This is a genomic window from Hyphomonas sp. (assembly GCF_041689225.1).
Lineage (GTDB): Bacteria > Pseudomonadota > Alphaproteobacteria > Caulobacterales > Hyphomonadaceae > Hyphomonas.
Map to the genome: position 1 here is coordinate 1 of NZ_JBDNGN010000101.1, position 44,046 is coordinate 44,046.

The 44,046-nt window shown below is 60.8% G+C and carries 40 protein-coding genes and 2 tRNA genes; 27 read left to right on the forward strand and 15 right to left on the reverse strand.

What is annotated here, in order from left to right:
- The coding region (locus ACESNB_RS09000; RefSeq protein WP_373006455.1) for a CoA transferase at positions 1 to 543 on the reverse strand (543 nt) is incomplete at its 3' end.
- Between the two features lie 234 nt (positions 544 to 777).
- Here ACESNB_RS09000 and ACESNB_RS09005 point away from each other — a divergent pair.
- Together ACESNB_RS09005 and ACESNB_RS09010 are read left to right on the forward strand one after the other, a co-directional pair.
- Positions 778 to 1,758, forward strand: a complete 981-nt coding sequence (locus ACESNB_RS09005) for an LLM class flavin-dependent oxidoreductase (RefSeq protein WP_373006457.1) — start codon at positions 778 to 780, stop codon at positions 1,756 to 1,758.
- Positions 1,759 to 1,785: 27 nt separating this feature from the next.
- On the forward strand, positions 1,786 to 2,526 hold the full coding sequence (locus ACESNB_RS09010; protein WP_373006459.1) for an SDR family NAD(P)-dependent oxidoreductase: 741 nt from the start codon (positions 1,786 to 1,788) through the stop codon (positions 2,524 to 2,526).
- A 96-nt stretch (positions 2,527 to 2,622) separates the two neighbouring features.
- On the opposite strand, the gene ACESNB_RS09015 is transcribed toward ACESNB_RS09010, so the two are convergent.
- Positions 2,623 to 2,699, reverse strand: a tRNA-Asp gene (locus ACESNB_RS09015).
- 164 nt (positions 2,700 to 2,863) lie between these two features.
- On the opposite strand from ACESNB_RS09015, the gene ACESNB_RS09020 reads away from it, so the two are divergent.
- Positions 2,864 to 5,665 (forward strand): AsmA family protein, encoded by a 2,802-nt coding sequence (locus ACESNB_RS09020; protein ID WP_373006461.1) that lies wholly within the window; start codon positions 2,864 to 2,866, stop codon positions 5,663 to 5,665.
- Positions 5,666 to 5,677: 12 nt separating this feature from the next.
- On the opposite strand, the gene ACESNB_RS09025 is transcribed toward ACESNB_RS09020, so the two are convergent.
- Together ACESNB_RS09025 and ACESNB_RS09030 are read right to left on the reverse strand one after the other, a co-directional pair.
- Positions 5,678 to 6,373, reverse strand: coding sequence for a DUF6134 family protein (locus ACESNB_RS09025; RefSeq protein WP_373006463.1), 696 nt, complete (start codon positions 6,371 to 6,373; stop codon positions 5,678 to 5,680).
- A complete protein-coding gene (locus ACESNB_RS09030) occupies positions 6,370 to 6,930 on the reverse strand; it encodes a cupin domain-containing protein (protein ID WP_373006465.1) in 561 nt (186 codons plus the stop codon). The genes ACESNB_RS09025 and ACESNB_RS09030 overlap by 4 nt, the downstream gene beginning before the upstream one ends.
- 159 nt (positions 6,931 to 7,089) lie before the next feature.
- Between ACESNB_RS09030 and ACESNB_RS09035 the strand changes: the two genes are divergently transcribed.
- Genes ACESNB_RS09035 through ACESNB_RS09050 form a run of 4 tightly spaced genes read left to right on the forward strand, consistent with a single transcriptional unit; the run spans position 7,090 to position 11,540 of the window.
- The gene (locus ACESNB_RS09035; protein ID WP_373006467.1) at positions 7,090 to 8,094 is read left to right on the forward strand and encodes a cysteine synthase A; all 1,005 of its coding nucleotides are present in this window, start codon (positions 7,090 to 7,092) and stop codon (positions 8,092 to 8,094) included.
- Between the two features lie 4 nt (positions 8,095 to 8,098).
- Positions 8,099 to 8,941 carry a sulfurtransferase gene (locus ACESNB_RS09040; protein ID WP_373006469.1) on the forward strand — a complete coding sequence of 281 codons (843 nt, stop codon included), beginning with the start codon at positions 8,099 to 8,101 and terminating at the stop codon, positions 8,939 to 8,941.
- Positions 8,941 to 10,095 carry a cystathionine beta-lyase gene (metC, locus tag ACESNB_RS09045; RefSeq protein ID WP_373006471.1) on the forward strand — a complete coding sequence of 385 codons (1,155 nt, stop codon included), beginning with the start codon at positions 8,941 to 8,943 and terminating at the stop codon, positions 10,093 to 10,095. The genes ACESNB_RS09040 and metC overlap by 1 nt, the downstream gene beginning before the upstream one ends.
- Positions 10,096 to 10,103: 8 nt before the next feature.
- Positions 10,104 to 11,540, forward strand: coding sequence for a DASS family sodium-coupled anion symporter (locus ACESNB_RS09050; protein ID WP_373006473.1), 1,437 nt, complete (start codon positions 10,104 to 10,106; stop codon positions 11,538 to 11,540).
- Between the two features lie 271 nt (positions 11,541 to 11,811).
- Here the strand turns inward: ACESNB_RS09050 and ACESNB_RS09055 are convergent, their stop codons facing one another.
- Together ACESNB_RS09055 and ACESNB_RS09060 are read right to left on the reverse strand one after the other, a co-directional pair.
- Positions 11,812 to 12,825, reverse strand: coding sequence for an NADP-dependent oxidoreductase (locus tag ACESNB_RS09055; protein ID WP_373006529.1), 1,014 nt, complete (start codon positions 12,823 to 12,825; stop codon positions 11,812 to 11,814).
- A 76-nt stretch (positions 12,826 to 12,901) separates the two neighbouring features.
- Positions 12,902 to 13,210, reverse strand: a complete 309-nt coding sequence (locus ACESNB_RS09060) for a hypothetical protein (protein ID WP_373006475.1) — start codon at positions 13,208 to 13,210, stop codon at positions 12,902 to 12,904.
- A gap of 253 nt (positions 13,211 to 13,463) precedes the next feature.
- Between ACESNB_RS09060 and polA the strand changes: the two genes are divergently transcribed.
- From polA to ACESNB_RS09075, 3 genes are all read left to right on the forward strand, one after another.
- Positions 13,464 to 16,253: a DNA polymerase I gene (polA, locus tag ACESNB_RS09065; RefSeq protein ID WP_373006477.1), complete on the forward strand. Its 2,790-nt coding sequence runs from the start codon at positions 13,464 to 13,466 to the stop codon at positions 16,251 to 16,253.
- 203 nt (positions 16,254 to 16,456) lie between these two features.
- Positions 16,457 to 17,149: a response regulator transcription factor gene (locus tag ACESNB_RS09070; protein ID WP_034738323.1), complete on the forward strand. Its 693-nt coding sequence runs from the start codon at positions 16,457 to 16,459 to the stop codon at positions 17,147 to 17,149.
- Complete coding sequence (locus ACESNB_RS09075) at positions 17,121 to 17,756, forward strand: hypothetical protein (protein ID WP_373006479.1); 636 nt, start codon at positions 17,121 to 17,123, stop codon at positions 17,754 to 17,756. The genes ACESNB_RS09070 and ACESNB_RS09075 overlap by 29 nt, the downstream gene beginning before the upstream one ends.
- On the opposite strand, the gene ACESNB_RS09080 is transcribed toward ACESNB_RS09075, so the two are convergent.
- A complete protein-coding gene (locus tag ACESNB_RS09080; RefSeq protein ID WP_373006481.1) occupies positions 17,737 to 18,210 on the reverse strand; it encodes a DUF3995 domain-containing protein in 474 nt (157 codons plus the stop codon). The two genes, ACESNB_RS09075 and ACESNB_RS09080, sit on opposite strands and share 20 nt — an antisense overlap.
- 113 nt (positions 18,211 to 18,323) lie before the next feature.
- On the opposite strand from ACESNB_RS09080, the gene ACESNB_RS09085 reads away from it, so the two are divergent.
- Positions 18,324 to 18,788, forward strand: a complete 465-nt coding sequence (locus ACESNB_RS09085) for a peptidylprolyl isomerase (protein WP_373006483.1) — start codon at positions 18,324 to 18,326, stop codon at positions 18,786 to 18,788.
- A gap of 81 nt (positions 18,789 to 18,869) precedes the next feature.
- The gene (locus ACESNB_RS09090) at positions 18,870 to 20,426 is read left to right on the forward strand and encodes a stimulus-sensing domain-containing protein (RefSeq protein ID WP_373006485.1); all 1,557 of its coding nucleotides are present in this window, start codon (positions 18,870 to 18,872) and stop codon (positions 20,424 to 20,426) included.
- Here the strand turns inward: ACESNB_RS09090 and acs are convergent.
- On the reverse strand, positions 20,423 to 22,369 hold the full coding sequence (acs, locus tag ACESNB_RS09095; protein ID WP_373006487.1) for an acetate--CoA ligase: 1,947 nt from the start codon (positions 22,367 to 22,369) through the stop codon (positions 20,423 to 20,425). The two genes, ACESNB_RS09090 and acs, sit on opposite strands and share 4 nt — an antisense overlap.
- Before the next feature lie 306 nt (positions 22,370 to 22,675).
- Here acs and ACESNB_RS09100 point away from each other — a divergent pair, with 306 nt between their 5' ends.
- Together ACESNB_RS09100 and pth are read left to right on the forward strand one after the other, a co-directional pair.
- Positions 22,676 to 23,329 carry a 50S ribosomal protein L25/general stress protein Ctc gene (locus ACESNB_RS09100; RefSeq protein WP_373006489.1) on the forward strand — a complete coding sequence of 218 codons (654 nt, stop codon included), beginning with the start codon at positions 22,676 to 22,678 and terminating at the stop codon, positions 23,327 to 23,329.
- A gap of 86 nt (positions 23,330 to 23,415) precedes the next feature.
- Positions 23,416 to 24,030, forward strand: a complete 615-nt coding sequence (gene pth / locus ACESNB_RS09105) for an aminoacyl-tRNA hydrolase (protein ID WP_373006491.1) — start codon at positions 23,416 to 23,418, stop codon at positions 24,028 to 24,030.
- A gap of 1 nt (position 24,031) precedes the next feature.
- Here pth and ACESNB_RS09110 read toward each other — a convergent pair whose 3' ends face one another.
- Positions 24,032 to 24,955, reverse strand: a complete 924-nt coding sequence (locus ACESNB_RS09110) for a Gfo/Idh/MocA family protein (RefSeq protein WP_373006493.1) — start codon at positions 24,953 to 24,955, stop codon at positions 24,032 to 24,034.
- A 177-nt stretch (positions 24,956 to 25,132) separates the two neighbouring features.
- Between ACESNB_RS09110 and ACESNB_RS09115 the strand changes: the two genes are divergently transcribed.
- The 3 genes from ACESNB_RS09115 (at position 25,133) to ACESNB_RS09125 (ending at position 27,491) form a co-directional block, all read left to right on the forward strand.
- Positions 25,133 to 26,155: an NADP-dependent oxidoreductase gene (locus tag ACESNB_RS09115; protein WP_373006495.1), complete on the forward strand. Its 1,023-nt coding sequence runs from the start codon at positions 25,133 to 25,135 to the stop codon at positions 26,153 to 26,155.
- Positions 26,156 to 26,213: 58 nt separating this feature from the next.
- Positions 26,214 to 27,125, forward strand: coding sequence for a hypothetical protein (locus ACESNB_RS09120; RefSeq protein ID WP_373006497.1), 912 nt, complete (start codon positions 26,214 to 26,216; stop codon positions 27,123 to 27,125).
- A gap of 99 nt (positions 27,126 to 27,224) precedes the next feature.
- A complete protein-coding gene (locus ACESNB_RS09125; protein WP_340693829.1) occupies positions 27,225 to 27,491 on the forward strand; it encodes an HU family DNA-binding protein in 267 nt (88 codons plus the stop codon).
- A 37-nt stretch (positions 27,492 to 27,528) separates the two neighbouring features.
- Here ACESNB_RS09125 and ACESNB_RS09130 read toward each other — a convergent pair whose 3' ends face one another.
- Both ACESNB_RS09130 and ACESNB_RS09135 read right to left on the reverse strand, forming a co-directional pair.
- Positions 27,529 to 28,941, reverse strand: coding sequence for an MATE family efflux transporter (locus ACESNB_RS09130; RefSeq protein WP_373006499.1), 1,413 nt, complete (start codon positions 28,939 to 28,941; stop codon positions 27,529 to 27,531).
- An 18-nt stretch (positions 28,942 to 28,959) separates the two neighbouring features.
- Positions 28,960 to 30,339 carry a class II 3-deoxy-7-phosphoheptulonate synthase gene (locus tag ACESNB_RS09135; RefSeq protein ID WP_373006501.1) on the reverse strand — a complete coding sequence of 460 codons (1,380 nt, stop codon included), beginning with the start codon at positions 30,337 to 30,339 and terminating at the stop codon, positions 28,960 to 28,962.
- A gap of 151 nt (positions 30,340 to 30,490) precedes the next feature.
- On the opposite strand from ACESNB_RS09135, the gene ACESNB_RS09140 reads away from it, so the two are divergent.
- Positions 30,491 to 31,789, forward strand: a complete 1,299-nt coding sequence (locus tag ACESNB_RS09140) for an AAA family ATPase (protein ID WP_373006503.1) — start codon at positions 30,491 to 30,493, stop codon at positions 31,787 to 31,789.
- A gap of 54 nt (positions 31,790 to 31,843) precedes the next feature.
- Here ACESNB_RS09140 and gor read toward each other — a convergent pair whose 3' ends face one another.
- The 3 genes from gor to glmU all read right to left on the reverse strand — a co-directional run bounded on the left by gor (position 31,844) and on the right by glmU (position 35,420).
- Positions 31,844 to 33,241, reverse strand: coding sequence for a glutathione-disulfide reductase (gene gor, locus ACESNB_RS09145; protein ID WP_373006505.1), 1,398 nt, complete (start codon positions 33,239 to 33,241; stop codon positions 31,844 to 31,846).
- Between the two features lie 97 nt (positions 33,242 to 33,338).
- Complete coding sequence (gene rpiA, locus ACESNB_RS09150; RefSeq protein WP_373006507.1) at positions 33,339 to 34,040, reverse strand: ribose-5-phosphate isomerase RpiA; 702 nt, start codon at positions 34,038 to 34,040, stop codon at positions 33,339 to 33,341.
- 6 nt (positions 34,041 to 34,046) lie between these two features.
- On the reverse strand, positions 34,047 to 35,420 hold the full coding sequence (gene glmU / locus ACESNB_RS09155) for a bifunctional UDP-N-acetylglucosamine diphosphorylase/glucosamine-1-phosphate N-acetyltransferase GlmU (RefSeq protein WP_373006509.1): 1,374 nt from the start codon (positions 35,418 to 35,420) through the stop codon (positions 34,047 to 34,049).
- Between the two features lie 86 nt (positions 35,421 to 35,506).
- Here glmU and gph point away from each other — a divergent pair, with 86 nt between their 5' ends.
- Positions 35,507 to 36,187, forward strand: a complete 681-nt coding sequence (gene gph / locus ACESNB_RS09160; protein ID WP_373006511.1) for a phosphoglycolate phosphatase — start codon at positions 35,507 to 35,509, stop codon at positions 36,185 to 36,187.
- Here the strand turns inward: gph and ACESNB_RS09165 are convergent.
- A complete protein-coding gene (locus ACESNB_RS09165; RefSeq protein WP_373006513.1) occupies positions 36,184 to 36,426 on the reverse strand; it encodes a hypothetical protein in 243 nt (80 codons plus the stop codon). The genes gph and ACESNB_RS09165 overlap by 4 nt on opposite strands.
- Before the next feature lie 483 nt (positions 36,427 to 36,909).
- Between ACESNB_RS09165 and ACESNB_RS09170 the strand changes: the two genes are divergently transcribed.
- The 8 genes from ACESNB_RS09170 to ACESNB_RS09205 all read left to right on the forward strand — a co-directional run bounded on the left by ACESNB_RS09170 (position 36,910) and on the right by ACESNB_RS09205 (position 43,665).
- Positions 36,910 to 36,984: transfer RNA gene (locus ACESNB_RS09170), tRNA-Val, on the forward strand.
- Positions 36,985 to 37,053: 69 nt separating this feature from the next.
- Complete coding sequence (locus tag ACESNB_RS09175) at positions 37,054 to 37,794, forward strand: lysophospholipid acyltransferase family protein (RefSeq protein WP_373006515.1); 741 nt, start codon at positions 37,054 to 37,056, stop codon at positions 37,792 to 37,794.
- Positions 37,791 to 39,050: a 3-deoxy-D-manno-octulosonic acid transferase gene (locus tag ACESNB_RS09180; RefSeq protein ID WP_373006517.1), complete on the forward strand. Its 1,260-nt coding sequence runs from the start codon at positions 37,791 to 37,793 to the stop codon at positions 39,048 to 39,050. The genes ACESNB_RS09175 and ACESNB_RS09180 overlap by 4 nt, the downstream gene beginning before the upstream one ends.
- Positions 39,047 to 40,042 carry a tetraacyldisaccharide 4'-kinase gene (lpxK, locus tag ACESNB_RS09185; RefSeq protein WP_373006519.1) on the forward strand — a complete coding sequence of 332 codons (996 nt, stop codon included), beginning with the start codon at positions 39,047 to 39,049 and terminating at the stop codon, positions 40,040 to 40,042. Before ACESNB_RS09180 ends, lpxK begins: the two co-directional genes overlap by 4 nt.
- Complete coding sequence (locus ACESNB_RS09190) at positions 40,039 to 40,998, forward strand: lysophospholipid acyltransferase family protein (protein WP_373006521.1); 960 nt, start codon at positions 40,039 to 40,041, stop codon at positions 40,996 to 40,998. The genes lpxK and ACESNB_RS09190 overlap by 4 nt, the downstream gene beginning before the upstream one ends.
- 280 nt (positions 40,999 to 41,278) lie before the next feature.
- Positions 41,279 to 41,632 carry a type II toxin-antitoxin system RelE/ParE family toxin gene (locus ACESNB_RS09195; protein WP_373006523.1) on the forward strand — a complete coding sequence of 118 codons (354 nt, stop codon included), beginning with the start codon at positions 41,279 to 41,281 and terminating at the stop codon, positions 41,630 to 41,632.
- Positions 41,629 to 41,925, forward strand: coding sequence for a helix-turn-helix domain-containing protein (locus tag ACESNB_RS09200; protein WP_373006525.1), 297 nt, complete (start codon positions 41,629 to 41,631; stop codon positions 41,923 to 41,925). Before ACESNB_RS09195 ends, ACESNB_RS09200 begins: the two co-directional genes overlap by 4 nt.
- Positions 41,926 to 42,222: 297 nt before the next feature.
- The gene (locus tag ACESNB_RS09205) at positions 42,223 to 43,665 is read left to right on the forward strand and encodes an IS1182 family transposase (RefSeq protein ID WP_373006527.1); all 1,443 of its coding nucleotides are present in this window, start codon (positions 42,223 to 42,225) and stop codon (positions 43,663 to 43,665) included.
- Positions 43,666 to 44,046: the final 381 nt, after the last annotated feature.

Here is a 44,046-nt window from a genome sequence, read left to right on the forward strand (position 1 = left end):
GACGGCGTGCAGCCCGGACACTTTGTCAGCGATCGCCATTGGCAGGAATCGCGGTGCCGGGTTGCCATCGACCCGCGGCAGGAGGCTCGCCGTACCTGACAAGCCCTGGATAAGGTCGTCGTAAGCTGGCCGGCCCGCATACGGGCCCTCCGATCCGAACCCGGTGCAGTGGACATAGACAATGTCAGGCTTGATCGCCTTGACCTCGTCATAGGTCAGGCCAATGCGTGCGACGGCATCTTCGCGAACATTGTGAATGAACACATCGCTCTGCTGGATCAGTTTTGTGATCGCGGCCCTGCCCGCGTCCGACTTCAGGTCCCAGACGACCGAGCGCTTGCCACGATTGATCGTGAGGTGACACGGGCCCATGCTGCGTGTGTTCACGGGCTTGCCAACGTTCCGGAAATCGTCTCCAGCCACTGGCTCCACCTTCACGACTTCAGCGCCCATATCGGCCAGTGTTTGCGTGCAATAGGGGCCAAAAATCACCGTCGTCATGTCTGCGATGCGAATGTCGGAAAGGACGTTTGTGCCGGGCATATTGGGCTCCGTTTCATGTCTAAGGGTGGTCGCCCGCGGGGCACGCCGTCCATCTGGTACGGGGTTCGAAAACGCATATCAACGCCAATTGGCCTCGCGGGCCAGTTCGCCCAGCGTCAACGAAACTGTATTCCGCTACGTCAATTGGCGGTCGGTTTTGACTTCGGATCAAACGATGCCCAAGTGGATTGATTGCAGCGTGATGGATCGCGCCGCCGCCACCAGGAGTCCATCATGACCAAGCTTTCCATTCTCGATCTTGTTCGTGTCACCCAGGGTACGGGTGCGCGCACAGCCATGGACAATGCGCGGGACCTGGCGGCGCACGCGGAGACCTGGGACTATAATCGTATCTGGGTCGCAGAGCATCACAACATGGCGGGTATCGCCAGCGCAGCCACATCGCTGGTAATCGCGCACATTGCGGCGGGATCGAAGAAGATCCGCGTCGGTGCTGGCGGCATCATGCTGCCCAACCATGCCCCGATCGTGATTGCGGAACAGTTTGGTACGCTCGAACGCCTGTTCCCCGGGAGGATTGACCTCGGGCTGGGCCGCGCGCCCGGCACCGACCAGATCACCATTCGCGCGCTGAGAACCACGGCCGAGGCGTCAGAGCGATTTCCGCAGGATGTCATGGAGCTGCAGGCTTTCCTCGGGCCCTTACAGCCTGGCCAGCGCGTGCAGGCCGTTCCCGCTGCCGGAACGAACGTGCCGCTCTGGATTCTCGGGTCGAGCCATTTCGGCGCGATGCTCGCGGCTGAACTGGGCCTGCCCTACGCCTTTGCCTCGCATTTTGCGCCGGCGCACCTGATGTCTGCGCTGAAGATTTATCGCACCCGTTTCAAACCGTCCGAGCAGTTGCAGGAACCCTATGCGATGGTCGGCGTGAACATTATTTCTGCGGACAGTGACGCCGAGGCAAATCGGCTCGCAACCACCCAGAAAATGTCATTTGCCAACCTGTTGCGTGGCACTCGCTCGCTCAGCCAGCCGCCCATCGACGATATCGACGAATACTGGACCGCATCCGAAAAGGCTCAGGCGCAAAACATGCTCGCGCGCTCGATCGTCGGGTCTCCGGATTCTGTGCGCGAGGGTATCGCTGCGCTTACGGAAGAGACTGGTGCAGATGAACTCATCATTGTGTCGGATGTGTACGATCACGCATCTCGTCTGCGCTCGTTCGAACTGATCGCGTCAACGCAGACATAAAAAAAAGCAAAATCGGGAGAAAACGGGATGGGACAAAGCGATACAGACTTCACTGGCAAACGTGTGCTGGTGGTCGGGGGATCCAGCGGCATTGGTAACGGCATTGCCCAGGCATTCCGCGCGCGCGATGCGGAGGTGCTTGTCTGGGGTACACGCGCGAACGCCAGCGACTATGACCCCACCGACGGCAGCGACCTTGACGGCCTGGCCTATCAACAGGTCGATGTTGGTGATCCCGACGCCATCGAAGCGGCGCATGTCGATTTCGACACACTCGACTCGCTCGTGCTTTGCCAGGGCACAGTCGTTTACAAGCGCGGCGAGTTCGAACGCGAAGGCTGGGACCGCGTCATGGCCGTCAACCTGGATAGTCTTATGCATTGTGCGCGGCGGCTGAAGCCCATGCTGGCGAAAGTCGGCGGATCCGTAATTATCGTCAGTTCCATATCGGGCTTTTCTGCAAATGTGGGCAACCCCGCCTATGCGGCGTCGAAAGCGGGCGCCGTCAGCCTGACCAAAACGCTCGGACAGGCCTGGGCGCCGGAAGGGATTCGCGTGAACGGCCTTGCGCCCGGATTAGTGGATACGAAGCTGACAAAGGTCACGACGGGCAATCCCAAACGCCTTGAGGGTGCGTTGCGGGCCATACCGGCGGGACGTATGGGACTTCCGGCAGACATGGCAGGTGCCGCGATCTTCCTCGCGAGCCCGCTGGCATCTTATGTCTGCGGTCAAACCCTGATCGTTGATGGTGGATTGTCTCTCTGATCGATGGCCGCCAACTGAATTGCCGACCCTGAATCGCGATCGGGCCGGGGTAAAACCCGGCCCGATCGACGAAATTCTGTCAAGAATACAGGAAAATGGCGCGAGTGACGGGACTTGAACCCGCGACCTCCGGCGTGACAGGCCGGCACTCTAACCGACTGAGCTACACCCGCGTATTTCCTGCTGCCGCTAAGCAGCGAGCCGCCTCTCTAATCAAGGGGGCTATGGCGGTCAAGCAAGGAACGTCAGGCCAGGTTCGATTATATGCATTTCAGGCGACATTCATCAGACACAATGTACATATAATCGACAGCTACACAGGAAACAGGCCCCTCCCATGAAACGAATTTTGCTCATTGTCGCGGGTATCGTCGGCTTTCTGGTCGTCACTGCGATGGTCGTGCCCTTTCTGGTGCCACGCGAAGTCTACAAGGCCCAGATCGAGAAGGCTGCGACAGATGCGCTGCAACGGGACGTAAAACTGACCGGCGACGTAAAAATCTCGGTGTTTCCAAGAATTTCAGCGAGCATTGCCGGAGTTACCGTCGCCAATCCCGCCGGATTCGACCGGCCGAACATGATCGAAGCGGGAGAATTGCGCGGGTCGGTCAAATGGCTGCCGCTCCTGTCGCGCCGGGTCGATGTCCAGGAAATCTCCTTCGTCGATGCCAATATGGACCTTCACCGCATGGCCAACGGAACAGCCAACTGGGAGTTCGGGACGCAAGCCAGCGACGAATCCGGTTCTGACGGTTCCAGCGGTGGATTCGATGCAGGAATCGAATCGGCGCGTCTGAAGAACGCGAATCTCACCTATCGCGATGACGTGGCCGGCTCAGCCTATGACGTAAAGGAACTAGACCTTCAGGCCTCGCTCCAGGCACTCGACAAGCCGCTCAAGGCCAAAGCGTCTGGCCTGTTCCAGGGCGAGCAGTTTGACGTGGACCTGCGGCTTGATTCGCCGGACGCCCTGACGACAGGCACACAGGCCGCCGTAACCTTCGCATTGGACTCTACGCTCGGCAAAGCAGGGTATGACGGCAGCGTCACACTCGGCGACGCGCCTGCCCTGTCCGGCGCGTTCTCAGCGAGTTCAGATGCGCTGGCAAAGTTCGCAGCCTTCGCGGGTGTCGATCTTCCAATGGACCTCTCGCGTCTTGGAAAGATCGATACAAAGGGCAACGTGTCCGGCCCCTTCTCGGCGCTGAACATCGATGTGGTCAGCTTCACCCAGTCTTCGGACATGGCCAAGACGGATTTCACGGGCCAGATCGTGCTCGCCGATTCTCCCACCGTCACAGGCAATCTCGCCCTATCAGCGCCGAGCATTGCTGATCTGGCAACATTTTCGGGTGTGGAGATGCCGCTCAACCTTGCGCCTCTGGGCGGGGTTTCCGCCAAAGCCAGCCTGTCGGGTGCGCTGACCGAACCCGCGATCCGATTTGAAACCCTGTCGATCAAGGGCAGCCAGATTGACGCGAGCTATACGGGCGCCCTCACGCTCGGCGAAAAGCCCACACTTGATGGCTCCATCTCGGCCGTGTTGCCACGGGCCGGTGATCTTGCCGCACAGCTGGGGCTCGACCTACCTGCCCGTAACGCCCTGGAGCGGGTGGAACTGAAGGGAGCGATCAAGGGACCGGCCGATGCGCTCAATCTGAACAATCTGTACGTGAAGCATTCGGGCGCTCTGTTGAACGCCACCTATACAGGCGCGGTCGGTCTTGCAGGCGATGGCCGTATTAATGGCAAAGTCGCGGCATCAAGCAATGAGTTGCGCGCCCTGCTTAAGGCGGCAGACGTCGAGATGGCGCCAGGCGACACACTCAAGACATCCAATGTGAAGAGTGCGATCGCGGGCAGCTTCAAGAAATTGTCCCTGACCAATCTCACGATCGTACTCGACGACATCACGGGCAAGGGCATGGCAGGGATCGATCTCACCGGCGATCGCCCGAAGATCACCGGCAATCTGGACATGGGACCGCTGGACCTGTCGCCGTTCCTTGGAGAAGCCGACCAGGCGGCGAAACCGAAACAGGCTGGCGTGGGCTGGAGCAAGGAACCGCTGGATCTTGCGGGCCTCAAAGCCGTGGATGCCGATGTGCAAATCACCACGAGCGCACTGACTTTCGGAAATGTGAAACTGACTGACGCGGCCCTCGCCACCAAACTCGATCAAGGCGTTCTCACGGCCGACCTGTCGAAGTTCAAAGCGTTCGGTGGCGACTGGAGCGGCAAGCTGGGCGTCAATGCGAAAGGCACCACGCCCGCCGTGGACTTCACGATGAATGGCAGTGGGGTCGGCATGTCGAGCCTGCTCGGCACGCTCGCGGGATTTGACAAGCTCAGCGGTACTGGCGGCTTCCAGGTGACAGGCGCCGCTACAGGCAACTCGATCAACGACATCATGAACGCGCTGGATGGCAAGGTGACGACCAACCTGAAAGACGGTGCCCTGAAGGGACTGAACGTGTCTCAACTCGTGCGCAGCGCGCAGTCCCTGCAGCAAGCCCTGACGACCGGTAGTCTCAAGAACCTCGACTTTTCCTCAGCGCTATCGCCCTCTGCGTCGACTGACTTTTCAAGCTTCGATACCGTTCTCACGATCAATGATGGGGTCGCCAATGTCGACCTGATGAAACTGATCAACCCGGTGATGGGCATCGACGGATCCGGCCAGATAAATCTCGGTGGGCAAGCGCTGGACCTGCGCCTCGCAACCAGTATCGACAAGGCGGGTCAAGGGACGGGCAGCGTCGTTCAGTTGAACGGCATACCGGTTCCGGTGCGCATCTCAGGGTCATGGAACAAGCTAAAAGTGTCGCCGGATACGTCCGGTATCCAGTCGGCTTTGAAGGCCGAACTGGGCAACAAGCTGAAGGACCAGCTATCCGACAGGATCGGCGGCGAGGCCGGTGCGATTCTTGGAAATGTGCTCGGCTTACCTGCCACCCGCGCACCAACCCCTGAGCCTGCCCCAGACACCCCCGACGGCGCGGCGCCTGAGACTGCGCAGCCGGAGGCGAAAGCGCCCGTCACGCTTGAGAGCGCGGCGGAGCAAGCCGCCAGGGATGCGCTGGGCGACCTGTTCAAAAAGAAAAAGACGGTCGAGCCAGCGCCTGCAGAACCCGAATAGGCTGGCTGTGGCTCAGAAGGGCTTGGTCAGGACATACTCAATTAGTTGGCCACGCGCCTCGAAGGCGAGTTTCACCCATCGACCCTGCGCGTCATACCAAAGATTAAAGTCGATTTCGGAATCCATCAGGTAGCGGTTCGCCTCTACCGATGTGTCGCCGACTTTTACCCTATCGGGCCCCTTGTCCACGACATTGACCTCGATCAGTTCGCCATCCTCCGAAGAGAGCAGCTGGCTCGCCTGAGTCTGCGCCACATTCCAGTGGCTGGATGGGAGGATGCCGACCGGGGCCCGGCCTGTATATTCCGTTCCGGTGACATCAAGCGCGTTACCGACGCGCATGGCGCTCACCGAGCCGTCATCGCCATTGTCGTCCACTGCGCCTTTCAGGGCGACCAGCTGGCCGTCTTTCCACGTTTCGGTGGCATCCAAGGCATATCGAAACAGCGTAATCGGGCCCACGCCAGCCTTCAGACGGACGTCGGTTGTTGCCTTCAATGTACCATCGGGCGCGATGTCGAACGACACCGTATGTGTGCCGAAGGGCTTGCCCTCGCGCAGCACCTGGAAGCGGATTTCATCGCCGTCTTTAGGGCTCCATGCCGGGGTTGGTGTGGGGGTGGCAAGGGTGAGGTTGGGGCTATTGTCGGCCATCGCGGGGGTCGCGAGAAGGACCAAGGAGAGGGCGGCGAGGGTGCGACGGATCATCGAAACAGGCTCCAGATCGGGTTGCTTGTTTCAGCAACGAAACAGATGCACGGCTCGTCGCCCACAGCGGCAGGTTTGTGCCGCATGCCCGTCTCACCCAGCACGAGGTCACCGCGGGAATAGACGCCATGCCCATCGCTGAACGTCCCCTGAAGCACAACGGTCGCCTCGAGTGCGCCATGACCATGGGTCGACGCGGACTGTCCGGGCTCGAGTTTCATGAACTTGGCGCCGCGCGTGGCCGTGTTTGCATAGGACACCCCTGACAGACCGCGTTTCCATGGCAATGGCGCGCCATCTGACAAGGCCAGCAACTCTCTGGCCGTAGCGGTATTCCTGCGGGGTCCCAAGCGGCGTTTCGACGGCGTATTGGGACGCCCAACCGGTCTCTGGTCCCTTTCGAGCAGTGCACCGCCGACAATCGACCAGAGCCTGGCCGTTTCAGACCCTTCGGGGCTGAGCAATATGTGCAGGTCGCCTGCAAGCGTCATGGCGTCGGCATGGTTACCGGCAGCATGGTCCATCATGAAGGATGCGTATGAATCTTGGTTCTGCAAGGGCGGGTCCCTGTCCGGTTAGCGTGTTCGATTAGCCAGTCTACGGCGCCGAGAACCAAGTGGATCACCTTACAATGCGCCATAGACGCAGTTGTGCATTGCCGCGCTGCACCCTAGCTTGGCCTGATAGGACCTCCCCAACTGAACCGGACCGACCGCATGACCACTTACCGCTCCGTTGTTGACCTGATTGGTAACACGCCCCTTCTCCGCCTCAACGCGGTATCAGACGAAACCGGATGCGAAATCCTCGGAAAATGCGAATTCCTGAACCCTGGCCAATCGGTCAAGGATCGCCCCGCACTGGGGATCGTGCGGGACGCCGAGGCGGCGGGCCAATTGAAGCCCGGCGGCACAATTGTCGAAGGCACGGCCGGCAATACGGGGATCGGGCTGGCGCTTGTTGGCGCAGCGCTCGGCTATCGCGTCGTGATCGTCATGCCGCGCACGCAGAGCCAGGAAAAGAAGGACGCGATCCGGCTGCTCGGCGCAGAACTCATCGAGGTCGACGCCGTGCCTTATGCCAATCCGAACAATTACATCAAGTTTTCAGGACGCCTCGCCGAGGACCTTGCGAAATCGGAACCGAATGGCGCGATCTGGGCCAACCAGTTCGACAATGTCTCAAACCGCAAGGCCCATTACGACACGACGGGCCAGGAAATCTGGAACCAGACCGACGGCAAGCTCGACGCATTCATTTGCGCGGTTGGGTCCGGCGGTACACTCGGCGGCGTATCGATGGCACTTAAAGAGAAACGCAAGTCAGTGCAGATCGGCCTCGCTGATCCCGGCGGCGCGGCGATGTACCAATATTTCACGAGCGGCGAATTGAAGTCCGAAGGCACGTCGATCACCGAGGGGATCGGACAGGGCCGCATCACGGCCAATCTTGAAGGCATTGAAGTGGACCGCGCTTATCGCTGTAGCGATACCGAAGCATTGAACGTGCTGTTCGCGCTGGTTCAAAAGGAAGGCCTTTGCCTCGGCGGCTCAGCCGGGATAAATGTGGCAGGCGCGGTCAAGATGGCGCGCGACCTTGGCCCGGGACATACGATCGTGACGATGCTGTGCGACTATGGCAATCGTTACCAATCGAAAATGTACAATCCGGAATTCCTGAGATCGAAGGACCTGCCGGTGCCGCCATGGATGGAGACATAAACCGATGGAATCGGGAGACCCCCTCGTCAATGCCGATTGGCTGATCAAGAATTTTGATGCACCCGACGTGCGTGTGCTGGACGCGACCTATTTCGCGGACTTCACGAACCCGCCGGAAACCGGGCACCAGGCCTGGGCACGCGGACATATCCCCGGGGCCACCCATTTCGATATCGACGACATCGCGGATACATCCTCGCCGCTTCCACACATGCTACCGGACTCAGTGAAATTCTCGGCGCGCGTTCGCAAGCTCGGCGTCGGCGACGGCAACCGTATCGTGGTCTATGACCAGAATCGTTTCTTCGCCTCTGCGCGTGCCTGGTGGATGCTGCGCGTGATGGGTCATACGGATGTGCATGTGCTGGACGGTGGCCTCAACGCATGGGTCGAAGCCGGCGGCGCGCTTGAAGACCTGCCGCCAATGGTCAGCGAACGCCACTTCACGCCGCGCGTGCGTGCCGATCTCGTGATGGACGCAGCGGGCCTGGAAAAACTGGTTGGTTCGGCGCGCACCACGATTGTGGACTCCCGCCCTGATGGCCGCTTCTTCGGTCGCGACCCAGAGCCGCGCGTGGGCCTCGCCTCCGGCCACATTCCCGGCAGCGTCAACCTGCCGGGCAGCGCGCTGGTGACGCAAGACGGCCATATGCTCACGGCGAACAAGCTATCCTCGCTGTTCAAAAACCCGAAGGCACCAACGGTCACGACGTGCGGGTCAGGCGTCACCGCTGCCATCGCTGCGCTGGCACTGGCGCGGCTCGGAAACTGGGACGTTGCCGTCTACGATGGGTCGTGGACGGAATGGGCCTCTGATCCGGCGCGCCCGATTGCGACGGACGCATAATGAAACAACCGGAAACGCGCCTGATTCACACGCGGATGGAGCGATTGGGACGGGCGACCGTTAACCCGCCTGTGGAGCGCGCGTCGACGGTTCTGTTTTCGACCGAAGAAAGCCTTTACGGGCCGAAGCCGACCTATGGCAGGATGGGTCTGACGGTTCACCGTGAACTGGAAGCAGCGATGAACGCGCTGGAAGGCGCGACCTATACCCGCCTCGCAGCCAACGGCTTGCAGGCCTGTACGTTGGCCATTGCAGCATGCGTGCGGAACGGGGACCATCTCCTCTTCCCGGATAGCGCCTACGGACCGACGGCGAGGTTCTGCGAGCGGCGGCTGCCTGCCATGGGCGTGAAGGCGACGCGCTTTGATCCGCGCATCGGCGCCGGGATCGCCGACCTGATACAAGACAATACGAAAGCCATATTCCTGGAGTCGCCCGGTTCACTGACATTCGAGATCAGTGATACGCCCGCGATCACCGAGATCGCCAAGGCGCGCGGCATTCGCACCATCATGGACAATACCTGGGGCGCAGGCCTTCACCACCAGCCGCTGGCGCTGGGGGTAGACCTGTCGGTGCAGGCACTGACGAAATATGCGGCGGGTCATTCCGATGCATTTGGCGGCGCCGTAATGACAAGCACGCCCGGCATGGCGGGACGGCTGGAGGCTCTTTCGGAAGACTGGGGCATCAGCCTCGCGCCCGATGACGCCTATTTGTGCTTGCGTGGCTTGCGCACGCTCAAGACGCGGCTGAAGGCGCACGAGGCCGCGGGCCTCGAGATTGCGCACTGGCTGGACGGGCGCCCGGAAGTTTCCGAGGTGCTGCACCCTGCCCTGCCATCGTCTCCGGATCATGCCCTGTGGCAACGTGATTTCAGCGGATCGAATGGGCTGATCGGCGTCGTCCTGAATCCGTTGCCCGAAGGGGGCATGGAACGATTCCTCGACGCGATGCACCTGTTCGCGATGGGATTCTCCTGGGGTGGGTTTGAGAGCCTGATCATTCCTTGCGATGAACAGCTGACGCGCATGAAGGGAAGCTGGACCGATGCGCGGGCCGGTCCGCTGCTGCGCGTCCATGTGGGCCTGGAGGCCACAAGCGATCTCATTGCCGACCTAGAGGCAGGCTTCAAGGCCATGGCGGGGAGCTGACGGGGAGCATGGGGGCGCAGACAATAGGATTGATTTTGGGGCCGGTTGTGGCCGGGCTCATGCTGTTGTTCGGACCACCGGACGGCCTGAACCCTGCTGCGTGGGGCACGGCAGCGCTCATGGTGCTGATGGCAACCTGGTGGGCGACCGAGGCGATACCGATTCCAGCAACATCATTGTTGCCACTTGTCGTATTGCCGCTGATCGAAGCGGGTACGCCCAGACAGGTCGGCGCAGACTATGCGCACTATATCGTGCTGCTACTGCTCGGCGGTTTCATCATCGCCATGGGGATCGAGCGATGGGACCTGCACAAACGGATCGCCCTGAACGTGATTGCGCGCGTTGGGGCGGCGCCAAAGGCGCTGATCTTTGGATTCATGCTGGCAACCGCCATGCTGTCGATGTGGATTTCCAATTCGGCCACGACGCTGATGATGATGCCAATTGCATTGTCGGCGGCGCACGCGCTTGGCGACAAGAGCGGCAAATTCTCGGCGGCACTGTTGCTGGGCATCTGTTATTCGGCCTCCATCGGCGGAGTCGCGACGCCGATCGGCACGCCAACCAACCTGATCGCGATCAACTGGCTGCAGGTCGAGATGGGCGCGAGTATCGGTTTTCCTCAATGGATGGCGTTCGGCATTCCGGCGGCAGCCGTGATGATACCCGTCGCCTGGTGGGCTGTGACGCGTGGCTTGCCGCAACTTGAAGGCGGTCATGCCGTCGTCCAGCGGGTGCATGAACAGCTCCGCACGCTCGGGCGAATGACGCAGCCGGAATTCCGGGCGGCACTGGTTTTTGGTCTTGTCGCCCTGCTCTGGGTGTCGCGCCTGTGGACGGTGGACCTGATCGCTGCGGCCGGCTGGACTGTCCCGAAAGGATTCAATGGCGCCGAAGTGGATATGATGATCGCCATCGCAGGGGGCATGATGATGTTCATCGTGCCAGCCGGCGGCGGAGAGCAACGTGCACTGCTCAGCTGGGAAGAGGCTGAACGCCTGCCCTGGGGTGTGTTGGTACTGTTCGGCGGCGGCATCGCGCTGGGCAACGCCGTCTCCCGCACCGGCCTGTCGGAATGGCTGGGGGGGCATTTGTCGGTGATGTCGTCGTTTCCGCCGATCCTGTTTATCGCGGTCGTCGTGGCGCTGGTGATCTTCCTGACAGAGCTGACAAGCAATGTGGCCACGATGACGACGCTGGCACCCATCCTTGGCGCACTGGCGGTGGCTGTCGGCATGGCGCCGGAAAGCCTGCTGGGGCCAGCGGCTGTCGCCGCCTCGTGCGCGTTCATGCTGCCGGTTGCAACCGCGCCGAATGCCATCGTCTATTCGACAGGGCAGGTTCCGATCCAGACGATGATGCGCAAAGGACTGGCGATCAACCTGATCGGCATCGGTGTGATTACAGCCATCGGCTACTGGATCGCCCCACTGGTCCTTTGAATTGCTCTCCGCGCGCAGCCCCCCACCCCCAAGGGGGAAGGGAGAGTGGGGGGCACCGCTGCGGGCCAGGGGGAGGGTTTGGAGATACCAACAGCGGGGACGCGAGATAGAATGTGACGCCGACCGGGCGGGAAGGCCCTGCCGACATCACATGGGTTCAACGCGCATCTAATGCTTTCCCGTCGCTGTTAGTGCATGGTTTTTCGTGTCGTTTTTGTCATGACAAAAACGTCAGGTCCTGCTGCGACTGCAACAGGATCCGGCGACAGACTCAGTTCGGCTCGTCGCTGACCTTGACGACGAGTTTACCGAGGTTCTTGCCCTCGAAAAGGCGCGACAGACTGGCCGGGGCATTCTCGAGGCCTTCAACCACATCTGTTTCGAATTTCAATTTCCCCTCCATCAGCCACTGGCCCATCTGCTGGATGCCTTCAGCAAAACGCGGATAATAGTCGATGACAATGAAGCCCTTCACGAGCGTGCGCCGCATGAGCAGGTTGTCGAAATTGAATGGTCCCGGTACCGGCTCGGTCGCATTATAGGTCGAGATCAGACCGCAAAGCGGCATGCGCGAAAAATCGTTCAGGCGGGCGATGACCGTGTCCATGATCTCGCCGCCCACATTCTCGAAATTGATGTCGATGCCGTTCGGGCAATGCTTGTCGAGTGCCGCACCGACATCTTCCTTCTTGTAATTGATGGCCGCGTCGAAACCGGCGGTCTCAACCAGCCATTTGCACTTCTCATCCGAGCCAGCGATGCCAACGACACGGCAGCCCTGGATTTTGGCGATTTGGCCAACCATGGACCCGACCGCACCCGCCGCAGCGGAGACGACGACGGTTTCGCCAGCCTTGGGCTTGGCGATGTCCATAAGACCGAAATAGGCAGTCATGCCGGTTGCCCCGATCGGCCCCATGAAGGCGGTGAGCGGTACGCCCGGAAGCTGGGGCATCTTGGCGAGCGTGGCGCCCGGTAGCGTGTTGTAAAGCGACCAGTGGGCGAGACCGGTGTTGACGATGTCGCCAGGCTCAAGCGCGTCAAAGCGGCTTTCGGTGACAAGGCTGAGGCCGCCGCCGCGCATGGGTTCGCCCAAGGCGACCGGCGGCAGGTAGGCATCCTTGTCGCTCATCCAGATCCGGTTGGTCGGGTCCAGCGAGAGGTAGATGGTGCGCGCACGCACCTCGCCGTCCTGAAGCGGTGCAAGCGGCGCCTCGACGAGTTCAAGGTCGGTTTCCTTGACGTCGCCCACGGGGCGGTGGCGCAGCACCCAGGTCTTGTTCATCTCTGTCATCGTCTTCTCCCATTTTCAGGGAGGCTACGATGAATCAGGCTCAGCGCAAGACGTCCCGCTGGGAAAGCTACCAGGCATAGGCCGCCAACAGGAACCCAATCAGGAGGATGACACTGCTCATCACTCCGGCGCCTTCCATGCCCGGCGCGTTCTTGTCGAGGAAGCCGAACGTCATGCTGATGGCGGCCGCGAGGAACGAAGCGCCGAGGAGCTGAAAAGCCAGTTTGCGGCGCAGGAGCAGCGCAATGCTGCCAGCGAGTCCGCCGAACACGCCGATAGCCCATAATGCCCAAACCCAGATTGGCATCGCAATCCAGTAGTCTAGCATTTCGGTCGGATATGAGCTCAAATAGCTTTCGTTGCGTGTGGCCGTCATCGTGAAGCCGAAACAGCCAAAGCTGTTCTAGAGCAGGCTGAGGACGCCCATCACCCATAGATGCCATGGTGTTCCGGCGCGTGCAGGTTCCATTTCTTCTGACATACCAACTCCCTCCCGGGTTTGTATTTCAGATGCTTATAATACTACGAGTTGGGCCAAGACGGAACATCCGGTCCGATTGACGAAACGGGGCGGGTGACGGGCCTGCCCCAAGCGGCTAAACCAGCCGCCAGCAAAGGATTCTCCGCTCATGGCCACTGCCCCCGTCACCAAGGACAGCCACCTCTATCTCGTCGATGCGAGCGCCTATATATTCCGGGCGTTCCACGCGCTGCCGCCGCTAACGCGGGCGTCCGATGGCCTGCCCATCGGAGCGGTGGCTGGCTTCTGCAACATGCTGTTCAAACTGCTAGAAGAGTTAAAGGGCCCTGACCGGCCGACGCACTTTGCGTGCATCTTCGATGCCTCATCGCACACGTTTCGCAATGAGATGTACGACAAGTACAAAGCCAACCGGTCAGAGACGCCGGAAGAGCTGGTGCCGCAATTCCCGCTGGTGCGCCGCGCGGCCATCGCGTTTGCCGCCCATGCGCTGGAGCTGGAAGGGTTTGAGGCCGACGACCTGATCGCGACCTATGCACGGCAGGCCGAGGCCAAGGGCGCGCGGGTGACCATCGTGTCGTCGGACAAGGACCTGATGCAACTCGTCTCCGACCGTGTCGTGATGCTGGACACGATGAAGAACAAGACGATGGGCGTGGAGGCGGTGTTCGAGAAGTTCGGCGTGGGGCCGGAGCGTGTTGTCGATGTGCAGTCGCTGGCCGGGGACAGCGTCGACAATGTGCCGGGCGCGCCGGGCATTGGCATGAAGACGGCCGCACTCCTTATCAATGAGTATGGCGATGTTGAAACACTGCTGGCGCGGGCGGGCGAGATCAAGCAGCCGAAGCGCCGGGAATCGCTGATCGACAACGCCGCGCAGGTACGCCTGTCGAAACAGCTGGTGACGCTTAAGGATGACGTGCCGGTTACGCTGGAACTGGACGGCCTGGCCGTGGCCGACCCCGACCCGGACACCCTGATCGCCTTCCTTGAAGAGATGGAGTTCCGTACCATCACGCGGCGCGTGCGCGAAATGATGGAAATGGAAGGCGCGATCGAAACCGCACCGCCTGCCGAGGACCCGATCGACCGGACGAAATACGAGTGCGTTCGCGATTTTGAACGGTTGGAAGACTGGGTCGCGCGGGCCGTGGCACAGGGTTATGTCGCGGTCGACACCGAGACCGACAGTCTTGATTCCGTTGCGGCAAACCTCGTCGGCGTGTCGCTGGCGCTATCTCCGGGCGAGGCGTGCTACATTCCGCTGGCGCATGTCGACCCGAACGGCGCGGGCGACGGTGACATGTTCGGCGCCGATCCGCCGCGCCAGATCCGGATGAAGGATGCCATGCGCGCGCTGAAGCCGATGCTGGAAGATCCGTCTGTCTTGAAGATCGGCCAGAATATCAAGTATGATGACAGCGTCTTCGCGTCACAGGGCATCCACGTTTCACCCATCGATGACACGATGCTGTTGTCCTATGTGCTGAACGCCGGCAAGCACAGCCACGGCATGGACACGCTGTCAGAGCGTTACCTGAACCACAAGCCGATCTCGTTCAAGGAAGTGGCCGGTATCGGTAAGCAGCAGGTCAGTTTTGATCGCGTCGCGCTCGACAAGGCGACTGAATATGCCGCCGAGGATGCCGATGTGACGCTGCGCCTGTGGCAGACGTTCAAGCCGAAGCTGCACATCGAAAAAGTCACCACCGTTTACGAGACGCTGGAACGGCCGCTCGTGCCGGTGCTGGCGCAGATGGAGCGCGAAGGCATCAAGGTCGACCGGGACCAGCTCTCGCGCCTGTCGGCCGATTTCTCGCAGCGCTGCGCCGCGCTGGAGGCCGAAGCCGAAGAACAGGCGGGGCGCGCATTCAACATTGGCAGCCCGAAACAGCTGGGCGAAATCCTGTTCGACGAGATGGGACTGGAAGGCGGCAAGAAGACCAAGACCGGCGCATGGGTCACCGATGCCGACGTGCTGGAAGGCCTCGCCGCCGAGGGGCATGGCCTGCCCCGCACGATTGTCGATTGGCGCACCCTGTCGAAGCTGCGCTCGACCTATACCGAAGCGCTGCAGGCCGCGATCAACCCCAAGACGGGCCGCGTTCATACGAGCTTTGCCATGGCGGTGGCACAGACGGGACGACTTTCATCCTCCGACCCGAACCTGCAGAACATTCCGGTGCGGACGCAAGAGGGGCGCAAGATTCGCGCAGCCTTCATTGCCGATGAGGGCAATGTCCTCGTCAGCGCCGACTATAGCCAGATCGAGCTGCGTATCCTCGCGCACATGGCCGACATTCCAGCCCTGAAAGACGCGTTCCACAAGGGCCTCGACATCCATGCGATGACGGCGAGCGAAATGTTCGGTGTGCCGATCGAGGGCATGGACCCGATGGTGCGCCGTCAGGCCAAGGCAATCAATTTCGGCATCATCTATGGCATTTCGGGCTTTGGTCTGGCGCGTCAGCTCGGCATCCCGCAGGGCGAGGCCGCCGAATATATCAAGACCTATTTCAAGCGCTTCCCCGGCATCCGCGCCTATATGGACGAGACGAAGGCCTTCGCAAAAGAGACCGGATACGTGCAAACGGCCTTCGGGCGAAAGATCCACCTCGAAGCGATCAAGTCAAAAGGGCCCGCCAAGGCCTTTGCCGAACGCCAGGCCATTAACGCGCCGATCCAGGGCTCGGCCGCCGATATTATCAAGCGCGCGATGATCCGCATGCCGGACGCGCTGGCCAAGGCCGGCCTCAAAGCGCGCATGCTGCTGCAGGTGCACGATGAACTGATCTTCGAATGCCCTAAGGCCGAAGCTGAAACGCTGCTCAAGCTGGCGCAGGACACGATGCAAGGCGCGGCACTGCCGGCGCTGAACCTGTCCGTGCCGCTGGTGGTGGACGCTCGCGCAGCCAGAAATTGGGCGGAGGCGCACTGATCTCGCGTTCACAAACATGGCGGCCTGCCATCTTGTTTCCTTAAAAGGCCGTAATGTGAGCGTTTGCTTGCCCTAGTCTGCTGTTTTCATTGGGACAGCACCGAAGGAGGGCTTTTGTCATGTCGCGAACCGTGGTTGAACACCATAATGCAAAACGGCCAGACCCCGTGATGGGGTACAGTCTGGTTGAGAAGGATCGAGCGATGACAACTCTGGCACTGGTGGATGACGACGAGAACATCGTCGCCTCGCTGAAAATGTTCTTTGAGGCTGAGGGCTATAATGTCCGCACCTATCATGACGGCGAATCCGCTCTGCCCGCGTTGACGGAAACGCCTCCCGACATTGCCATCCTCGACGTGAAGATGCCCAAGATGGACGGCATGGAATTGCTGCGGCGCCTGCGCCAGACCAGTGAACTGCCGGTGATCTTCCTGACGTCGAAAGACGAAGAGATCGACGAAGTGATTGGCTTCAATATCGGCGCGGATGATTTTGTGCGCAAACCCTGTTCCAACCGCCTGCTGGCCGAACGCGTAAAAGCCGTGTTGCGGCGTGCACGCGGCGGGGTCGCCGGGCCTGAAGAAGGCGACCACAAGCCGATCGTTCGCGGCAAGCTTACACTCGATCCAAACCGCCATGCCTGCACATGGGACGGCCACCCCGTTCGTCTGACGGTAACCGAGTTCCTGATCCTGCAGGCACTCGCGTCGCGGCCCGGTTACGTCAAGAGCCGTGACCAGCTGATGGACGCGGCCTATGACGACCAGATCTATGTCGACGACCGCACCATCGACAGCCACATCAAACGCCTTCGCAAGAAGTTCCGTGAAGTGACGGATGAGTTCGATGCGATCGAAACCCTCTATGGCGTCGGGTATCGTTATACCGAATAGGCCGGAGCCATCGGGCTGCAGTGTCGCCGAAATTTATATCGGTGGCGCTGCAGACGGCCAGTCGCGCATTGTCACCAGCTTTGTGAAGGCGCGGCAACGTCTCCTGCTCGAGGGTGGCAACTCGCACGGCCGGACGGCGGCGTGGTTCGCGCACTATGATGTCGATGGCGCCACATCTCACTGCATGGCGGCGCTGTCTCGCGGAGACGACATCGCATTGGTCGGGCACAGTTGGGGCAGTGATGCAGCCCTGCGCGTCGCACACCAACTGAATGGCACGATTGGCCTGCTGGCAGGCGTCGACCCGGTAATGCGCCCGGGAAGCGTATTTTCTCGCGCGAGCCGCCGGCCCGAAAATGCCGCGCTCATCGTCCATGTGGATGCGAGCCCGCGGCAGCTCGACCGGTCAGACATCGTGAAGGCGACCGGTGTTGTCCTGGGTGGCGGTGTAGCTGGTGCCTATCGCAGCGCAGACATCATGATCCGCACGGACCTGAACCATTGGGCATTTGCCGACATGATGGCCGCACCGGGACTGGATGGCGTGTCGCTCAATGATCGTATCGGCAAGGCCGACTGGCGTGCCCCTACAATCCGAGCAGGCTGATCCGCCATGCCCAGTTCGGCATCGCAAGGGTCAGGCCGAGAAAGGCAAGACCGATCAGGACGCACAGCGGTGAATAGAAGCGACGATTGAGACGGAGAAAGGGTTGTTCCGGCAGCGCATGCTCGAACGTGGGCATGACGCCAATGATGCCCCGGAACAGGAAGACGCCCGCCAGCGCGAGGCCGCCGGTTGCCACCAGCCAGTCAGACACCGGAACGACGATGACCCGTCCCAGCAAAAGCGCCCAGACAGAAGCGGCCAACAGGCAGAATGCGACAAAGGCGGACGCGGCCATGGACGGCATGTGCGTAATTCCCCGGCGCCCGACAACCGCCCGCGCCAGAGCCTGCTGATTGGCATAGGGAAATGTGCTGCCAAAGGCCCATGCCAGATGAACCAGGCCAGCCAATGCGAGAACCCCGGAGAGCAGGATTGAAAGTGAATTTGCAATCATGAGCGGGTACGTCCTGATATGATACACAGACAATAACACGGCTGTTGGGCTTGCCGCCATCGTCTTCATTCAATAGCCAGTCATAAATCCGAGACACATAAAAGGAATTTTCCATGAGCGACCTTGAAAACACGCTACTTCTTGAAACCTCCAAAGGCCCCGTGAAGATCGAGCTGCGCCCCGACCTCGCGCCGGGCCATGTTGAACGCATCAAGGAACTCGCCCGGGAAGAGTTTTATGACGGCATCGTCTTCCACCGCGTGATCCCCGGCTTCATGGCGCAGGTTGGCTGCCCAAAAGGCAACGGCACCGGCGGATCGAGCAAACCGGACATCAAAGCCGAATTCAACGCAGAGCCGCATGTGCGCGGCACGTGTTCAATGGCACGCACTTCGGCCCCCAATTCCGCCAACAGCCAGTTCTTCATCTGCCTCGACGATGCGAGCTTCCTGAACCGCCAATACACCGTCTGGGGCAAGGTCACAGAAGGCATGGATGTGATCGATCAGCTTGCGAAAGGTGAGCCGCCGCGCAATCCTGACAAGATTGTAAGCATGCGCGTTGCGGCAGACGCCTAAGATTCGCCGCAGCCCGGAAACAGGGTGAACGGGATGGGCGAGTCCAAACGCATCAGGCTGCCAGGTTCAAGGCGCGGATCCATGTTCCTGGGTTCGCGCATCGCCCGGCTGATATTTGCGTCGAACCTCGCCGGGCTCGCGGTTCTCATCATCGGCGCGATGGTGCTGAACGAGATGCGCGCCGGGTTCGTTGTTTCCAAGAAGCAGGACCTTGTTGCTCAAGCGCAGATTTTCACGAGCCTGCTGGGCGAAGACGCGACCACGCCCGAACCCAGCCTGGATGTCGATGCCGCCCGGCAAACGATCGTCAGACTGAACCTGCCGGAGCGCGTTCGCGCACGCATTTATTCTCCGGAAGGCGATTTGATAGGCGACAGTTTCTATCTGTCAGAGCGGGTCGATATCGATGCCCTGCCCCCGCTGAAGGAACCGAGCCGCATTGCCCGGATGGGCGCTGCGATGTCCGAGTGGGCGGCACGCGTGTTCGGACCGATCATGCCCCGCCGCAGTTCCGAAGCCGTACGCACACAAAGCTTCGAAGAAGAATTCGACAGCGCCGCCCTGGGCGACATAGCGGCGAGCCAGCGCTTTTCCGACCGGGGCCAGCGGATCATCTCCGTCTCCATGCCCATCCAGCGCGTGTCAGCCGTGGTGGGCGTGTTAACACTCGAGGCCAGCGACATCGACGAGATCATCCGGTCTGAACGCGCCGCGCTCGTTCCCTTCATTGGTGTGGCGGTATTGGTGGCGTTCATCACGTCATTCTTCCTGACCCTTGGCATTGCGCGCCCCATGCGGCGTCTGTCGCTGGCTGCCGACCGCATTCGTTCGGGCGCATCCGACCGTATCGACATCCCGGCGCTGACACGGCGCAAGGACGAGATCGGCAATCTGGCGTCATCGATGCAGGGCATGACCGAAGCCCTGCTGGAGCGGATCGAAGCCAACGAACAGTTTGCGGCCGATGTTGCGCACGAGTTGAAGAACCCGCTGACGTCGATCCGGTCTGCCATCGAGACAGCTGAGCGTGTGCAGGACGATCCCGTCGCCAGCGAACGTTTGCGCGAGGTGATTGCGTCGGACGTGAAACGGCTCGATCGCCTGATCACCGACATTTCAAATGCCTCACGTATCGAGGCGGAAATGACCCGCGTGCCGAGCGAACAGATCGACATTGCACGGTTCGCCCGCGATGTGGTGCGCACCTATGAGGCGATGAACGATGGTCCCGAGGTCGTTTCGGTGGTGTTTGACGACGCGACCATGGGTGCCCGCTTGCTTGTACGGGCGCGGGAGGGGCCGCTTGGCCAGGTGATCCGCAACCTGATCGACAATGCCCGTTCCTTCTCGCCGCCTGGCGGCGCCGTGCATGTCACGCTGGAACAGACCAATAGCGGGCCGCAGACGATCGCGCGGCTGCGCGTGGAAGATTCCGGTCCCGGCATTCCAGCTGACAAGCTGGAAGAAATCTTCAATCGCTTCTACACCGACCGCCCCAAGGGCACCGCCTTTGGCAATAATTCAGGACTGGGCCTGTCGATCGTGAAGCAGATCATCGCCACGCATCGCGGCAGCGTCCTTGCGGAGAACCGCGAAGAAGGCGGTGCCCGGTTCGTCGTGGACCTGCCAGCGATCTAGCGATTCTGCCGGTGTTCGATCAGATCGGTCACGACTTCAGGATCAGCCAGCGTTGACGTGTCGCCGAGGTTCGAGAATTCGTTCTGGGCGATCTTGCGAAGGATACGGCGCATGATCTTGCCGGAGCGTGTCTTGGGCAGACCGGGCGCAAACTGGATCAGGTCCGGCGAGGCGATCGGGCCAATCTCGTTGCGAACGTGCTGGACGAGGTTCTTTCGCAGGTCGTCGTTGACCTCCACGCCAGCGCAAACGGTGACATAGGCATAGATACCCTGCCCCTTAATGTCGTGCGGATAGCCCACGACAGCCGCTTCAGCCACGGCATCATGGCTGACCAGCGCGCTTTCGACTTCTGCCGTGCCCATGCGGTGTCCTGACACGTTGATGACATCGTCCACCCGGCCGGTGATCCAATAGAAACCATCTTCATCCCGGCGGCAGCCGTCTCCGGTGAAGTAGGTGCCGGGATAGGCGGTGAAATAGGTGTCGATGAAGCGCTGATGGTCGCCATAGACGGTGCGCATCTGGCCGGGCCAGCTGTCAGTGATCAGCAGGTTGCCATCAGCGGCGCCCTCAAGCTGATTGCCTTCAGCATCGACGAGCACTGGATTGATCCCGAAGAAGGGGTGGCTGCCGGCGCCGGGCTTCATGTCGGTCGCACCGGGCAGCGGAACGATCATCGTGCCGCCCGTCTCGGTCTGCCACCAGGTATCTACGATCGGGCAGCGGGCTTCACCGACGACATGGAAATACCATTCCCACGCTTCCGGGTTGATCGGCTCGCCGACGGTGCCGAGCAAGCGGATCGATTTGCGTGATGTCGCATTTACCGGGCCTTCGCCCTCGCGCATCAGGGCGCGGATGGCGGTGGGGGCAGTGTAGAAGATGGTGACCTGGTGCTTATCGCAGGCCTGCCAGAACCGGCTCGCATCAGGATAGGTGGGCACGCCTTCAAAGAGGACGCTGGTCGCGCCATTCGCGAGCGGACCGTAGACGATATAAGTGTGCCCCGTGACCCAGCCGACATCGGCCGAGCACCAGAACACATCGTCTTCCTTGAGGTCGAACACGTATTCATGGGTCATGGACGCCCAGACGAGATAACCGCCGGTCGTGTGCAGCACGCCCTTGGGCTGGCCGGTCGAACCGGACGTATAGAGGATAAAAAGCGGGTCTTCGGCGCTCATCGGTTCGGGCGGGCAATCGGCAGAGACGCTGGCGCCAATCTCGTGCAGCCAGTGGTCGCGGCCTTCGGTCATCGTCACGTCAGCGCCGGTGCGGCGCACGACGAGCATTTTCTTGACCATGCCCTTGGCAATGGTGGCTGCCGCGTCAGCATTGACCTTGAGCGGCACCTTGCGACCACCCCGGAGACCTTCGTCGGCGGTGATCAGAACCTCTGACTCACAATCAACGATCCGACCCGCGAGTGCTTCCGGCGAGAAACCGCCGAAGACGACGGAGTGCACGGCCCCGATACGCGCGCAGGCCAGCATGGCATAGGTCGCCTCCAGGATCATCGGCATGTAGATGGTGACGCGGTCACCCTTCTTGACGCCGAGTTCTTTCAGGACGTTGGCGAACTTGCTGACGGCTATGTGGAGCTGTTTGTAGGTGACGGTGTACGTGTCGGCCGGGTCATCGCCTTCCCAGATGAAGGCGGCCTTGTCGCCGCGGGTGGCCAGATGCCGGTCGATACAATTGGCCGAGACGTTGAGAACCCCATCCGAATACCATTTCACATGCAGGTCACCGGTCTCCCAGGAGACATCCTTAACGACCGTGTAGGGCGTCATCCAGTCGAGCCGCTTGCCCTGTTCACCCCAGAACCCGTCGGGATCGGCGATCGAGGCGGCGTACATCTCCCGATATTTCTCCGGTGTGAGGTTTGCTTTGGCAGCAAAGTCGGCGGGAACGGGATAGGTCTTGCTGGCGTCGCTCATCACGGATGTCCTGTATTGTGCACTTCAGCGATCCTAACAGACTGCAGACTTGATTGAGAAGGCGCGGGTTAAAAGAGTTTCACCCCGCAACGGTCTTTTTGGCACCCACCATCCCCGCGAATGACGGGTTCATCACCGAGGGACACCGAACTCGCGCGACAGGCGAGCCAGCCTGCCCCGGACCGCTTGCCACCGCTGGCCTGATCGCCTATAGGCGCCGACTGGAAACGACGGCGCAAGGCCGTGCGTGTCAGGCTGTCACCGTCCGGATGTCCGGCGGCGGACTTCAGGGCGAAAGGAAAACAAATGTCCAAGAAACAAATTTCATTCAATCTCGAACTGCGTGAGCGCATCGGTACCGGTGGCGCGCGTGAAGCCCGCAACAATGGTTTCGTTCCCGGCGTCCTGTATGGCGGCGGTGAGGACCCGGTCGCAATCAACCTGCGCCTTGCGGAAGTGATGAAGGCCATTGAGACCGGACACTTCCTGTCCTCAACAGCGACACTGGTCCACAAGGGCGACAAGCAACTCGTGATCCCGCAGGCGATCCAGATGCACCCGATCACGGACCGGCCGCTCCACGTCGATCTGTTCCGTGTCAAAGCTGACCAGAAGATCAAAGTTGAAGTGCCTGTTCACTTCATAGGTGAAGACGTTTCGCCAGGCCTCAAGAAAGGCGGCACACTCAACGTCGTCCGCCACACGGTCGAACTTCTCGTCCCAGCTGGTCGTATTCCAGAATTCCTCGAAGCCGACGTGTCGGCCCTTGAAGTTGGCGAAAATGTCAAGATTTCGGACATCAAACTGCCATCAGATGCTGAACCGACCATCATGGATCGTGACTTTACGATCGTGACGATTGCTGGCCGCGTCGCGGTAAAAGATACCGATGATGAAGCGGCAGACGAAGATTCCGGCGAAGAAGAAGCCGGCGAAAAAGAACAAGGCGGCAAAGACTGATCCGTTCGGTCTGGCTCAGCGTGCTTGGCCTTTTCAGGCCAGGCACGCGGCCAATCCCCGCCCGGTCGCACGAGGGAGAACGCCCCATGCTGATCCTCGCAGGGCAAGGCAACCCAGGCGCAAAGTATGCGGGCAACCGTCACAATGCCGGGTTCATGATTCTGGACCGCATTCACGCCGAGTTCGGTTTCCAGCCATGGCGCTCCAAATTCGAAAGCCAGATTTCCGAAGGCACGATCGAAACGTCCGCCGGGCGTATCAAGACGCTGCTGGTGAAACCCGAGACTTTCTACAATGAATCAGGCCGAGCGCTGTCCAAGGCCACAACGTTCTACAAACTGGATGCCGAGGATGTGGTCGTGTTCCACGACGAAATCGATCTGGCCCCTGGCCGCGTTCGCATGAAACAGGGCGGTGGGCACTCAGGCAATAATGGCATCCGGTCAATGATCGCGCATCTGGGCGAGAATGTCCGGCGCGTGCGCATTGGCGTCGGGCATCCTGGCGACAAGTCGCACGTCATGCCTTACGTACTCTCGGACTTTTCCAAAACTGACCAGGATTGGTTCGAGCCGCTCCAGAAGGCGATTTCTGGTGCCCTGCCCTTTCTTGCCGCGGGAGACGACGAGCGCTTTCAGACCGAAGTCATGCGCCTCGCGCCCGCGCCCAAACACGATCCCAAACAATCGAATCGCGATTAGGTCAGGCGTCGATCTTGGCGAGCGCATCCGCTTCGGCCGCTTCAGCCATGGCTACTGCCGCCACCGCGCCGTGCGCAGGCACCGGACTGCGCGCAAGGCCGAGGCACGCGGCATAGAAACCCTCGTCCGCCGCGCCCAACGGGTCAGGCAGGTCAGCTGCAATATCGACGCGAACGTCATGCGGCGTGGAATTCTCCAGCTTGCGTGTGAGGAAGTCGATCGCAATTTCACCGGACGGATAGACAACGCGCATGGTGCGCTCGCGCACGTCCGACGCCCGGCTGGCACGCAGGCGAGCGACGCCGCCGCTTGCATAGGTGAACTGAGCGGTGGCCTCATCGAGATGACGCGAATGTACGCGCGAACCGCTGGCCATCACGCCGGTGAATTCGGTGCCAAGCATCATCGCCGCCAGGTCGAGATCGTGGATCATCAGGTCCCATATGACCGATACATCGCCTGCCCGGTTCTCCGGTGCCGGCGGTCCGGCACGAACGGACTCGATGAGAAGGGGTGTCTCATCAATGGACAGGACGCCCATTGCGCGGGCCACGAAGCGCTCCTGATGGCCGACCTGGAGAATCCGGCCACGGGCGGCGGCTTCGTCCGCGAGACTGCGTGCCGCCTTGCCTGATAGCGCCAAGGGCTTTTCCACGAGGACGTGGCAGTGCGCTTCGACCGCTTCGCGGGCAAGCGGCTCATGAAAGGTCGCGGGAACGGCGATCACGATCGCATCACACAGGCCGAGAAACGCGCGATAATCCGACATGCCAGGTGCGCCAAACGTGCTGGCAACGCGCTCTGCCCGGTCCTGGTCGATATCGTATACGCCCATGAACTCGGTTCGCGCAGAAGCGGCCGCCTTTTGCGCGTGGTAGTTACCGAACACACCGGCGCCCGCAACGCCGACTTTCAATTTGGTCATGAATCAGGCCCTCAATTGAGCGGACATGACACCGCATCGCCCGCTGCTGCAAGGGTTGCAGACAGCATAGGTTGCCGCGAGCTGACCCGGTCTCGGCAAGATATTCGCTCGGACCCCTTCACATGCGCAGAGTCACAGTCCACTTAAGCGCCAACGAACAACAGGAGGAAAAACACAATGGCCAAACTCAATTCAACCGAATGGGCACTCGCTTCCCGGCCGGAAGGCATGCCAACACCAGCAAACTTTGCGAAGGAAACCGTCGAGATTGCTGAACCAAAAGATGGCGAGATCCAGGTCCAGAACGAGTGGATGTCCGTCGATCCCTACATGCGCGGTCGGATGTATGACCGTGAGAGCTACGTGCCGCCATTCCAGATCGGCGAAACGATGCAAGGCGGCGCTGTCGGCCGCGTGACCGCGTCAGCTCATCCAGACTACAAGGTCGGAGACCTTGTTTCGTCCATGCTTGGCTGGCGCACAGCCTGGGTGGCGAAGCCCGAAGCAGCCATGGTTCAAAAACTGCCGGATGTCGGACTGCCGGAAAGCGCCTTCCTTGGCGTTGCAGGCATGCCCGGACTGACCGCCTATGCGGGCCTCCTTCGCATAGCAGAACTTAAAGAGGGCGATATTGTTTTCGTGTCGGGAGCGGCTGGAGCCGTCGGTTCGACGGTTGTCCAGATTGCCAAGAACAAGGGCTGCACGGTTATCGGTTCTGCCGGTGGGCCCGACAAGTGTGCGTTCGTGAAATCAATCGGCGCCGATCATGTGATCGACTACAAAAAGGCCGGCGGTTTCGAAGGTCTGGTCAAGGCATTAAGAGAAGCTTCGCCCAAAGGCATCGATGTGTACTTCGATAATGTCGGCGGCGACCACCTGACGGCGGCCATTGAAGTCGCCCGCCCACTGGCACGCATGGCACTGTGCGGGGCCATCGCGCAATACAACGACACCGGCACGCCTGTTGGCCCGCACAATATGATCCAGGCTGTCGGCAAGCAGCTCAAGTTGCAGGGTTTCATCGTGTCGACGCATGCCGACATGCAGCCAGCCTTCTTTGCCGACATGGCCAAGTGGATTCCCGCCGCAAAGATGAAGTTCGAGCAAACTGTGATGCAAGGTATCGACAAGGCACCAGAAGCCTTTATTGGCCTGTTCACAGGCGCCAACACTGGCAAGATGTTGGTGAAACTCACCTAACCCAAATAGATCCGCACCGCGTCTCAAAGGCCGCGGTGCGGCCACGGAGACGCACAGCATGGCGCGGTTGTTCGATGCCTATATCATGGTGGACTGGAGCGCGGCGGCCAAGCCGACGCTCGGTGCAAACTCGATCTGGATTGGCATCCTGGCAAAGGACGCCCGCCTGAAACTGCAATTCAAGGCGGTCAATATCGATACGCGCCTGAAAGCGCGCGCCTTCCTGGAAGACATGGTCGCCAAGCTGACACGCCGCGGCGACCGTGTGCTTCTGGGTTTCGACTTTTCGCTGGGATATCCCGCAGGCACCGCCGAGGCGCTGGGTCTGGACGTATCGAAACACGCCCCTTGGGCGGCGATGCATGCACACCTCGCTAGCAAACTGAAGGACAAGCCGGACAATTCGAATGCGCGCTACGCGATTGCAGCCGGAATGAACTATGCCATCTCCAAAGGCCCCCGCCCATTCTGGGGCGCGCCTGCACGGGACGTGGTCTCGACGCTGGCATCGACGAAGCCGGACTTTGCGGGCCAGCCATTGCCGGAATTCCGAATTGTTGAATCGCATATGCGCCACCAGAAACTTGGCCAGCCGAAGTCGGTCTGGCAGCTTGCCTATACCGGCAGCGTCGGCAGCCAGTCGCTGACGGGCATCCCTCACGTCCATGCCCTGCGAGCGACCTGGCCCAACGCTCGTATCTGGCCCTTCGAGACCGGAACCGGTGAGTTGACCGAGGACGACCTGCAGGGCGTGGAGGTGGTGATCGCCGAGATTTACCCGTCCCTGATCAAGGCGAAAGCGGAAAAAGGCGAGACGCTGGACGAAGTTCAGGTCCGCGAAATCGCCCGTCATTATTCGCAACTGGACGAAAAGGGCCTGCTCGGAGCCACGTTTTCCACAGGCAAATCGCTTGACGAGGGAAAAATCGAGCAGATTCAGGCCGAAGAGGGCTGGATTCTCGGCGCATAGCCTGTGTTTACTGGCCTTTCGACATATTCACGCAAAACGAATCGTGGGCATGTCAGCGCAACGGCGGGGGATCGCCGTTTAACTTAGAGGAGAACCCCTATGAACAAGGGTGAACTTACCAAAGCAGTTGCTGCCGAATCCGGCCTTTCGCAAAGCGAAGCCGGCAAGGCCGTCGATGCTGTTTTCGACACGATCGCTGGTGCTGCGAAGAACCGTCAGCAAGTCGCGATCGCCGGATTCGGCACGTTCGCGGCGAAAACCCGCAACGCACGTGAGGGCCGTAACCCGGCCACTGGCGACAAAATCAAGATCCCAGAAAAGACATCCCTGGCTTTCAAACCAGCCACGGCTCTGAAAGACCTCTAGGGTTTCGGCCTCCCGTCGGGAGGCCTGCCCTGAAAATTCAAACGGCGCGCTTGCTCGGCAGGCGCGCCGTTTTCCATTCCAGAAGCAATGTCTGCCCCACACCGGCAATCGCCATTCCCATAAACGCGCCTTCCATCATTCCCTGCGCGCCCCGGCCCGCGACCAGGCCGAGCATGTAGCAAGCGGGGATCATGACGAAGAAGAATGAGCCGATGTGAATGATGCTCGGCGACCAGACAATCTCCTGTGCCCTCAACGCCATTGACGCGGTTGCCTGTAGCCCGTCGAAGATAGAGGCCGCTGCTGCGATAAACAGGAGGCTGGCGATGGCTGGGGCCAGGACAATGCCGTTCAGCACCGCATCCGGCCGCACCAGGAGACGTGAAATGGGTCCGTGGAACAGGACGAGCACGATCCCGAGGATGACGCCCATCAAGATTGTGGCAGCAACGCCGAGACGACCGGCATCCCGGATCTCGTCATTATTGCCGCGCCCGAAGGCCTCGGCCACGCGGACGCTCGTAGCTGAACCGATGCCCAGATAGAACATGAAGCAGAGACCAATGATCTGGATCGCATAGCCATAGATCGAATTCGCGGCGAGGCTGATCCACGTCGCGATGATGAATGTAAAGTTGAAGCCACCCCACTCCGCGACATTGCTGATGGCCGTGCCGATGCCAACGCGGAACTGGCGGCGGGCTTCGTCGAGCGGACCGGCAACGGACTTCCGGAAGGCCGGCGTCAGCGCCACGACAAGGATGAACATCGCGACTGTCAGCGCCCAGCGCGAACTTGTCGTGGCCCATGCCACACCCTCCGCGCCCATCGGCTCGCCACCCCATACGCCGCCCACGAGCGCCAGGTCGAGGACAAGGTTGATGACAACACCAAAATACATGACGACCGTCACCAGCAAGGGACGGCGCAGGGATTCGAGATAAAAGCTGCACACCTGCGAGACCATGAAGGCGAGCAGGCCGCTGGAAAGGATGCGCGTCACCTTCGCCGTCTCAGAGGCGATGGTTTGCGGGTCCAGCCTGTCAGCCGCTTCTGATACAGGGGCGATCGTGACGAATATCCAGTGAAACAGCGGCTCGGCTCCGAAGAAGACCAGCGCCGTCAAAATCACACCCAAGCCAAGGGCCGCCCAGAATCCGCGCCGGAATATACGCCCAGATTCTTGCGCGAGCCCGACGCCAAGCAGTTCCGATGTCAGCACCTGCGTGCCAAGCAGCAAGCCCATGCCGAAGCCAATGGACACGCCCATTGGCAGCCATGAATTCAGGATAAAGGGCAGTTCACCTGGCGAATACTGGCCGAGCACGATCGCGTCGGTGATACCCATCAGCATCATCGACATTCGCGTAATTGCGATTGGAACGGACAGCCGAAGCAAATCCGATATATCGGAGGCCCGCGCCCAGGCGGGCCAGCCTGCGCGAGCCATTGATTGTTTCGTCCCTGATTATCCGGCCTTGCGGGAGACATTCGTCTCCGCACGGCTCATTCCCTGCAGCTTCTCGGCGATCATGAACGCGAGTTCAAGCGCCTGTTCGCCATTCAAGCGAGGATCGCAGTGAGTGTGGTATCGAGACGACAGGTCGCCTTCCGAGATCGCCTGAGCTCCACCGATGCACTCGGTGACATTCTGACCAGTCATCTCGAAATGGACGCCGCCGGGATAACAGCCTTCCGTCGACAGGACGTCAATGAACTGACGCACTTCGGAGAGAATACGGTCCACAGGGCGGGTCTTGAAACCGCTCTCGGTTTTCAGCGTGTTGCCGTGCATCGGATCGCAGGACCAGACCACCGTGCGTCCGCTTTTCTTGATGGCGCGCGCCAAGGGCGGGAGTCCCTTTTCGACACCTTCCGAACCAAAGCGCGAGATCAGCGTGATACGCCCGGCCTCGTCTGTAGGGTTCAGCGTGTCGATCAGGCGCAGGAGTTCGTCCGTCTCCATGCCCGGGCCGCATTTGATGCCGATCGGGTTTTTCACGCCAGCGCAGAAGCTTACATGGGCATGGTCAACCTGACGCGTACGGTGGCCGATCCACAGCATGTGGGCCGACGTGTCGTACCAGTCGCCGGATGTTGAATCCACGCGGGTCATGGCTTCCTCGTAGCCAAGAAGCAGCGCTTCGTGGCTGGTGTAGAATTCCACCTGCGCCATCTGTGGCACGCTGGTCGAGGTGACGCCGCAAGCAGCCATGAAATCCATGGACTTGGTGATCTGGTCGGCCAGCGCTTCGTAACGCTCGCCCTGCGGGCTGCGGTCGACGAAGCCGAGCATCCAGCGATGGACGTTGGACAGGTCTGCATAGCCACCCTGGCTGAACGCGCGAAGCAGGTTGAGCGTCGCAGCCGACTGCGAGTAGGCCTGCATCAGGCGTTCCGGATCCGGGATACGCGACTCGGGCGTGAATTCCATGCCGTTGATATTGTCGCCGCGATAGGATGGCAGCGTGACGCCATCAATGGTCTCGATAGGCTCGGAGCGCGGCTTGGCGAACTGACCCGCTATGCGCCCCACTTTCACGACCGGTTTTGCCGCGGCGAATGTCAGCACCACAGCCATCTGGAGGATGACGCGGAACGTGTCGCGGATATTGTCCGGATGGAATTCCTTGAAGCTTTCAGCGCAATCGCCGCCCTGGAGCAGGAAAGCCTTGCCTGCAGCGACTTCTGCAAGGCGCTGTTTGAGGCGTCGGGCCTCGCCAGCAAACACAAGCGGTGGATAGCCCCTCAAGCGCGTCTCAACTGCAGCAAGTGCAGCCGTGTCGGGGTAGTCCGACGGGATGTGCTTGGCAGGCAGTTTCCGCCAATCTGAGGGTGTCCAGGTCATGTTATCGTGCTCCGTTCGAATGCAGCATAAATCACATGGACTGCGCTTGCTCAAGTTTCACCACAATTTCACAGCACAACGGTGGCGGAATCAGCTCTAAGCCCTTTAGAAACGGGGTTACATCCGCCGCCTGAAGGACTGTCCAAACCGAATGTCGCACGTCTATATCAGCCATTCATCACAAGATCTCGACGCCCTGCTCGAAATTCACGAAGCTTTGCGGATGGCAGCGATACCTGACTGGTACGCGCCGAACGATACCGAAGACCGTCCAAAAGCCGACCAGGCCATCGATGATGCGTTCGCGATGATTGTTCTGGTCTCCGCCAGCGCAGTCAGGTCAAAATCCGTCAGGCAGGATGTGGAACGGGCGAAGGCGCGCAATTTGCGCCTGATCCCCTTCCAGATCGACAAGGCGCGGCTGAACGGCTTTTTCAAGCACGAGGTGCAGCCTCACCTGAAACTGTCATCGACCTCTACGGATGCCACCGAGCAGCTCGTGGACGAGGTGCAGAAGGCCTACAAGCGAAAATGCCCGGTACTGGCGGTAATGAACCTGAAGGGCGGCGTGGGGAAGACCACGGTTACGAGCCAGGTCTTCGGCGCGTGGCAGGGCGCGCTGGGCGGGCGGGTGCTACTGGTCGACCTGGATCCCCAGTACAACCTGACCCAGACATTCTTCGATATGGAACACGCTGACGCCAGCGCGGCCGCCGACCGGTCCGTCATTTCGCTGTTCGAGCGGTCACGACTTCATTCGCGCGATGTGGTGAGCCCCGGAGAGAGCTGGCTGACCCTGTCGACCGAACCCTTCGCCGCCGTGCCACGGACGGACCTCATGCATGACCTGATGGGCGCAGGCAGTCCGGGTGGTCGGCTGGATCTCGTATCAGGCCAGTTCGAAATTTCGAAATACGCTTTCGCGAATGATTCAGGCGCGCTCCAGAAGATCAAATCCCAGTTCCTGCGGATGGTGGACCACTATCGCAGCGAATATGATCTCATCGTGTTCGACACCAATCCGAACGCGACCTTCCTGACGCGTTGTGTGCTTGAGGCTGCAGACCGGGTGGTGGCACCCATGCATGCGGACGTTTACTCGCTGAGGGGCGTTCGCTTGCTGAACCAGGTGATTGCAGAACAGGTCGAGGCCGGAAAACGCCCGGCGCTATCGGTCCTCTTCAATGCTGTCGGGCGCAGCGAACAATCGACGTTTGAAGCCGATGCCCGCAATGGCCAGTACGATTCCAAAGCCGGGTTTCCCCTGTCGAAAGCCCTTCTGAAATCAGCCCTGCCCCGCTCCGGCCACCTCGTGGTCAAGGCCCCAAAAGACAGCGAACCGCCCTGGCGCCAGCTGGTGATCCACTCCGGCAGAGGCGGCGGACTGAAGTCCATTCGCGAGAGCCTGAAGACCGTGGCGATGGAGTTGCAGGCCCTGCTGGAGGGGTGAGGCAAGGGCGTGGCAGGGCTCTGCCACGGGGGCGGCTTGTGGTGCCCGGGACCGTCAGGATGCGACTTCGGGGACCCATTTCTGACGCATCGTGACGAGCTCTTCGGCGACGCTCGGATGCAACGCGCAGGTCCGGTCAAAGTCCAGTTTGGTCGCGCCCATCTTGATCGCGATGCCGACAGCCTGGATCATTTCAGCGGCGTCATCGCCCACGATATGAACGCCCAAGACGCGCTCATCATCGGCCTTCACAACCAGTTTCATAAGCACGCGGTTCGCGTCACCGTTCAACATGTTCTTCATCGGGCGAAAACGGGTTTTGTAGATATCGACGGTTCCAAACGCCTTGCGCGCTTCCGCTTCGGTCATGCCCACCGTGCCGACTTCCGGCTGAGTGAATACGGCTGTCGGGATGTCGGTATGGTCGAAATGCCAGGGCTTGTCGTAAAACTCGGTGTCAGCAAAGGCATGGCCCTCGCGGATGGCGACCGGGGTCAGGGCAACACGGTCGGTCACGTCACCAACGGCCCAGACGCTGGGCACATTGGTCCTCGACCATTCGTCGACGATGACAGCGCCGTTCTTGTCGAGCGCGACACCAGCGGCTTCGCAGCCCAGCGTGTCAGTGGTCGGCCGGCGCCCGACCGCCATCATGATGACGTCGGCATCGAGGTGATGGCCATTCTTGAGCTGGATGCGTAACGGCAGGTCGCCGTTGCCGGTGTCCTCGATCTTTTCGAACACGGTTTGCGTGATAACGCGGACGCCAGCCTCCTTCAGGCCCTCATGAACCGCCGTGCGGACATCTTCGTCAAACCCGCGCAGCACGGTATCGCCGCGATAGACAAGGCAGGTTTTTACACCGAGGCCAGCAAACACATGAGCAAACTCGACGGCGATGTAGCCGCCGCCTGCAATGACGAGATGTTTGGGCAGCGTCTCGAGATCGAAAATCTCGTTCGAGGTGATCGTATGCTCAACGCCCGGCAGTTCGTCTGATGACGGCACCCAGGGGCGGCCGCCGACGGCGATCAGGATCTTGCGGGCCGTGACCGTCTTGCCACTGGTCTTGAGGCGCAACGTGGTCGCGTCGACAAATTCGGCGCGCTCTTCGAACACTTCAACACCCGCATTGACGAGATTGCGGTGATAGATGCCCGACAGGCGGTCGACTTCGGCATGCATCGCGGTCGCGAAGACTTCATGGTCGTAGGAGACATCGCCGACGCTCCAGCCATAGCTCTTGGCATGCTTGATGTGCTTTCCGTAGCCACTGGCATAGACCATGAACTTCTTCGGGACGCAGCCACGGATGACGCAGGTCCCGCCCATCCGGTACTCCTCGGCAACCGCGACCTTTGCCCCCGTAAGGGCGGCAAGCCGCGCGGCACGTACGCCGCCAGAACCGCCTCCGATAACGAAGAGGTCATAGTCGTATGTCTTGTCGGCCATCGATTGTTCCTTTTCCGCTGCCCGAACTCAATCTTCGCGCCGTAACGCGCGCATGCGGGCAAATCGTTGAATCTTGGGGAGATGTAAGGGCCTGAGCCTAGAATTCAAACACGGTAGCGCCGTTTTCATTCCCGATGATCACCGTACGGGCGATGTCGATGAACAGGCCGTGCTCGACAACGCCGGGCACATTTGACAACCGCGCCGCCAGCGCTTCAGCATCCGGAATCCGGCCGCAATGGCAATCGAGGATATAGTTGCCGCCATCAGTGACCAGCAAGTCAATACTGCCGGGCTGCTTGCGCAATTCGACCCGTGGCCGATCGATTCCGGCGGCGCACAGAACGTCGAAGACTGTCTTCGCCGTGATCGTGTAGCCGAACGGAGTGACTTCGACCGGCAAGGGAAAGGCGCCGAGCCGCTCGACCTGTTTGGAAGGGTCAGCAATCACCACCATGTGATCGCTCGCGCTGGCGATGATCTTCTCGCGAAGCAGCGCGGCACCGCCCCCTTTTATCAAGTTGCCATGCGCATCGACCTCATCGGCGCCATCGACGGTGAGGTGGATCCGGTCGACCTGTTCGAACGGGATCAGGGGCACGCCGAGGCTCGTCGCGAGGTCGCGGGTCTGTTCGCTCGTCTCGATACAACGAACGAGCAATCCGTCTGCAATTTCGTCGGCCAGCATCTCGACGAAATACTTGGCCGTCGAGCCGGTGCCGAGACCGATAGTCATGCCGTCCTCGACATATTCCATCGCCGCCAGCGCCGCGTTTTCCTTTTCGTGTTCGTTCGCCATATGCAACTAGTCCTTCTTTTTGAGGGCGGCCTTTTCGGCGCTCTTTCGGGAACGGAAGCTGATCGCCCAGCCTTCGCGTTTGACGAGTTGGCCACGTGCCACCGCGAGCGCATCGGGCTCGACGTCTTTCGTGATGACACTGCCCGAACCGACAATGGCACCCTTGCCAATGTCCACCGGCGCGACCAGCGACGAGTTGGAGCCGATGAAAGCGCCCTGCCCGATCGTGGTCGCATATTTCATGAAGCCATCGTAATTGCAGAAGATCGTGCCTGCGCCGATATTCGCCTGCGCGCCGATGCGGCCATCGCCCAGGTAAGCCAGGTGGTTCGCCTTGGCGCCTTCGCCCATGTGCGTGTTCTTGGTCTCGACGAAATTGCCGACGCGAACGCCAGACTCGAGCACCGTGCCAGGGCGAAGACGGGCATAGGGGCCAATCTCACAGCCCGAAGCCACCTGGGCGCCTTCGAGATGACTGAACGCCCGGATTCGCGCGCCGCCCTGAACATGTACGCCGGGTCCGAAAACCACGTTTGGTTCCACAAGGACATCAGCTTCGAGCACCGTGTCATGCGAAAAGAAGACGGTATCCGGCGCGACGAGCGTGACACCCGCGGCCATCGCAGCAATGCGGCGCTGTACCTGAAAGATGCCTTCGGCCTCGGCAAGATCCGCCTTGCTGTCGCAGCCGATGAGATCGTCTTCGCCGCATCGGACCGCCCGGCAGATTGCGCCCTCAGCGCGGGCCAGGCCGACAAGGTCTGTCAGGTAGTATTCACCCTTGGCATTCTGGTTGGTCACCTTGCCGAGCAGGCGAAACATGGTCTCGGCGCGCCCCGCCATGACGCCCGAATTGCACAGGTGCACGGCAAGTTGTTCCGGCGATGCCTCGCGCGCCTCAACGATGGCATCGAGATTGCCATCTTCCGCGAGGATAAGGCGCCCATACAGCCCCGGATCAGCGGCCTCGAAACCGAGGACGCCGAGCGATGCACCGGTCTCCAGCACAGCGTAGAGGTCTTCAATGGCGCTGGCGGGTACGAGCGGGCTGTCACCATAGAGTACGACGAGGTCTCCGATGAAACCGTCCAGCGCCTTTTCGGCGCACCTGACGGCGTGACCCGTGCCCTGAGGCGGGTCCTGGAACGCGATGGCCCCTTCGCCTAGCTGGGCGGTAACATGATCAATGAGCATGGTTTGCGACGGGTGTGCGATCACGACAATCCGGGAACATCCGACGCGGCGCGCAAGGTCGATCGACCAGTCGACCATGGGGCGACCGCCGACAGCATGCATGACCTTTGGCAGGTCGGACTTCATGCGCGTGCCCTTGCCAGCGGCAAGGATAATCGCAGCGCGGTCTCTGGCGATATTCGTCACGGGCGGGCCCTCTCGCTTTCCCCAGACCTTTCGCCTAGACCAAAGGCCGATTCAAGGCGAGTGGCGAGAGAGGAATTCATACAGGCATGAGTGGAGCGTTTGACGGCTGGACGATTGTTTTTGATCTCGACGGGACTTTGGTCGATACGGCGCCGGACCTGCTGGGCGCGCTGAACCATGTCCTGGTCGAAGCCGGGTTGGAACCGGTCACCCTCGAAACCATCGCGACGATGATCGGCCATGGCGCCAAGGCCATGATCATAAAAGGCATGGCGGCGCAGGGCGTCGAACCCGAATCGCACCGGATGGATGGCCTGTTCAACCAGTTCCTGGCCTATTACGAAGCCAATATCGCCGTCGGTTCGCGACCGTTTGAAAATGCCGTCGCGGCGCTGGACCAGCTGGCAGCCGGCGGCGCAACCCTGGCGGTCTGCACAAACAAGCGCCAAAGCTCTAGCGACAGATTGCTCGATACATTGCAGCTGTCAGGCAAATTCGCAGCGATTGTCGGCGCCGACAGCGTGCCAGAGCGCAAGCCGCATGGCGATCACATCCTGCTGACAATTGACCGCGCGGGCGGCGACCGGTCCCGCGCCATCATGGTCGGTGACAGCCGGACAGACGAAAGGGCAGCCCGAAATGCCGGACTGCCCTTCATTTTCGTTCCATTTGGATACGAATCTGAAACTCAAGAAGAAATCGCGGCTGACATAGTTGTCAGCAACTATTCGGAACTCGTTTCAGCTATACTTTCGCTATTGAGCTAAGCGACCGCTTCTGATCTCGGACGGTAGCTGGGGCGTGCTGCCCCCGCTTCGCCAGCTGCACGGCGACGGGGCATCCCGTTTACCATGTTGCTGCGCACATCCGTGCGGGCACTACGCATCGCAGGCACGAAGCCAGCATCAACGAAGTCGACATCGACTTCATAGCCACGCTCGGCCCAATACGTGTTAATCTTTTCGCAAAGGCGCTTTGCGCCCTCTTCGTCACACCAGTCTTTCATGTTCTCTCTCTCCAGGCTTATTATTTAAACTGGCGAATTACTTCCCCAGTGCCTGTCCTTCTCTAAATCCACACCGTGAACTGCTCATCAGCTCATCGTTTATGACATGAAGATGACTATGTTTGACGGGTTTCTCAAGGGCAATCTCGTATGAAAATCGCGTAACAATACTGTATGAACAGCCGTTCATTATGAACAACCATTCATCAGGCCGTTAGCGCGCCTCATTGAGGGCAAAAACCCTGCAAACTCGCGAAAAATAAGCAAATACAGCTAGGGTTTAGCTTTGAGAGAGGGAGAATGATGGAACGGCAGCGCAAATAAGGCAATCCGCCTTATACATGCGAAACCAGCGGCAGCAGGGATGCAGGGCTGCATTTTTGCATAGGCATTCTATCGGATGTTTGCCGCATAATGGGGTTCACGGTGTTCCTTGCTTGACGTTCGGAGGGCATCGGATTATCGACTCGCTTCCCGGAACTGGGGCGATTAGCTCAGTGGTAGAGCACTGCCTTCACACGGCAGGGGTCGCAAGTTCAAACCTTGCATCGCCCACCATCTCAAACCTGTCAGTTGTCGTTGCCAGCACCCGTGGCGCATGGCGCAAAGCGAAGTATAAGCGACGCGATGAAGTTCCTGTTCCGATCCAGACCTGTTGTGATCCTGCTGGGTTTCCTGATTTGGGCCTGGATGGCCCTGATTGGGCGTACAGTCCGCTGGACCGTCGAAGGCGAACCTGAAGCCAGGGCCGCGTGGGATTCCTTTCCTGGCATCGTTGTAGCGATCTGGCATTCCCAGATCATGCTGATACCGGCGGGCTGGATAAAACTGATACGACACTGGCCCGGACGGACCGCAGACGTGTCCATGCTGATCTCGATGTCTGGCGATGGCGAACCGGTGGCGCGCGCCATGCGCCACCTTGGCGTTGGGACGATCCGCGGTTCAGCCGGAAACAAGAAGAAGGCGAACAAGGACAAGGGCGGTGCACGCGCTGTGGTTGAGGCGGTTAAATTGCTGAAATCAGGCGGGGCGGTCTGCATTACGCCTGACGGCCCTCGCGGGCCGAACGAACAGGTGAGCCTGGGCGCGATCCTGATTGCACAGAGATCGGGCGCGCCTATCCTGCCTTATGCGCTGGCGAGCAAGCCTGCGAAACGCCTCGGCAGCTGGGACCAGTTCATAATCCCCCTCCCTTTCACCAAGGGCGCCATCGTGTTCGGCGAAATTCTGGAGACCCCGCGCGATGCGAAGCCTGAACACTTGCGCGATGCGTTGCAGGGCCGACTTGATGCCGCAACGCGCAGGGCACAAATACTGGCCGGTTATGACGTGACGCCGCCCAGCGCCGGGACATCCCATACATGACGCCGGCCTTTCGCCTTTACCGGGGGTTTGCCCGGATCGTATCGCCTTTCCTGCCTGGATTGCTGCGGCGGCGGGCGCGGGCGGGCAAGGAAGATTTCGGTCGGATGAATGAGCGGCTGGCGCGGGGTATGCCCAACCGGCGGCCCGGCCGACTGGTCTGGTTGCATGGCGCGAGTGTGGGGGAAAGCCGCCTGCTTCTCGAGCTGGGCCACAGGCTGGTCGCGGCGCGGCCTGACCTGATGCTGCTGTTCACCAGCCAGACGCTGACCTCTGCGCGCCTGCTGGGCCCTGCCCTGCCGGACACTGCGATCCACCTGATGGCGCCGCTGGACACTCCGGCGATTGCCCGGCGCTTCATCCGGCACTGGCAACCGGACCTGTGCGTGTTCGGCGAGGGCGAGATCTGGCCGAACCTGATTTTCGAAGCCGGGCGCAGCGGCGCGAAACGGGCGCTGGTGAACGCGCGCATGACGCAAGGCTCCGCCGATGGCTGGCGCCGGGTGCGCAAACTGTTCCGCAAACTGGTTGGCGCCTATGACGTGGTGCTGGCGGCCGACACGGACACGGCCCAGCGGCTGGGCAGCCTGCTTGGGCATAATGTCCGCTCCGCCGGAAACCTCAAATCAGCCTTGCCGGGACCGGAGGCAAGCGACTTTGAAATTACGCGGATACGCGATGGATTTATCGGCACGCGGCGCTGCCTCGTCGCCGCCTCGACGCATGCGGGCGAGGAGGCATTGTTCCTCGATGCCGTATCGGACATGCCGGATACGGCCCTCATCATTGCGCCCCGGCATCCGGAGCGCGGCGACGAGGTAGAAGCCCTGATCAAGGCGCGCGGCCTGCTGCATGCGCGCCGGTCGAAGGGACAGGTCGCAAATACACGCACGCGCGTCCTGCTGGCCGATACGATGGGCGAGATGGGCCTGTGGCTGCGCCTGGCCGATGCGGTCTATCTGGGCGGCGGGCATGCCGAGGGTGTCGGCGGGCACAATCCGCTGGAGCCCGTGCGGTTTTCCAAGCCGGTCGTGACCGGCCCGCTTGTGTTCAATTTCGCCAGCATGATGGCCGATCTCGAAGCGCGCGGCCTCATCAGGACCGCAACAGATGCAGCAGGCGTGGCCGATGCCCTGCAGAATGCGGCGCCGCCGTCGGTGGCGGCTGTGGAGGCGCTGGCGGAACATGCGGATGCACCGATGGTCGAGACGCTGGCGGCTCTGTTGCCGCTGATCCCTGAACCGGGACTGCTGCAATGAAGGCGCCGCATTTCTGGTCAGCAGGGCTGGACCCGCGCTCACGCGAGGCGGCGCCTCTGACGCGCCTGCTGCTCTCGCCGCTGGCCTTTGCCTATCGGCTGGGCGTGCAGAACAAGCTCGACAACGCCGTGCCTGTCCGGGTGGGTATCCCGGTCGTCTGCGTCGGAAACCTGACCGTTGGCGGGGTCGGCAAGACACCGGTCGTGGCGGCGATTCGGGGTGTTTTGACGGCGCAGGGCGTCCGCGCGGCGACCCTGTCGCGGGGGTACGGCGGCGGTGCCAAGGGGGTGATAAGGGTGCAGCCGGGCACACATACGGCCGCCGATGTCGGCGACGAGCCGCTGATGCTGGCCGCAAGCGGCGAGAGCTGGATCGGGCGCGACCGAGTGGCCGCCGCGCGCCAAATGCAGGCCGATGGCGTGCAGGTGATCGTGATGGATGACGGCCACCAGAACCCGTCGCTCTACAAGGACCTCTCCCTCGTCGTGATCGATGCCGCCGCGCCGTTCGGCAATGGGCACCTGCTGCCCAAGGGCCCACTGCGCGAACCGGTCAGCGATGGCCTGGCACGCGCGGGCGGCGTGGTGCTGATGGGTGCGGGCGATGTGCCGGGCGCGGCGCTGCAGGCCGGTGTGCCGGTGCTGCGCGCTTCGGTAGCGCCGACCGGCGCCGTGCCGGGGGGGCCGCTGGTGGCGTTTGCGGGCATCGGACGGCCGATCAAGTTCTTCGATGCGCTGACGGCGGCAGGGGCTGACCTGCGCGAAGCGGTCGGCTATGGTGACCATCATGTCTATTCAGGCAGCGAACTGAAATTCCTGCACCGACTGGCCGAAAGCCATGGCGCGCGCCTGATCACGACGACGAAGGACCATGTGCGCCTGCCGCAGGCCGAACAGCAGCGCGTGCTTGCCTTTCCGGTCGCGGCCCGCTTTGAAGATGCTGGCGCGCTCGACGCGCTGCTTGCCCCGATTATCACATCTGCGAACACATGACCGACACGCCTCCCGCCTATGTCCGCCCGAAGGATATCGATAACCGAGCCTCGCTGTGGCAGCGGATACAGTGGCGGCTGGAGACGATTGCGTGGGACGTTATCTATTGGTGGCCGATGAAACTGCTGGGGCCGGACAAGGCGTCCGACTTTGGCGGCTGGGTGATGACCAAGATCGGCCCGCGCCTGTCACAGCACAAGACAACGGTGCACAACCTGAAGCTGGCCTTCCCGGACTGGGGCGAAGACAAGATCAACCGCACGGCGCTGGCGGCCTGGGAGAGCGCCGGGCGCACGGCGGGCGAGCTGCCCCACCTGCCCGCCATCGACCCCTATACAAGCGGGCGCGTGGACGTGGTCGGCGTTGAGCGGCTCGACGCGATCAATGCCAGCCGCAAGGGCGCCGTGTTCATTTCAGGCCATTTTGCCAATTGGGAAATCATGCCGGCGGCGATCTGCAAGCGCATCCCGCATGCGGTGATGACCTACCGGGCCCTGAACAATCCGCACATCGACCGGCGCATCAACAAGCTGCGCCACGATTATGGCACGGGCACCGCCGCGCCGAAGGGCATTGGCACGCGCGAGCTGATGCGGGCGCTGGCACGCGGCGCGCCGATCGCCCTGATGAACGACCAGAAATTCCGCGAGGGCGTCGCCGCGCCCTTTTTCGGCCATGACGCGATGACGGCGCAGGGGCCGACGCGGCTGGCGCTGAAATACGGCGTGCCGATCGTGCCGGTCTCGACCGTGCGCACCGGCCCGGCCCGTTTCCGGGTGGAAATCCACGAACCCTTCATTCCCGAAGATACCGGCGACACGGAGGCCGACATCCTCCGGACCGTGAAGCGGATCAATGATTTCCTCGAAGCCTGCGTGCGCGCCCAGCCCGGCCAGTGGTTCTGGCAACACCGCCGCTGGCCAAAAGACGCCCGGCGCGAAGCGGGCGTGATTTAGGGCGAAGGTGCCGCATCCTCCCGATAGCGGACGGTGGCGCAAGCAAATTCCAATGTCAGCAAATCGCCGAAGATGGTCATACGACACCCGAAATCGGACGGCTGCTATCGGAGCGAAGCTGAACAGTCGCTGACAAGACTCGCTGGAGGTAGAGCAACCCAGCCTTACACGGGCCGCATCTGTCAGCGCAGGCGGCCTGACTCGAATCAATAGAGAATAAATCAAACACCTTGACGGTGTACCTCTAAAGGTACATATGTAGTGAGAAGGACAAAGCTGGTTGGCAGACACAGATAAGAATATCGAGGTTGTGTTCTTTCAAACCGCATCAGGCAATGAGCCTGTGCGCGACTGGCTGAAGGACGACGTCGGTGAAGATGAGCGTAAGATCATCGGAGCCGATATCAAGACAGTTGAATATGGTTGGCCGATAGGCATGCCAATCAGCCGGCCCATGGGAGGCGGCCTGCACGAGGTTCGCTCAAGCCTTCCCGGAAACCGCATCGCGCGGGTTCTGTTCTGCGTGGAGGATGGACGCATGATCCTTCTTCACGGCTTTATCAAGAAGACAAAGGCGACGCCGAAGGCAGACTTGGACCTCGCAAAGGATCGAAAGAAGGAGATCGGACAATGAGCAAGACAAAATCCAAAGCCGGGATCGGCTCCAGTTTCGACGACTTCCTCAAAGAAAAAGAAATCTATGAGGACGTGCAGGAAGTGGCGCTCCTTCGCGTGTTTGCCTGGCAGATCAAAGAAGCCATGAAAGCCAGCGCCATCACCAAGGTAGAAATGGCCAGGCGCATGAACACAAGCCGAAGCCAGCTAGATCGGTTTCTCGATCCGAAAGACGATCACGTGGAGCTCGCGACGCTTGCAAAGGCGGCTGAAGCTGTTGGCAAGAAGCTCAGCTTACAGCTCGTTGCCTGATCGCAGTTATATGGCATTGCTGCCGAGGTCGATGAACTTAGCGCCTCGATGCGCCCCTGGGAATGTAGACTCCCTACGACTTCATCGTGCGGCCATGGCGGACTCGGCGGCTGTGGTCATCGCGGAGACCAATCGCCCTGAAAACGCGAATCTTGATTACGCGAGGAAGTTCGTGGAATCCAAAATTTCTCCTAACCTGCCGCTCAAACGGCGCTAGACGACCGGCAATTTAGGGCCGAGGCTGTGTAAAAACGCCGAAGCAGTTCATGCTCTTCGATATTGTTTCGGGAGGCATTGATGAAGCGGTTTGTGGAAGGTGTTGCGCGTGATCAGGGCGGTTTGTTCCCGGCGCATCTTGAAGATTTTGTCGCTGAGGACAATCCGGTTCGGGTTGTCGATGCCTATATAGAGGCGCTGGATCTTCGCGAGCTCGGCTTTGTCGCGGTTGACCCAAGCGCGACTGGGCGACCTGGCTACCACCCGTCTGTTCTCCTGAAGCTCTACATTTACGGCTATCTCAATCGGATTGCATCAAGCCGTCGACTGGAGCGCGAGGCGGGCCGCAATGTCGAGCTGATGTGGTTGACGGGGCGTCTTGGGCCTGACCACAAGACGATCGCCAACTTCCGCAAGGACTACGGGCCAGCGATCCAGAAGGTGAGCGCGCAGTTTGTGGAACTGTGCCGCCAGCTGGGCCTGTTCTCGCGGGCGATCATCGCCGTGGATCGCAGCAAGTTCAAGGCCGTCAACAGCCGCGATAACAACTTCACCGCAAACAAGGTCGCCCGGCGCATCGAGCAGGCTGAAACCCACATCGCCCGCTATCTGACGGCGCTGGAACGCGCCGATCGGCAGGGCGGCGATGTGGCTGAAGAACGGACGCCGCGCATCAGGGAAAAGATCGAGAGCCTGCGCCGCCGGATCGAGGATCTCAAGGCGATGGAGCAGCAGCTGGAGGCTACACCCGGCACGCAGGTGTCACTCACCGATCCTGATGCCCGCGCCATGTCCACGGCCGGAAAAGGCACTGACGTGGTTGGCTACAATGTCCAGATCGCCGTCGACACGGAGCATCACCTGATCCTCGCGCATGAGGTCACCACGACCGGTAGCGACAGGGCTCAGCTTGCATCGATGGGCGAGGCAGCACGCGACGCGAGTGGGCATACCTCACTCACGGTACTGGCGGACCGGGGCTATTACAGCCGCGATCAGGTGTTGGCCTGCGAGGGCAGCGGCATTGTGCCAATCTTGCCCAAGAGCGATACGTCCGGCGGTGCAACGCGCGGCGTCTTTACGATCCAGGACTTCATCTACGACTCTGAACATGATCGCTACACAAGCCCGGCCGGGCAATACCTGACCCAGGCAGCTGTACGCTCGACCCGCGGGCCTGATCCCGAACTGGTGCGTTGTCGCAATCTCGATGCCTGCGGCGCTTGTCCGCAGAAGCTGAGGTGCACACCCTACAGGTTCAAACAGATCAAGCGGTGGAAGCATGACGGCGTGCTCGACGCCATGCAGGTGAGGCTTGAACGCATGCCCGACGCCATGAAAATCCGCAGGCGGACCGTCGAACATCCGTTCGGAACCATAAAAAGCTGGATGGGTGCGACACACTTCCTCACAAAGACCCTGACCAACGTGAAGACCGAGACGAGCCTTCAGGTGCTCGCCTATAACCTCAAGAGAATGATCGCCATCTTCGGGGTCGGTCCGCTGATAAGGGCAATCGCCTGATCACATCACACGCCCGCAACAGATCACGACGCATGGAAAATCAGAGCGTTTTTACACAGCCTCGGCCAACAGAGGTCGTTTGATAATTAATTCCTAACGACCGCTTTTGCACCCACAGCCGATGTCCGTGTGGCGCCCCTTCTCGTCCGATGACTTTGCCAGTCTGACCAAGAAATGCCTCAGAGCCTGCTCCAAAAAGAGGTGTGTGATTTCAGCGACTTATGATTCTGTTGGTTTGCGGACTAGAGCACCGTGCGATTAATCTGACACATATCCGGCTTCCTTGAAATAGTTCCAGCATTCCTTTGGGTCGTAGAGATTGCAGATGTTTGCGATGGCGGTTTCGAGATCGTCGAAGTTTCGGGCGGCAGCGGCGCGCAA

What these genes read in the sequence shown, in the direction of transcription:
- ACESNB_RS09035 (WP_373006467.1), top strand. Translation starts at nt 7,090, where the DNA reads ATGACCACTTACCGCTCCGTTGTTGACCTGATTGGTAACACGCCCCTT.
- ACESNB_RS09205 (WP_373006527.1), top strand. Translation starts at nt 42,223, where the DNA reads ATGAAGCGGTTTGTGGAAGGTGTTGCGCGTGATCAGGGCGGTTTGTTC.
- lpxK (WP_373006519.1), top strand. Translation starts at nt 39,047, where the DNA reads ATGAAGGCGCCGCATTTCTGGTCAGCAGGGCTGGACCCGCGCTCACGC.
- ACESNB_RS09090 (WP_373006485.1), top strand. Translation starts at nt 18,870, where the DNA reads ATGTTCCTGGGTTCGCGCATCGCCCGGCTGATATTTGCGTCGAACCTC.
- ACESNB_RS09060 (WP_373006475.1), bottom strand. Translation starts at nt 13,210, where the DNA reads ATGACGGCCACACGCAACGAAAGCTATTTGAGCTCATATCCGACCGAA.
- acs (WP_373006487.1), bottom strand. Translation starts at nt 22,369, where the DNA reads ATGAGCGACGCCAGCAAGACCTATCCCGTTCCCGCCGACTTTGCTGCC.
- ACESNB_RS09055 (WP_373006529.1), bottom strand. Translation starts at nt 12,825, where the DNA reads ATGAACAAGACCTGGGTGCTGCGCCACCGCCCCGTGGGCGACGTCAAG.
- ACESNB_RS09190 (WP_373006521.1), top strand. Translation starts at nt 40,039, where the DNA reads ATGACCGACACGCCTCCCGCCTATGTCCGCCCGAAGGATATCGATAAC.
- pth (WP_373006491.1), top strand. Translation starts at nt 23,416, where the DNA reads ATGCTGATCCTCGCAGGGCAAGGCAACCCAGGCGCAAAGTATGCGGGC.
- ACESNB_RS09020 (WP_373006461.1), top strand. Translation starts at nt 2,864, where the DNA reads ATGAAACGAATTTTGCTCATTGTCGCGGGTATCGTCGGCTTTCTGGTC.
- ACESNB_RS09200 (WP_373006525.1), top strand. Translation starts at nt 41,629, where the DNA reads ATGAGCAAGACAAAATCCAAAGCCGGGATCGGCTCCAGTTTCGACGAC.
- ACESNB_RS09100 (WP_373006489.1), top strand. Translation starts at nt 22,676, where the DNA reads ATGTCCAAGAAACAAATTTCATTCAATCTCGAACTGCGTGAGCGCATC.
- ACESNB_RS09050 (WP_373006473.1), top strand. Translation starts at nt 10,104, where the DNA reads ATGGGGGCGCAGACAATAGGATTGATTTTGGGGCCGGTTGTGGCCGGG.
- metC (WP_373006471.1), top strand. Translation starts at nt 8,941, where the DNA reads ATGAAACAACCGGAAACGCGCCTGATTCACACGCGGATGGAGCGATTG.
- ACESNB_RS09165 (WP_373006513.1), bottom strand. Translation starts at nt 36,426, where the DNA reads ATGAAAGACTGGTGTGACGAAGAGGGCGCAAAGCGCCTTTGCGAAAAG.
- ACESNB_RS09115 (WP_373006495.1), top strand. Translation starts at nt 25,133, where the DNA reads ATGGCCAAACTCAATTCAACCGAATGGGCACTCGCTTCCCGGCCGGAA.
- ACESNB_RS09175 (WP_373006515.1), top strand. Translation starts at nt 37,054, where the DNA reads ATGAAGTTCCTGTTCCGATCCAGACCTGTTGTGATCCTGCTGGGTTTC.
- ACESNB_RS09135 (WP_373006501.1), bottom strand. Translation starts at nt 30,339, where the DNA reads ATGACCTGGACACCCTCAGATTGGCGGAAACTGCCTGCCAAGCACATC.
- gph (WP_373006511.1), top strand. Translation starts at nt 35,507, where the DNA reads ATGAGTGGAGCGTTTGACGGCTGGACGATTGTTTTTGATCTCGACGGG.
- polA (WP_373006477.1), top strand. Translation starts at nt 13,464, where the DNA reads ATGGCCACTGCCCCCGTCACCAAGGACAGCCACCTCTATCTCGTCGAT.
- gor (WP_373006505.1), bottom strand. Translation starts at nt 33,241, where the DNA reads ATGGCCGACAAGACATACGACTATGACCTCTTCGTTATCGGAGGCGGT.
- ACESNB_RS09005 (WP_373006457.1), top strand. Translation starts at nt 778, where the DNA reads ATGACCAAGCTTTCCATTCTCGATCTTGTTCGTGTCACCCAGGGTACG.
- ACESNB_RS09040 (WP_373006469.1), top strand. Translation starts at nt 8,099, where the DNA reads ATGGAATCGGGAGACCCCCTCGTCAATGCCGATTGGCTGATCAAGAAT.
- ACESNB_RS09125 (WP_340693829.1), top strand. Translation starts at nt 27,225, where the DNA reads ATGAACAAGGGTGAACTTACCAAAGCAGTTGCTGCCGAATCCGGCCTT.
- ACESNB_RS09025 (WP_373006463.1), bottom strand. Translation starts at nt 6,373, where the DNA reads ATGATCCGTCGCACCCTCGCCGCCCTCTCCTTGGTCCTTCTCGCGACC.
- ACESNB_RS09085 (WP_373006483.1), top strand. Translation starts at nt 18,324, where the DNA reads ATGAGCGACCTTGAAAACACGCTACTTCTTGAAACCTCCAAAGGCCCC.
- ACESNB_RS09130 (WP_373006499.1), bottom strand. Translation starts at nt 28,941, where the DNA reads ATGGCTCGCGCAGGCTGGCCCGCCTGGGCGCGGGCCTCCGATATATCG.
- ACESNB_RS09070 (WP_034738323.1), top strand. Translation starts at nt 16,457, where the DNA reads ATGACAACTCTGGCACTGGTGGATGACGACGAGAACATCGTCGCCTCG.
- ACESNB_RS09010 (WP_373006459.1), top strand. Translation starts at nt 1,786, where the DNA reads ATGGGACAAAGCGATACAGACTTCACTGGCAAACGTGTGCTGGTGGTC.
- ACESNB_RS09120 (WP_373006497.1), top strand. Translation starts at nt 26,214, where the DNA reads ATGGCGCGGTTGTTCGATGCCTATATCATGGTGGACTGGAGCGCGGCG.
- ACESNB_RS09075 (WP_373006479.1), top strand. Translation starts at nt 17,121, where the DNA reads ATGGCGTCGGGTATCGTTATACCGAATAGGCCGGAGCCATCGGGCTGC.
- ACESNB_RS09110 (WP_373006493.1), bottom strand. Translation starts at nt 24,955, where the DNA reads ATGACCAAATTGAAAGTCGGCGTTGCGGGCGCCGGTGTGTTCGGTAAC.
- ACESNB_RS09140 (WP_373006503.1), top strand. Translation starts at nt 30,491, where the DNA reads ATGTCGCACGTCTATATCAGCCATTCATCACAAGATCTCGACGCCCTG.
- ACESNB_RS09180 (WP_373006517.1), top strand. Translation starts at nt 37,791, where the DNA reads ATGACGCCGGCCTTTCGCCTTTACCGGGGGTTTGCCCGGATCGTATCG.
- rpiA (WP_373006507.1), bottom strand. Translation starts at nt 34,040, where the DNA reads ATGGCGAACGAACACGAAAAGGAAAACGCGGCGCTGGCGGCGATGGAA.
- ACESNB_RS09080 (WP_373006481.1), bottom strand. Translation starts at nt 18,210, where the DNA reads ATGATTGCAAATTCACTTTCAATCCTGCTCTCCGGGGTTCTCGCATTG.